At 69.7% G+C, this 57,671-nt stretch carries 48 protein-coding genes and 1 pseudogene (2 of these 49 cut by a window edge); 4 read left to right on the plus strand and 45 right to left on the minus strand.

What is annotated here, in order from left to right:
* Together AQJ66_RS02575 and AQJ66_RS02580 are read left to right on the plus strand one after the other, a co-directional pair.
* Nucleotides 1-2,063, plus strand: partial view of an ATP-binding protein gene (locus AQJ66_RS02575; protein ID WP_079060027.1) — the 3' portion only. The gene continues 1,276 nt to the left of window position 1, outside the view; 2,063 of the gene's 3,339 nt are visible here — the last part of the coding sequence; its start codon lies beyond the left edge, outside the window; the stop codon is at nt 2,061-2,063.
* A gap of 1 nt (nt 2,064) precedes the next feature.
* The gene (locus AQJ66_RS02580; protein ID WP_061915721.1) at nt 2,065-3,249 is read left to right on the plus strand and encodes a Wadjet anti-phage system protein JetD domain-containing protein; all 1,185 of its coding nucleotides are present in this window, start codon (nt 2,065-2,067) and stop codon (nt 3,247-3,249) included.
* Here AQJ66_RS02580 and AQJ66_RS02585 read toward each other — a convergent pair.
* From AQJ66_RS02585 to AQJ66_RS02595, 3 genes are all read right to left on the minus strand, one after another.
* The gene (locus AQJ66_RS02585) at nt 3,217-4,686 is read right to left on the minus strand and encodes an HNH endonuclease (RefSeq protein ID WP_061915724.1); all 1,470 of its coding nucleotides are present in this window, start codon (nt 4,684-4,686) and stop codon (nt 3,217-3,219) included. The genes AQJ66_RS02580 and AQJ66_RS02585 overlap by 33 nt on opposite strands.
* A gap of 137 nt (nt 4,687-4,823) precedes the next feature.
* Entirely contained in the window at nt 4,824-5,585 is a 762-nt protein-coding gene (locus AQJ66_RS02590; protein ID WP_061915732.1) for a hypothetical protein, read from the minus strand.
* Between the two features lies 1 nt (nt 5,586).
* On the minus strand, nt 5,587-6,675 hold the full coding sequence (locus AQJ66_RS02595; RefSeq protein WP_061915735.1) for a ComEC/Rec2 family competence protein: 1,089 nt from the start codon (nt 6,673-6,675) through the stop codon (nt 5,587-5,589).
* A gap of 296 nt (nt 6,676-6,971) precedes the next feature.
* On the opposite strand from AQJ66_RS02595, the gene AQJ66_RS02600 reads away from it, so the two are divergent.
* Nucleotides 6,972-7,442 (plus strand): recombinase family protein, encoded by a 471-nt coding sequence (locus AQJ66_RS02600; protein WP_341849400.1) that lies wholly within the window; start codon nt 6,972-6,974, stop codon nt 7,440-7,442.
* Between the two features lie 439 nt (nt 7,443-7,881).
* On the opposite strand, the gene AQJ66_RS36875 is transcribed toward AQJ66_RS02600, so the two are convergent.
* Nucleotides 7,882-8,157, minus strand: a complete 276-nt coding sequence (locus AQJ66_RS36875) for a helix-turn-helix domain-containing protein (RefSeq protein WP_079060029.1) — start codon at nt 8,155-8,157, stop codon at nt 7,882-7,884.
* 447 nt (nt 8,158-8,604) lie between these two features.
* Between AQJ66_RS36875 and AQJ66_RS02605 the strand changes: the two genes are divergently transcribed.
* Entirely contained in the window at nt 8,605-9,501 is an 897-nt protein-coding gene (locus AQJ66_RS02605) for a DUF5655 domain-containing protein (protein WP_061915739.1), read from the plus strand.
* A gap of 206 nt (nt 9,502-9,707) precedes the next feature.
* Here AQJ66_RS02605 and AQJ66_RS40920 read toward each other — a convergent pair whose 3' ends face one another.
* From AQJ66_RS40920 to AQJ66_RS02805, 41 genes and pseudogenes are all read right to left on the minus strand, one after another.
* Nucleotides 9,708-10,055, minus strand: coding sequence for a hypothetical protein (locus tag AQJ66_RS40920; RefSeq protein WP_404733323.1), 348 nt, complete (start codon nt 10,053-10,055; stop codon nt 9,708-9,710).
* Nucleotides 10,056-10,241: 186 nt separating this feature from the next.
* Nucleotides 10,242-12,389: a DEAD/DEAH box helicase gene (locus tag AQJ66_RS02615; protein WP_061915742.1), complete on the minus strand. Its 2,148-nt coding sequence runs from the start codon at nt 12,387-12,389 to the stop codon at nt 10,242-10,244.
* Nucleotides 12,390-12,442: 53 nt separating this feature from the next.
* Nucleotides 12,443-13,795 (minus strand): BREX system ATP-binding protein BrxD, encoded by a 1,353-nt coding sequence (gene brxD, locus AQJ66_RS02620; protein WP_061915744.1) that lies wholly within the window; start codon nt 13,793-13,795, stop codon nt 12,443-12,445.
* A gap of 121 nt (nt 13,796-13,916) precedes the next feature.
* Nucleotides 13,917-16,835: a BREX-2 system phosphatase PglZ gene (gene pglZ, locus AQJ66_RS02625; RefSeq protein ID WP_061915747.1), complete on the minus strand. Its 2,919-nt coding sequence runs from the start codon at nt 16,833-16,835 to the stop codon at nt 13,917-13,919.
* Nucleotides 16,835-20,734 (minus strand): BREX-2 system ATPase PglY, encoded by a 3,900-nt coding sequence (gene pglY, locus AQJ66_RS02630; RefSeq protein ID WP_061915750.1) that lies wholly within the window; start codon nt 20,732-20,734, stop codon nt 16,835-16,837. Before pglY ends, pglZ begins: the two co-directional genes overlap by 1 nt.
* Nucleotides 20,735-20,757: 23 nt before the next feature.
* Nucleotides 20,758-24,495 (minus strand): BREX-2 system adenine-specific DNA-methyltransferase PglX, encoded by a 3,738-nt coding sequence (gene pglX, locus AQJ66_RS02635; RefSeq protein ID WP_061915753.1) that lies wholly within the window; start codon nt 24,493-24,495, stop codon nt 20,758-20,760.
* Between the two features lie 62 nt (nt 24,496-24,557).
* Complete coding sequence (gene pglW / locus AQJ66_RS02640) at nt 24,558-29,228, minus strand: BREX system serine/threonine kinase PglW (RefSeq protein ID WP_061915756.1); 4,671 nt, start codon at nt 29,226-29,228, stop codon at nt 24,558-24,560.
* Between the two features lie 261 nt (nt 29,229-29,489).
* A complete protein-coding gene (locus tag AQJ66_RS02645) occupies nt 29,490-30,860 on the minus strand; it encodes an SPDY domain-containing protein (protein ID WP_058082608.1) in 1,371 nt (456 codons plus the stop codon).
* A gap of 66 nt (nt 30,861-30,926) precedes the next feature.
* Complete coding sequence (locus tag AQJ66_RS02650) at nt 30,927-32,045, minus strand: DnaB-like helicase N-terminal domain-containing protein (RefSeq protein ID WP_058082609.1); 1,119 nt, start codon at nt 32,043-32,045, stop codon at nt 30,927-30,929.
* Complete coding sequence (locus tag AQJ66_RS02655; protein ID WP_061915759.1) at nt 32,045-33,316, minus strand: DNA cytosine methyltransferase; 1,272 nt, start codon at nt 33,314-33,316, stop codon at nt 32,045-32,047. Before AQJ66_RS02655 ends, AQJ66_RS02650 begins: the two co-directional genes overlap by 1 nt.
* The gene (locus AQJ66_RS02660; RefSeq protein ID WP_208611278.1) at nt 33,313-34,176 is read right to left on the minus strand and encodes an adenine nucleotide alpha hydrolase family protein; all 864 of its coding nucleotides are present in this window, start codon (nt 34,174-34,176) and stop codon (nt 33,313-33,315) included. The genes AQJ66_RS02655 and AQJ66_RS02660 overlap by 4 nt, the downstream gene beginning before the upstream one ends.
* A 97-nt stretch (nt 34,177-34,273) precedes the next feature.
* On the minus strand, nt 34,274-34,750 hold the full coding sequence (locus tag AQJ66_RS02665; protein ID WP_058082611.1) for a hypothetical protein: 477 nt from the start codon (nt 34,748-34,750) through the stop codon (nt 34,274-34,276).
* Nucleotides 34,743-35,540 carry a tryptophan synthase subunit alpha gene (gene trpA, locus AQJ66_RS02670; protein WP_061915763.1) on the minus strand — a complete coding sequence of 266 codons (798 nt, stop codon included), beginning with the start codon at nt 35,538-35,540 and terminating at the stop codon, nt 34,743-34,745. Before trpA ends, AQJ66_RS02665 begins: the two co-directional genes overlap by 8 nt.
* Nucleotides 35,541-35,582: 42 nt before the next feature.
* Nucleotides 35,583-35,984 carry a hypothetical protein gene (locus tag AQJ66_RS02675; RefSeq protein ID WP_159052527.1) on the minus strand — a complete coding sequence of 134 codons (402 nt, stop codon included), beginning with the start codon at nt 35,982-35,984 and terminating at the stop codon, nt 35,583-35,585.
* 262 nt (nt 35,985-36,246) lie between these two features.
* A complete protein-coding gene (locus AQJ66_RS02680) occupies nt 36,247-36,843 on the minus strand; it encodes a hypothetical protein (protein WP_061915769.1) in 597 nt (198 codons plus the stop codon).
* 181 nt (nt 36,844-37,024) lie between these two features.
* Nucleotides 37,025-37,483: an XF1762 family protein gene (locus AQJ66_RS02685; protein ID WP_079060030.1), complete on the minus strand. Its 459-nt coding sequence runs from the start codon at nt 37,481-37,483 to the stop codon at nt 37,025-37,027.
* On the minus strand, nt 37,480-39,273 hold the full coding sequence (locus AQJ66_RS02690; RefSeq protein ID WP_061915772.1) for a type IV secretory system conjugative DNA transfer family protein: 1,794 nt from the start codon (nt 39,271-39,273) through the stop codon (nt 37,480-37,482). Before AQJ66_RS02690 ends, AQJ66_RS02685 begins: the two co-directional genes overlap by 4 nt.
* A gap of 58 nt (nt 39,274-39,331) precedes the next feature.
* A pseudogene (locus AQJ66_RS02695) lies at nt 39,332-39,679 on the minus strand (SPDY domain-containing protein); the annotation flags it as partial.
* The gene (locus AQJ66_RS02700) at nt 39,676-40,200 is read right to left on the minus strand and encodes a hypothetical protein (protein WP_208611264.1); all 525 of its coding nucleotides are present in this window, start codon (nt 40,198-40,200) and stop codon (nt 39,676-39,678) included. The gene AQJ66_RS02700 and the pseudogene AQJ66_RS02695, both read right to left, overlap by 4 nt.
* 74 nt (nt 40,201-40,274) lie before the next feature.
* Nucleotides 40,275-41,096, minus strand: a complete 822-nt coding sequence (locus AQJ66_RS02705) for an SPDY domain-containing protein (protein ID WP_061916687.1) — start codon at nt 41,094-41,096, stop codon at nt 40,275-40,277.
* Entirely contained in the window at nt 41,087-41,443 is a 357-nt protein-coding gene (locus AQJ66_RS02710) for a hypothetical protein (protein WP_061915779.1), read from the minus strand. Before AQJ66_RS02710 ends, AQJ66_RS02705 begins: the two co-directional genes overlap by 10 nt.
* Nucleotides 41,444-41,472: 29 nt before the next feature.
* Nucleotides 41,473-42,276, minus strand: coding sequence for an SPDY domain-containing protein (locus AQJ66_RS02715; protein WP_061915782.1), 804 nt, complete (start codon nt 42,274-42,276; stop codon nt 41,473-41,475).
* Nucleotides 42,273-42,656, minus strand: a complete 384-nt coding sequence (locus AQJ66_RS02720) for a hypothetical protein (protein WP_061915785.1) — start codon at nt 42,654-42,656, stop codon at nt 42,273-42,275. Before AQJ66_RS02720 ends, AQJ66_RS02715 begins: the two co-directional genes overlap by 4 nt.
* 22 nt (nt 42,657-42,678) lie before the next feature.
* The gene (locus AQJ66_RS02725; protein ID WP_061915788.1) at nt 42,679-43,137 is read right to left on the minus strand and encodes a hypothetical protein; all 459 of its coding nucleotides are present in this window, start codon (nt 43,135-43,137) and stop codon (nt 42,679-42,681) included.
* Nucleotides 43,134-43,892 (minus strand): hypothetical protein, encoded by a 759-nt coding sequence (locus AQJ66_RS02730; protein ID WP_061916690.1) that lies wholly within the window; start codon nt 43,890-43,892, stop codon nt 43,134-43,136. Before AQJ66_RS02730 ends, AQJ66_RS02725 begins: the two co-directional genes overlap by 4 nt.
* 25 nt (nt 43,893-43,917) lie before the next feature.
* Nucleotides 43,918-44,598 (minus strand): hypothetical protein, encoded by a 681-nt coding sequence (locus AQJ66_RS02735; protein ID WP_425264261.1) that lies wholly within the window; start codon nt 44,596-44,598, stop codon nt 43,918-43,920.
* Nucleotides 44,599-44,632: 34 nt separating this feature from the next.
* Nucleotides 44,633-45,484: a hypothetical protein gene (locus tag AQJ66_RS02740; protein ID WP_061915793.1), complete on the minus strand. Its 852-nt coding sequence runs from the start codon at nt 45,482-45,484 to the stop codon at nt 44,633-44,635.
* On the minus strand, nt 45,481-46,269 hold the full coding sequence (locus AQJ66_RS02745) for a tetratricopeptide repeat protein (protein WP_061915796.1): 789 nt from the start codon (nt 46,267-46,269) through the stop codon (nt 45,481-45,483). Before AQJ66_RS02745 ends, AQJ66_RS02740 begins: the two co-directional genes overlap by 4 nt.
* Nucleotides 46,266-46,691 carry a hypothetical protein gene (locus AQJ66_RS02750; RefSeq protein ID WP_061915799.1) on the minus strand — a complete coding sequence of 142 codons (426 nt, stop codon included), beginning with the start codon at nt 46,689-46,691 and terminating at the stop codon, nt 46,266-46,268. The genes AQJ66_RS02745 and AQJ66_RS02750 overlap by 4 nt, the downstream gene beginning before the upstream one ends.
* Nucleotides 46,692-46,790: 99 nt before the next feature.
* Nucleotides 46,791-47,288 (minus strand): hypothetical protein, encoded by a 498-nt coding sequence (locus AQJ66_RS02755; RefSeq protein WP_208611265.1) that lies wholly within the window; start codon nt 47,286-47,288, stop codon nt 46,791-46,793.
* Nucleotides 47,289-48,238: 950 nt separating this feature from the next.
* A complete protein-coding gene (locus tag AQJ66_RS02765; protein ID WP_107118834.1) occupies nt 48,239-49,429 on the minus strand; it encodes a hypothetical protein in 1,191 nt (396 codons plus the stop codon).
* On the minus strand, nt 49,426-49,884 hold the full coding sequence (locus AQJ66_RS02770; protein WP_061915806.1) for a hypothetical protein: 459 nt from the start codon (nt 49,882-49,884) through the stop codon (nt 49,426-49,428). Before AQJ66_RS02770 ends, AQJ66_RS02765 begins: the two co-directional genes overlap by 4 nt.
* Before the next feature lie 51 nt (nt 49,885-49,935).
* On the minus strand, nt 49,936-51,042 hold the full coding sequence (locus tag AQJ66_RS02775; RefSeq protein ID WP_061915809.1) for a hypothetical protein: 1,107 nt from the start codon (nt 51,040-51,042) through the stop codon (nt 49,936-49,938).
* Nucleotides 51,035-51,778, minus strand: coding sequence for a glycosyltransferase (locus tag AQJ66_RS02780; protein WP_079060032.1), 744 nt, complete (start codon nt 51,776-51,778; stop codon nt 51,035-51,037). Before AQJ66_RS02780 ends, AQJ66_RS02775 begins: the two co-directional genes overlap by 8 nt.
* Nucleotides 51,779-51,826: 48 nt before the next feature.
* Nucleotides 51,827-52,342, minus strand: coding sequence for a hypothetical protein (locus AQJ66_RS02785; protein WP_079060033.1), 516 nt, complete (start codon nt 52,340-52,342; stop codon nt 51,827-51,829).
* A 142-nt stretch (nt 52,343-52,484) separates the two neighbouring features.
* A complete protein-coding gene (locus AQJ66_RS02790) occupies nt 52,485-53,555 on the minus strand; it encodes a DUF8094 domain-containing protein (protein WP_107118835.1) in 1,071 nt (356 codons plus the stop codon).
* A gap of 15 nt (nt 53,556-53,570) precedes the next feature.
* Nucleotides 53,571-54,344 (minus strand): hypothetical protein, encoded by a 774-nt coding sequence (locus tag AQJ66_RS02795; protein WP_061915815.1) that lies wholly within the window; start codon nt 54,342-54,344, stop codon nt 53,571-53,573.
* A gap of 30 nt (nt 54,345-54,374) precedes the next feature.
* Nucleotides 54,375-55,301 carry a hypothetical protein gene (locus tag AQJ66_RS02800; RefSeq protein WP_061915818.1) on the minus strand — a complete coding sequence of 309 codons (927 nt, stop codon included), beginning with the start codon at nt 55,299-55,301 and terminating at the stop codon, nt 54,375-54,377.
* Complete coding sequence (locus AQJ66_RS38745) at nt 55,291-55,539, minus strand: hypothetical protein (protein WP_158006016.1); 249 nt, start codon at nt 55,537-55,539, stop codon at nt 55,291-55,293. The genes AQJ66_RS02800 and AQJ66_RS38745 overlap by 11 nt, the downstream gene beginning before the upstream one ends.
* Nucleotides 55,540-55,645: 106 nt before the next feature.
* Complete coding sequence (locus AQJ66_RS39635; RefSeq protein WP_006143170.1) at nt 55,646-55,906, minus strand: hypothetical protein; 261 nt, start codon at nt 55,904-55,906, stop codon at nt 55,646-55,648.
* 333 nt (nt 55,907-56,239) lie between these two features.
* Nucleotides 56,240-57,671, minus strand: the 3' portion of a protein-coding gene (locus AQJ66_RS02805) for a TraC family protein (RefSeq protein WP_061915821.1). 83 nt of this gene lie beyond the right edge of the window; the window shows 1,432 of its 1,515 coding nt (coding positions 84-1,515); the start codon falls outside the window, past its right edge; it ends in the stop codon at nt 56,240-56,242.

Raw genomic sequence — 57,671 nt, forward strand, 5'->3', positions numbered from 1 at the left:
GTTCCCGCCGCAGCAACATCCCCCGCAAACAGCTTCAGGTTCGCACCCTCCTGTGCCAGGAACTCGGCATCGAAGAGAGCACGCTGCCCTTCGTCGGCGAACTCATCCAGGTCCGCGACGAAGAACAGACCTGGGCGGGCGCCGCCGAGCGGCTGCTGCGCGGCTTCGCACTGTCCCTCGTCGTCCCCCAAGGCCAGTACGCCCGCGTCTCCGAGTGGATCAACGACCACCACCTGGGCACGAAGCTGGTGTACTTCCGCGTCCCCAACCACACCCCGGCCCGGCGCACCCAGCCGGCCCCTTCGACCGCGTTGTTCACCAAGCTCGAAATCCGCGGCGACTCGCCCTTCGCCGAGTGGCTGGCCGGCGAACTCGAACGCCGGGCCTCGCACACCTGCGTGGCCACCATGGACGACTTCCGGCAGGCCGAACTCGCCATGACTGCAAAGGGATTGATCAAGGGGACGCGGGGCCGCCACGAGAAGAACGACACCACCCGCATAGACGACCGCAGCACCTACGTGCTCGGCTGGACGAACCAGGCAAAGATCGACGCCCTCCTGGACCAAGCCAGCAAAGTCCATGCAGCCCAGTGCGAGACGGCCGACACGAAACGCAGCCTGGAAGCCGCCCACGAGGATGCCATCAGCCGCGACAAGGTCCTCGACCGGCTGGCGGCCATGGGGGAGTTCAGCGAGATCGACTGGCCTTCCGTCGTGCGGCACATTGCCGAGCTGACCGAGGAGAAGCAGCGCCTGCAGGCCGACTCCAAGGACCTGAACGAACTCACCCGCCAACTGGACAAGATCGCCGCTGAGATCAAGCAGCAGGAAGCGGCCTACGCGAGCGCGACCGAGAGCTGGGGCCGCATCGACGGGGAACGGGACGCCGCCGAACGCGCCTGCGACGAAGCACGCGTCATCCTCGCCGAGCCGGCCGCCACCGACGCCCAGGCCCACTTCCCCGCCCTCGAACAACGCCTGAACGAAGCCCGACTCACCTGCGCCACCGCCAAGGAGTGCGCCCGCGCCGAGACCCGGCTGCGTGAGGAGGGGACGGCGCGAAAGAACCGGTGGAGCAAGGAGCAGACCCGCCTCGCCCAGGCGATCGCCTCCCAGATGCGCACCTTCCGCACCGACTACCCGGCCGAGACCAACGAGCTCGACGACTCCGTCGCCTCCGCCGCCGGCTACCGCGCCCTGCACCGCCAGCTCGTCGCCGACGACCTGCCGCGCTTCGAAGAGCAGTTCCGCACCTACCTGAAGACCAACGTCATCCGCGAAATCGCTGGATTCCACGCGCAGTTGAATAACTGGGCCGATGAGATCGGCGAACGGATCACCACCATCAACGAGTCGCTGGCCGACATTGACTACAACCCGGGCCGCTACATCATGCTCCAGCCCGAGAAGACCCCCAACACCGAGATCCGCGACTTCACCGCCGAACTGCGCGCCTGCACCGACGACGTCCTCTCGGGTGACGACTCCGACCTGTACTCGGAAGAGAAGTTCCACCAGGTCCAGCGCCTGATCGAACGCTTCAAGGGCCGCGAAGGCCACACGGATGCCGACCGAGCCTGGACCAGGCGCGTCACCGACGTGCGCTACTGGTTCGTCTTCAGCGCCAGCGAACGCCGCCGCGAGGACGACAGTGAGTACGAGGTGTACTCCGACTCCGGCGGCAAGTCCGGCGGGCAGAAGGAGAAACTCGCCTACACCATCCTGGCAGCCTCCCTCGCCTACCAGTTCAAGCTCGACACCACCGCCAACAGGAGCCGCACCTTCCGTTTCGTGGTCATCGACGAAGCCTTCGGCCGCGGCTCCGAGGAATCCGCCCGCTTCGCCCTGGACCTCTTCAAGCGCCTGGGCCTGCAGCTCCTCATCGTCACCCCGCTGCAGAAGATCCACGTCATCGAGCCGTACGTGTCCGCCGTCGGCTTCGTCGACAACCCCACTGGACACCACTCCCGCCTGCGCACCCTGACCATCGCCCAGTACCGCCGAGAACGCCTCGCCCACGCCCTGGCCGCCGGACAGCCCGCCACCGGACAGGACCACTGACATGGCGGCCACCTCCACCCCCACCTGGACCACGCCCCGCGACGTCGCCGCCCGCCTGCGCAAACGCTGGGAGCGCGGCGAGTTCCTCAGCCAGCTCGCCGACGGTACGGACTTCGACCCACTCGCCATCCCCCTGCGCGGTCCGAAGGCCGGCGACATCACCCAGCACTACGACGACGTCCTCGCATGGGCCACCTCATGGGCCCCCGACAAACACCGGCACCTGCGCATCGAGTACCGGAAGCTCGGCGGACGCCTAGCCGGCGTGAACAACGCCCCCGCCCGGGCCTGGATCGACCACCGCGACGACCTGTTCCAACTCCTCGGCGTCACCAACACGGTCACCCGCTACACGTCCCTCCTGGCCGCCGCCCGCGAGAGCCTGCCCCCGCTGGCCGCGTGGATGGCCGAGCACCCGATGAAGGTCGTCCAGCGGGATGCCGACTGGCCCCGCCTCCAGGCCACGGTCCGGTGGATCACCGACTACCGCGGCCCGGCCGTCTACCTGCGCCAGCTCGACGTGCCCGGCGTTGACACCAAGTTCATCGAACACCACCGTGCCATCCTGACGACCCTGCTGGAGCACTGCCTGCCCGAGAACCGCATCAACTCCGAGGTCGTGCGCACCGACTTCGCCGCCCGCTTCCGCTTCCTGCGCAAGCCCGTCTACCTGCGGTTTCGGCTCCTCGACGGCGCGTCAGTGGCCGGCTTTCGCGAGCTCACGGTCCGCGCGGACGAGTTCACCGCGTCACCGCCCGGCATCACGACTGTGTACGTCGTCGAGAACGAGACCACCTACCTCGCTTTCCCCGACCAACCTCACAGCATGGTGATCCACGGCGGAGGCTACGCCGTCACCCAACTAGCTGCTCTGACTTGGCTGCACGGCACACGCCTCGTCTACTGGGGCGACCTGGACACCCACGGCTTCGCCATCCTCGACCGGCTGCGCCGGGCCTTCCCGCACACACGGTCCATCCTGATGAATCGGGATGTTCTCCTGGAGCACCGAGGTCAGTGGGTGAAGGAGGACACCCCCACCCACCAGCACCTCGGCACGCTCTCACCGGACGAAGCCGATGCCTACGACATCCTGGTGTCCGGAGAGTTCGGCTCCAAGGTGCGACTCGAACAAGAACGCGTGCGGTTTCACCTACTCGAAGAAGCCCTCAACGAGCTCCGCTGAGGACTGCGCACAACACAGTTGGCCAGCCGGTGCTGGCGAAGGGCACTTGCAACGAGCCTTGGTGAGCAACTCCTGGTGCCTGACGAGCGCCGTAGCGCGAAGGAGGTCACGGAACGAGTCGGCCACCTTGCCACGGGTCTTCAGCGCGTGACAGTTCGGGCACAGAGCGATCATGGCCCTGGGAAGGTCGTCGCCACCCTTGGCGTGATCGTCTATGTGATCCACTTCCAGCAGGTAGGAGCCGTTGCGACCGAGGGCCGAGGTGTAGCGGGGATCAGGACATCGCGGGTTCTCGCAAGCCCCCTGGCTCCGCTCGAGCACCGCATGGCGGGAGGCTGCGATGCGGCTTAGCCGCTGACCACCTTGGGACCTGGGACGGTGGCTCTTACCGTCCCGCACGGCGCGCTCCGCCCGGGCATTCAGCTCCGCGTAGCGGAGGGCCGGATCTGCCATACGGCGCAGTAGAGCAGCAGTCATTCGGCATCGGGAGAGCGCGTCGGCAGCCGATTCCTCGACCGGTAGCGCGAAGTGTCCCTCCGCCGCATCCCAGTCGTTGTCGAACTCACCGTGGCGCAGGCGTGCACACTCCCAGCGGCTGCGCTCCAACTGCGCAAGAGTGTCCGCCGTGCCCGGCCACAGCGCCCCGTGGGGGAGCCCATCCCCGAGCCAGGCGTACTCCAGCGCCGCGTAGATCGCGGCGTACTGGAGGCTGCGTCCGTAGATGACGACGCGCTTGCCTTGGATCCGCCGCAGCAGCGTGTCAGCCACCTCGCGGAAACGGGGCGCGGATTCGAGTACCGCGAGGCCGCCCTTGTCGAGTCGGAGCCGCTCCAGGTAAGTCGTATCCCAGCCAGGGTTGATGAATTGATGCCATCTCTTGCGGCCGCTCGTCGAGGTGAGTGCTATCTCGTAGGGCACTGCCCGCTCCAGAGGCGGGGTGGCCGGAGCAGGTGAACCGATGGCGCTGACTGCCAGAATGACCGTGCTGGGGTCGTCGAGGACATCTTGTGCCCAACGGATCGCCTCACGGCGCACTGCTTGGGCTTCGTCGGCGTTAGGGTGCGCCGAGAACGGCACGGCCGTGTCTGCGCGGTAGACAGGCGACGGCGGGTACACGGTCTCGTCCCATCCCGGCGTCGTACGCCCGGTGCCCGTAAGCACCCCCGGGACGGCAACCAGTTGTGGGGGCCCGAGCACGTAGGCGTCAGGACGGAACAGGTTCGACGGGCGCAGCCCTGCAGCCTTGAGCTCGTCGGCCGCCTTCAGCTCTTTCGGCAACCGCGGGTACCGTTCAAGCAGCCTCCGGGAGACGTCGCTCGGCTGTCTCTCGGGGCCGTCGACGTAGACGGGTGCGCCGAACCCCGCGGGAGTGGAACCGCATACCACGTGCTGATCACCCGCCGGACTGAACGGGACGGCATCGAACTCTACGAACATAGGTGACTGCTGACTCCATGCGACTGACGAGGGCTAACGACATCGTCACGATAAGATTGATGCTTCCCGGCAGATGCATTCATGCTGGTCACAACCTGGCTGCTTGACAGCAGGATCCGTCGGCGTGCACGAGGTTGTTAGGGCTGCTGCTGAGCTGCTTCGGGAGCGGCGTTCTGCTCAGCATCGAGCACAACCGCAGCTTGGAGCAGCTCGTATGCGTACCGTTCTGCCGCACTCTGTAGCCGCCCGGGCGACGGAAGAAGCCACCACATCACGAAACATCCCCCAGTGGCGACTAGGGCGAGGATGTTCACCGGAGTGAGTGCAGGTTGGTGGTCAATTCTGGCGAGCCACAGCATGTACGCGAGGACGCCGAGTCCCACTCCGAACGCGATGGCTCGTGCAACCCACCGGATGCCGTAGACGTTCCGCTGGAAGCCGTAGCTTCGGTTCTCGGCGTGTATGAGAGGGAATTTCTCGGCATTTCGCGTCAGGTTGCGCAGTTGACCGACGGCGACCTCGAACGCCTCGTCGGCCCTCACTGGGTTTCCGTTCTCGCTACGGAGCGACGGGAGGGCGACACCCGTCACAGATGACACGGCCTTCCGCCAGATCTCGCGTTGCAGCGTGTTCTGCCCTTCTTCCCGCAGGCGGAGTTTCTGGATGGTCGGCGAGCCGCCCCAAGCCGCCCAGAGCGTCTCCTGAGCCTTGCGTCCTTGGTGACGCACGACTTCCGCCAGGGCGACGGGACCGCCGGCCAGTGAGAGCGCCGTAACGACGGATACAACCACCGGCGCCTTGCTGAGCCCTAGTACTGCCAAAGCTACATTGATCGACAGCAGCGCAAGGAGGCCGGGCGCAAGACGCGCCCGGCGCTCGTAGTCATCGAGCCAGAGCACGTTACGCGTCCCCGCTGTCTTCCACGGATGTGTGAAGCGGCTCGGGAATGGATGTGCTGTACCCCGAACGTTCAGGCGCGTTCAAGAAGGAGCACTTCGACACCCCCTGTGTCAGATGGACCGGGTAACCCCTCCGGAGGAAGGCGTTCGTCGTCTTCTTGGATGGGTGCTTTTGCTCCGGGTTCTTCCTGGGGACGGATGCGAAGGCTGTCCCCACCTTCGCGGACTGCCCCTTGGGCCCAAGAAGTCGGTTGAGGACCGACGGACTGACGTTGCGACGGCTGCCGTGGTGAGGCACCTGAACGAACCTCAGATCACCAGGCTGGAAGCCGTCGGCTTCTAGCACATCGAGAGCTTGGCCGAGGGCCGGAATCCCTGCGTCTCCCGTGAACAGCAGCTTCTTGCCGTCGACCTCCAGGAGGCAGATGGCGCTGGTGTTGTTCTTGGCGGTCGTCTCGGCGTTCTCCGCCAGCGTCTCGATGTCCAGGTCTTCATAGACCGTCCCAGCAAGCAGCTTCCGGAGCGTCTCTTCCCAGCTTGACTTGGCCGCCAGAGAGGCGCTCGCCTCGACGATCTCTGCCAGCAGCTCACGGTAGTAGTCCTCGGTGGGGCCGAGGATACGCAGTACGCCGTCGTCGCTTGTCCAGCCGAGGAACGGTTCCTCGATGGGCACGCCCTGCGCCTTGGCGATTTCTTCGAGGTCGGTCGCACCCTGAAGTGAATCCCTCAGCTCCGTACGCAGTGATCGTGCGTTGTAGGACAGGAGCATCTTGGCCCGCGCCATGTCACCTGAATGGCTCCAAGGTAGGTGCATCAGGAGCTTATTGACGGTCATCTGCTCCAAGACGACCCGCAGCCCATTGATGTGATCACGGTCCGGGTGCGTTGAAACGACAAGATCAACGACACCCGTCTTGTAGTAGTCGCGGATGTGCTGGACGAGCGCTTCACCGTCGTCGAGGTAGCCGCCGTCGATCACCATCACAGTCTGCTGCTCGCGCGGACCGTGGAGGTTGCCATAACGAAGAGCGATGGCGTCGCCACCGCTCGACTCATCCCCTACGGGGAGGAAATCTATCTCGTAGCCCATAGAGGACCTACCTGTCACACGTCGATGTGTTACTGACAGATTCTGCCACTCGGGTATGACAACGTGATGAGTGAGTAACTTATGTCCGATGCACGCACTTTGCCGCTTTTCGTTTGAATGGTCGATCGCGTACGCAGGAGCGCCCGATCTCCAGATGCAGGATCGAGCGCTCTGATCAGAGGTTACCTAAGTGTTCTCCGAGAAGATCAGCACCCGCGTACGCGTCCGCGCTTGCCCTCGCCCGCCAGATCAGGGCCCAGGCCCCGCACTGCCGGGTCATCTTCACCGTGTACGAGATGAAGCGCCTGGGCCGCGACGCCGCCGAACTCACCGCACTCGCCGACCACCTCACTGCCCACGGCCTGGTCCTGGAGATGCTCGCCGGACCGCTGCCCGGGATGTACGACCCCAGCGGTCCAGGCCGGCTGCTCTTCGCGTTCTTCGCGGCGATGGCGGAGACCGAACGGGAGAACATCCGGGAGTCGACCCTCGAAGGACTCGACGCGGCGGCCCGCAAGGGCAAGCACGGCGGCCGGCCACCGGTCATCACCGACGACATGCTCCACACCGTGCTACGGCGCCGCGCGGGCGGTGAGTCCGTCGCGCAGATTCAGGCCGACCTGATCATCCCCACCGGCAAACGCAAGGGGCAGAATCCCTCCGTCGCCAGCATCTACGGCGACGACGGAAGGGGTTCGGTGACGGCGGCACTGTGTCAGCCGCTACCACCAATTCCCGTTCCGGTACTCCCTAAGGGCCTACTATGAACGCCGCAGCAAGGAAGGCAAAACCCGGCGCGACATAGTCCGCAGCCTCAAGCGCTACGCGGCCCGGGGTCTTCCGCCTCGTCAGACCTATGCAGTCACACCCCTCATAGGGACAGTGTGATAGCTGGCGATACAGCCAAGCCCCGTCGGCAACCATTGCGACGGGGCGCCTGCACGGAGCGGGCTACGACAGAGCGCGACATCCAGCGCAGGCACTGGCGTGGTCGGAATCCCCGATTCTGGGGCGCCGGGAGCAAGGACACGGGGCGTGGTAACGCCGCCTACTCCACGGCACGACGTTCGCTCAGCTCCCGGCAGTGCTATGCCTCAGCGCATAGGGGAGTCTCTCGGCTAGTCAGTGCGCGAGCGGGGTAACGTGAGAGCACGCACGAGACGACGAAGCCCCGCCGAAGCCTGGCGGAACCTCGTCGAAGCTGGCTTAGGGCGTCGGGCGGCATCCGGCGCGGGCATCGTTATACTCCGGATCTCCGCTTTCGAGGACCCGGAGTAGGGACGCCGTGACAACACGCGTCTGACGGCCGATGCGTAGCACACGGCACGGGAACTGCCCGTTGCGGATCAGGTCGTATCCCTTGGCCCGTGAGAATCCAAGCGCCCTTGAGGCGTCCTCCACGCTCCCCGTTCCGTCCCAGGTGGCGCGGATGCAAGCGGGGCTGTAGCGAGGGCCCAGAGTCTTTTCGATCTGCGTGTGCATGCTGATTTCTTTCGTCTTGGCGTGTAGCCCGTGCCGGGCCTACGGACGTCGCATGCGCCCGTCATCGCGGTGACCTCAATACTCCGCTCTATCGCCGGTTTGGCTAACCGGCGATCTGGGGCTATGTTGCCTCGCTTGCCGTAGAGGGGCCCGCTCTGACGTCATGAGGCATTATGCGGAGAGGTGTCGTTAGCGCGGATGCAGCACACATGAGCTCGAGAAACCCCGTGATCACCTGAGAACTAGGAAGCGGTGTTTTCGCAATCCGGGAGGGACGCAGGCAGCGTTTCCTGAGGTCACAGACCGCTCAGCACCCGACGGCTGGGAGACGCGAGCGCTCACCGAGTGGACTATACGTAAGCACTACCTTCACGCCTCTGGTGACCTTTCACGGAAATATCCCCGCACCTCATCGGCGTTGGTGATCTTCGAGCCGAGGAGGGGAAGGTGTCGGGCCTGAAACTGTTCCGCACGGATACGACGGGTAGCGGCATGACCGAGGTCGCGCCGCGTCTTGCTGAGGTCGAGGCAGATGTACAGGGTCTCGTCGAGGCGCACATGGAGACGCTGCTAGGCGTCCGTTTCCTGGCGAGCGAGTACGGCACCGGGCCTGTCCACAAGGGCCGGATCGATTCGCTCGGGCTGGACGAGAACGGATCGCCGGTCATCGTCGAGTACAAGCGCGGCATCGACGCCGGCGTCATCAACCAGGGCCTGTTCTACCTGGCGTGGCTAATGGACCACCGTGCCGAGTTCGAGCACCTGGTCCTCGACCGGCTCGGGATGATGGCCGCGTCCCAGGTCTTGTGGAGCAGCCCTCGCCTGATCTGTATCGCCGGCGACTTCACGCGTTACGACGTGCATGCCGTGCACGAGCACCGGCGGTCGATCGACCTGGTTCGCTACCGACTGTTCGGGAGCGACCTGCTCGGGCTTGAGACCGTGGCGTCCGGGAGCGGCGGCATGCAGGCGGCACGCCGAGCCCGCCGCCAGGCGGTTGACCGGGCGACAGCCGGCATCCAGGACGCGTCGATGGTTGAGCTGGAGAGCGCGGTCGATGAGGCATTGCTCGGGCTCGGGGACGGTGTGAACCGCGTCGAGCGCAAAACGTACCGGGCGTACCAGCGGCTGCGAAACTTCGCCTGCCTCTGTCCGCCGCAGCGGAGCAAGCTGCTGGTCTACCTGAAGGTTGACCCGAAGGACGTCGACCTTGTCCCGGGATTCACCCGGGATGTCTCCGGTCTCGGTCACCATGGGACGGGTGATCTGGAGGTGCAGTTGCGTACGCCGAGGGATGTGGAGCGGGCGCAAAACCTATTTTTGGCGAGCTACGCGGCAGCGTGATCGCTGGCGGGTTCCTCGGTCGTGCCTGCTCGTGTGGGCGGTCCGGGCTCGTCGGGTGATGCCTTTCGACGTAGGGACAGGACGTGGCGGTGGACTATCAATGATGTGCGGGATTGTCGGTTTGGCTAACCGGCGACCCCGCGCTATGTTGCGCCGCCCAACGCTCACACGCTGCGCTGAACGTCTTGGCTCACCGCGCAAATGGCTCAGCGGCGGAGAGTCCTCGTGCCGTGCGTCGGTCCGGCGAGCGCTGCTGGCAGCCGAAGGCTCCTGTCTGCGCCGACCGCTGGGCTGGCGCGCTGCTTCGTCGCGATGACGTAGACGCTGCCCCACTGGCGCTTCGGGTTGGCCATGGTGGAGTCGAACGTCCAGGGTTCGACGGCGGTGAAGCCGGCCTCGGTGAAGAGCTGGACAAGCTTGTCGTGGTCGTAGGCCCACAGGTGCGGGGTGTACGTGGGGTCGTCGTCCTGGTCTCGGAAGACGAGATTGACGAGGTCGAGGCGGGTGTTGATGTCGCTGAGGCCGTCGCGCTTGGCATACCAGCGCCGGATCACTCGTCGGAGTCTTCCAAGGCGCCGGGGTACTGGCAGGGCGAAGGCGACGTCGGGGACGCCAGTGACGATACGGCCGCCCTGTAAAAGGACTCGGTGTGCCTCTCGGACATAGTGCTTCGTGGAGCGAGCGTCATCGAGCCAAGAAGAACCTCAGCCGCCCGAAAATTCGCCTGTCCTCCGGGTTGTTCAGGTGCCCCATTCCATCCGTACGGGCTCGCGGGCTGCGGCGAGGGCGCCGTCGAAGTCGGCGAGGCGTTTGGCGAGGGTGGCGGTGGCGATGCGGGGCGGGAGGGCCGCCGAGAACTTGAGGCCGCGGACTGCCCGCGGGTCAACGGTGGGCAGGGTGAGGGAGTCGGGGAGCTCGGCGCGGGCGGTCTTCCAGTCGGTGGGGGAGAGGTCCTGGCGGAGCCGGATATGGGTGTCCGTGGGGCGCTGTACGGGGTCGGCGAGGTTGCCGAGGGAGGCGGTGAGGGTGGCGTTGGCGCGGTACCCGGCCCAGGTCCACCAGCGGGTGGCGTCCGCGTCGCGGACCAGCAGGGTGCCCGCCGGGTGTACTTCGTGGGGTGCGCGGTCCATGCGGAGTTCAGCGAGGGCCGCGACGGCGCGGCGGGTGAGGCGGACATCGGGGTCGGTGCCGAGCAGGACGTCGCGCATGGCGCGGGTGAGGACGTAGGACAGCCCGCGGGCTTCGCTGCCCTGCCATTTGGCGATGCCGCCGTCCTCGACGGGTTCCACGAAGGCACGGCGTCGGGCCCAGTCGATGAACGTGACCTGCCAGCTGCGGCCGGCCAGCAGCAGGCGGCGCGGGCCCGGTCGTTCTTCGGTGAGGACGGTGGGGTCGGTGGTGCCGATCTCGGTGCGTCCAGCGAGCACCGTGAACTCGGGGGGTGCGGTGAAGGAGGCGGTCAGCTCCATGAAGTGCCGGCGGCCGAAGTGCTTCTCGGCTTCGGAGCCGATGAACAGCATGCCGCCGTCGCTGTCGAGGAAGCCTTCCGCGACCAGGTGCGACAGGAGGGGCGCGGCAGACTGGTCGAAGGGAGCCAGGCCGTTCCACTGCTCGGGCCACAACCGGTCGCCGACGCGGTGTTCCTGCAGGGTGACGGCGAGGAGCTGCTGGGCGACGAGATGGCGGGGTGAGGGGGGCGGGCTGACGGGTTCCACCCAGCCATGGGCCCACAGAGTGAGCAGGCCGGCGGCTTGGAGCAGGGTGTCGGGCCGGGTGGCGAGGAACAGGCAGTTGCGGGATGTGCCGGCGCGACGCCCGGTGCGGCCGATGCGCTGCAGGAACGAGGCCACTGTGCTGGGTGAGTCGATCTGGATGACACGGTCGAGGTCGCCGACGTCGATGCCGAGTTCCAGGGTGGAGGTGGACACGATGACGCAGTCGCGGGCTTCGGCGAATGCCTGCTCAGAGCGTGCGCGTTCGTCGGTGGACAGTGAGGCGTGTGAGAGGAACACGGTGACGTCGCGGGCGCGCAGTGCCGCACCGAGTTCTTCCACCTGCTTGCGAGAGTCGCAGAAGACGAGCCGTTTCTCGCCTCGGTGCAGGGCGGAGATCACCTTGGCGGCGTTGGCGAGCGATCCGACGTAGTCGAGCTCAACCTCCCCTGCGGGGCGCGGGTGTTCGCTGGTGCCAGTTGTGGCGGGCAGAGTGACGCCGGGGGCGACGACCCGGCCAGGGCGGTCGGCGGGGCGTGCGCCCTGGAGCCAGGTGAGCAGGGTGTCGGGATTGCCGACTGTGGCGGACAGCCCGATGCGCTGGATGCGGTGGCCGGCGAGCCGTTCCAGGCGTTCGAGCACGGCGAGCAGGTGCCAGCCGCGGTCGTCCCCAGCGAAGGCGTGCACCTCATCGACGACGACGGCACGCACCCGGCCCAGCATGTGTGCGTGGTCGGTCTTGACGCTGATGAGCATCGCTTCGAGCGACTCGGGTGTGGTGAGCAGGAAGTCGGGGGATTCGGTGCGGATGCGACGGCGTACGGACTCGGGGGTGTCGCCGTGCCAGAGGGCGGCTCGGCGCCCCAGCCACTGGGCGTAGCTGTCGACCCGGTGCACCAGGTTGTTCAGGAGCGCCTTGAGCGGGGCCAGGTAGAGGACGGAGGTGCCGGTCCAGCGCTGCTCTCGCATGGCGGACAGCAGGGGGAAGGTGGCGGCCTCCGTCTTCCCGCCCGCCGTCGGCGCGAGCAGGACCGCGTCCTCGCCGTTCATCAGCGGGTGCACGGACGCCTTCTGCAGCGGGCGCAGATCGGGCCACCCGAGCGTGTTGACGATGTGGTGCAGGACTACCGGGTCAAGGCGCTCCAGCGGGTCAGTGCCGCGCGGCTGCTCCTGCACGTCTGCAACTCCAGGGCTGTTCGTCAGAGTTCGGGACTTCGGGAACTGGGGCGTCAGAGGTCGATGTCGAGGTCGTCAGCCGAGGCGGCCGGTGCGGGCGCGGCGAAGTTCCGTTCGGTGGCGGTGAGCTCACTGCTGCCCACGGTCAGCTTGTAGTGCCTGCGCGGGTCGAAGTCGGGGAACTGGTCGATCCGGTCGAGTACGTCGCCAACCAGCTTCTTCAGATACAGCCGTGGTGCGACTCCGACCTTCCCGCCCAGTGCCCCGCCCACAGCCCGGGCCAGGTCGGTGAGGTAGGCGTCGTCGGCAAGCTGCTTGATCCTGTCGGGGGACTGGGAGCCTTCGGTATACAGGTCGCGGATGGTGGCGCCCAGGCCGGTCAGTGATGCCTCGGTGAATCCGGGCAGCCGGATCTGGACGGCCCGCGGGTTGTCGAAGCGGGGGTCGGTGGTGAAGTCGGTGGCGAGGCGCTGGGCGAGCGGTGCGAGTCGCTGTACGCCCTGTTGCCCATCGTAGAAGGCGGGCGTGCCGGTGATGATGAGATACAGGCCGGGGAAGCGGCCGGAGTGGACCTCGTCGATGAGCTGCCGCAGCGCGTTGAGTGCTTTGTCGCGGGCGTCGGAGCGGACCCGTTGCAGGGTTTCTACTTCGTCCAGGACGAGGACGAGGCCGGCGTGCCCGGCGTCTCTCAGCACGGTGAGCAGGCCCTGAAGGAAGCCGAAGGCACCGAAGTGGTCGAGGTCACCGCGGACGCCTGCACTGCGCCGGGCGGCTGCGGCGACGTGCGGCTGGCCGCCGAGCCAGGCCATCACCGCAGCGGCGGTGGCCTCGTCGCCGGCATCCAGGGACTGCTTGTATCCGCGCAGGGCGGTGGCGAACGCGGGGGCGTGTCGGGACACCTCGGCCAGGCGGGCAGTGAGCAGCCGGTCCACGGCCTGTGGCAGCTCGCTCTCGCTCGCGCCGTCGGCGAGTGCATCCTCCTCGAGTGCGTAGAACCAGGCGTCTACGACCGGCCGCAGGGCGCTTGGCGGGAAGCTGGCGGTGGCCAGGCGCTCAGTGAGTCGCCGGTAGACCGTCTCCAGCTTGTGCAGCGGGGTCTCGGTCTCTGACACCTGCACCTCGGCCACGGCAAAGGTGCGCCGTTTGGCGCGCTCGCCGAGCCAGCGGGTGAAGAAGGTCTTGCCGGATCCGTACTCGCCGCGCACGGCCTTGAACACCGAACCGCCTGCGGCGGCAGTGTCCAGTTCCTCATCGAGGGCCCGCTCGAAGCGGTCGAGTCCGGTGGCGAGCAGGTCGAGGCCGCTCTCGGGGACAGCGCCGCGCCGCAGCGCGTCCACGACAGCACGCCGCCGCACCGCGCTGACCGGGGTGGCAGCCCCGGATGCTGAAGATCCAAACGCGTTCACCCGAATAGTCTCCCATCCGGCTGCCCACCTGGCCGGACACCCGTGCGTGCACCGCGCCGCCGGTGCCCGGAGCGGCCGGGCGGGCCGACTGCACCGCCCGGCATGGCCGCAGACCCCCGGTTCACAGTCCGAACTGCTCGATCAGCTGGCCCCGGTGCAGACGCAGGGTGCGGTTGTCGGGGAGAATTTCCAGGATCTGGGCACCGTCATAGTTGAGGAGCTGGGCCAGGGTCGCGGCGAGGCCAGGGGCACGGGTGGCGGGCTGGCCCGCGCGTTCGGCCAGGGCGGTCATGGGCAGGGTGCCCGCTTCGACCAGCGCGGCCAGAGCCTTCGGCAAGACCGCCTTGTCGCGTGGCACACGGGCGAGCAGCGCCAGCTGTTCCTGGTACAGCTCGGTGGCCATGAGGCGATTCACCAGTGCGGTGGCAGGGTCCTCCGTTTGATCGGAGACGGGTACGGCCGCAGGCTTCACTACAGGGGCGACAGGTTCCTGTGGTGCGGAGGGTGCGACCTCGTCCTCGCCGAAGAGACTGATAGCGCCCTCTGTCACGGGCGGGGCTGACTTCTTGGCCTGCTTGCGGCTTGGACGTGCAGCGGTAGCCTCGGGTGCCGCGATGGCATCGGCTCCGGCCTTCGCCTCGTCCTCGAGTCCGGCGGTGGCGTCGTTGTCCCGCTCCCACCATGCGGGCGTAAGGTCGCCCAGCTCCCGCCACCCCGTAGGTGGCTCCGCGCCGAACGGCAGCAGGGCGAGGAGGGGGATGGTGAACTCGGCGAGGGTTGCCCCGCCGTGGTAGCCCGCCTTGAGCGCGGTGTACCGGGCGTCGTGGTCCCGCAGTGCGACGATCCGCGATCCGGGCTCCGGCCAGACCACCCGTGGCCCGGACAGCTCAATTTCGGCCGGTGCGACGGGTCCGCCGGGGGCGCGGTGACGGGCCGACCCTATGGCGCCGGCGGCCGTGTCGATCTTGCTGCCGCGTCGCTCGACCACATGGCCGTGGTCGGAGGTGAGGAGCACGGTCATGTCGTTGGCGCGGGCAGCCCGCAGCAGCGGTTCCAGGCCGCCGATCTCCTTGATCTCCCAAGCGCCGTCGCCGAGCTTCTGCTCCTTGGCGAGCCGGTCGTCGACGGTATTGAGGACGACCGCTACATGGGTGCGCTCGTCGGCGAGCGCTTCAGTCAGAGCGGTGGAGAAGGGCGAGCCGGTGTCGGGGCTGCGCAGATCGTCCTTGTGGAAGACAGCCGCAGGGGCCCCCTTCCAGCACGGGTGCTGGGGGAAGAGCCGCTTCTCGTCGTTCTGGTCGCCCTTCATCAGGGTGCCGGCGAACAGCGAGGTGCGGGAAACGGTGGTGAGAGTGGGCAGCGCAGCGGCCACGGCACGCCTCACCGGTGCTCCGGTCGCGCCCTGCAGCGGGTCGAACTCGGACCAGTGTGCGTGCAGTTCCTCACCCAGTTCGGCTGCGATCGCCGCACTCATTCCGTCGATGAGGAGAAGCAGGACCCGTCGGCCGGGACAGTCCACGACGGGCGCGACGACCCGGTCCAGGAAGCTTTCGACGGTGAGCATGGCGCCGGGGGCGGTGCCATCTGCGGTCCACACCGCGAGCCGCTCAGAGAACACGCGGTCCAGCTCACGACGTTTGCTGCGCACCTGCTCGCCGATCCGGCTGTAGGCGTTGGCGAGTGCGTCATCTGCGTCGCCGCCCGCGTCCAGGTGTTCCAAGGCTCGGTCTACCCAGCCGAGTTCGCGGATCTGGCGGTCGGCGCCGTCTGCCACCGAGGCGATGTCGACTTCAGGCTGGGACGCCAGCCACCGCCGCAGCCGCCCTGCCATCCGTACCCGTTCGATACGGGCCTGGGTAGCGCCGTCGACGGCCAGGGCGTGTTCGGCCAGCGCGGTGATGGCAGCCGTGACCGTCTCGGGACCGCCGTCGGCGAGGGCGCGGCCCGCGGCGGTGAAGCGGGCATCGAGTCCGGCGGCGAGCAGCGGACTGGCAGCGGCGGCGGTCTGCGCCCCGAACTGTGTGACGAGCTGTGCGGCCCTGCTCAGGACCGGGTCGGCGAGCCGGTGTTCGCCCCGGTCGACGAGGCCGCGGACATACGCCTCACCGCTTTGCCCGAAGGAGGCAAGGAGCCGGTCGAGGTCGTCGCCCTGGGCGGGGGGCTGGTCACCGAGCCATCGCTCGGCGCGCCCGCGCGCCCGGTACAGGTCGTGGTCGGCCTCCGCGTGCCCCCACAGAGCCGCGCAGACGACCGCGTAGGCGGCTGCGTCCACCCCGTGGTCGGCGTCTACCAGGGCGGTAATGATCTTTCCAGTGGAGCCGGCCTGTTCGGGTTCGGCGAGGAAGCGGGCCAGGCCGGCCCGTTCCGGTCCGCGCAGGTCGCGCAGGAGGTTGGGGCCGCCGGGGATATGGGTCCACCGGAACAGGGTGATGGGGTCGATGCGGTCCCCGTCGTCGTGTGCGGCCGGCCCACCCAGCGCGTCCGTGTCACGGCGGCCGAGCCGGAGCCGACGCCGGGCCAGCCGGGTGAGGGCCTCGTCTCGGGAGAGCACTCCCTTGCCGAGCGAGGGCCAACCGCGGCTGGCCGCCGCGTCAAGGAGCGCTTCGGCCGCCCAGGTCTCCCTCCGCAGCCGCCCGTCAAGACCGCGCGCGTCGAACGCCTCCTGCACGACCTCCCAATTGTCGACGGACCGGATCCTTCCGCCGTAGACGCGGGCGAGCAGCCCGGGGTCCAGGTCGGTGTCCTCGCGGTCGGTGAGGACGACCAGGACTTTGGGGTCGGGAGGAGTCGGCGCGTCGAGGTGGCCCAGGATCTGCTCGTGCACGGCCAGCACCGAGGGCGCGACAACCACCCGCGCCTGCAGCCCGCCCGCCGTACGCTGCACGGCGGGCCCGTCCCAGACGGGAGCGGCCCGCAGCAGCAGTACGCGGACCGTGCCGTCACCGAGCCGACTGCGGGCGGCGAGGTACTGACGGACGGTTCCTGCCGACAGCCGGGCGGGGCCGGCCGTCGCGGGGGCAGTGGTGACCGTGTCGGACATCAGTCGACGACCTTCCAGATGACCTCGACGGTGGCGTTCGGGTGCTCGGCCGCGAGCGCCGCGATCTCCGCCTGCAGTTCGGCGGCGGCCCGGGCGGCGGTAGTCCGCCCGCCGCCGGAGCGGGCCACGGACCGCGAGGGTGTGCGCGGCCCCGGCTGCTGCGGCGGCTCCGGCAGCACCTGCGGGTGGGCGGAGCCGCCGTTCAGGTCCACGCTGTCGGAACTCGGCGGCGGAGTGGGCGACGGCTGGGGGCGCTCGGTCATGCTCTGGCGAGACCTCAGCAGGGACAGCACTTCCCGGCCGCTGGCGTGCAGCACGCCCGGCAGGTCGGGGTAATCACCCGGGTCGCCAGCAGCAGCATCCCGCACCCGCTCCAGGACGGCCGCGCCGTCCACGCCGAGGGTGTCGGCCAGGCTCAGCTGGTCCCAGCTGGTGTTCTGCAGCGCGCTGGCGACCTTCCCGGCGCTCTTCAACGACATGCCGTACCGGTGTGCGGAAAAGTCGCCGAGAGGGAAGCGGGCGAGCCGGTCCACGACGGTCTTCGCCTCGATGCCCGCTTCCGTCACCTCCTTGACCAGTTCCTGCGCCCGCCGGGCAAGGACGAGGCGGGGGGAGTCGTCGTTCAGATGGAGGAAGTCGCGGTGCTTCTCCAGTTCCCCGACGAGCCGTCCGGCGTCCTGGCCGAGTGAGGCGGCGGCCTGCTTGATCTGTGCGGCGAACTGGTTGACGATCCGGCCGCGCCGCAGTTGCGGCGCCTGGTCGCCGAGCATGGTCTCGAACCGCTTGCGCGCCTCTGCCCAGTCGCTCTCCGTGGGCAGTTGCTGCTCGCGCAGGGCGTAGTCCGGCTTCAGCTCGTGTGGTGCGGGCGCGGGTTCGATGGGGACGCCGCCGCGCACCCATACCCGGTCGGTCATCTCCGCGTACGCGGCGGCGAGCAGCCGGCGCAGCGGCTCGGGCAATCCGCGCGGCTCGGGAAGGTCGCTCCAGTCGGAGAGCTTGACCAGGGTCGGCTCCGCGGTGCCGTTCCGGCGGGCTCGGTCGTTGAAGTGGTCGGGCCAGGCGGTGGACTGCCGGTAGTACGCCTCCCGCATCGCGCCGAGCCCGAGGCCGCCCGCGATCCGCGCCATGGTCTTGCGGTCCTTGGAGTCGACCTCGGTCTGGCCGTCACGGTTCTCGGCGGCCTTGCGGACATACTCGAAGACGGTCTTGATCTCGGCCGGCTTCACCGGCCTGCCAGTGCCGTCGGGGTCCAGGTCGGGGTGGGCGGAGTACTGATGGGCGAGCAGCTTGCCGGCCAGGTCACGGGCGGCGGTATCCAAGGTCGCGCCGAGCGGAAGCCGCAGCTCGGGAACGTCCTGCTGGGCCACCAGATGGGTGTCGAAGCTCAGGTCGACGACCCCTTCCTGCTTCTGCGTGAGCCCGTACGCCTGCCGCAGCGCCTGGGTAACGCGCTCGGTGAGGATGAGCAGCTGCGACTGGAGCATGCCCTTGGCGCGCTCTTTGTCGTCGGCGTTGAGGCTGCGCGCGAAGTCGGAGTCGAAGCGAGTCTCGTCAGCGAGGGCCTTGTCGATGACGACGAGGCGCTCGAAGTCGCCGCGGGAAGCATCGGTCAGGTGAGTGGGCAGCCAGGCCAGCGTGCGCGAGTCACCACCCGGCTTCTCCCGCAGAGCGCGCAGCCGCTGCAGGTCATCCATCGGCCCGAACTCGCCCTCGTCGTAGGGGAAGTCGACAATGAGCCGCCAGGCGTCCTCCTGGCTCGGCCGCAGGGTCGCCTCGGGCAGCGAGTCGACATCGGCGACGTTACCGAAGACCACCTCGACCTGCCGTTCGGTGCCCTTCCACACCAGGTTGAGCACGTCGTACGCGTCGAAGCCGCCAGGCCCGTCGCTGACGCCGAGCGCCTCCTTGAGCAGGCCGCGCATCTTGGCACGCCGGTTGTTCTGGTTGTTGTGGACCTGGGCGTTGGCGAGGACAGCGTCCAGGTCGACACCGGTAAGCTCCAGGCGCACCACCGCACCCGGCCCGGTACCGGTCACCTTTATCTCGGGGAAGGTCGCCGCCCACTCCTTCGCCTTCTGCTCCAGCCGGCCGACCTCCGTCCCCGCGATGCGGGTAGTGATGGAGCCGTGGTTGAGGGCATGAAGCCGCGCCAGGGTGAGGTCGGCCAGCGCGGGCACACTGGGCGCGAGCGCAGACAGCAGCAGGGTCTGCAGCAGTCGGCTGTCACCGGTGAAATCGCGGCAGCGGGCCGCAAGTTGCGGGTCGCCGAGGGTCTCGGGGTGGCGCCGGTACGCCTCGACCTGGTCCTCGGTGACCTGGTTGGTCTTCAGCAGGTACGGGCGCAGCTTGTCCCGGTACAGCTTGTCGGCGGCCTCGAAATGAACACTGGTTTCCCCGCTGAACGCTTTGTCGCCGCCGCCCGCGATCGCCGGGTAGAGATCACCCAACGGCACAAGCTGCCCGAGCCGCCAGTCGTCGCGGTGGTCGACGAGCAGCTGACTCATCAGCTTCAGGCCAGTGCGGGAGCGCTGCAGGGCCGCGGAGATGTGTACCAGGGTGTCCATGAACGCCGGCGGGAACGGGTACGTCCGCCTGAACGCGCCCTCGTCCGCGCCGGTGGTGGACTTGTCGTGGCCGAGCAGGGTGTCCCAGACATCCGGGCCGAGCCTCTTGGCCTCGGCGAACGCAGCCTCCACTTTCGCCTCGGCCTCCGGGCTGGTGGGCTTGAGCAGGCGGGCCTGCGCGATCTGTGGGAGGTTGCGGTCCTCCAGGACGATCTTGTCGAAGCGCCCGCCGCTGAGCTTCAGACTGTCCTGGACGGCGGCCTCGGCGGCCCCCGACATCTCCTCGCCGACCAGCTCACGCAGGTCGCGCTGGCGGGCGATGAATGACACCACTGGGATGGCGCGACGTTCGTCGCCGCCCTCCACAAAGTTCGTGATCTTGTCGGCTTCGCGGGAGACGAACTTCTGGTCGTGGATGCGGGAGGCCAGCCACAGGATCAGCTCGTCCATGAAGAGGACGAGACCGTCGTAGCCGAGGGACTTGGCGTGCGCGGCGATGATGCCGAGCCCCTTGTCCAGCGAGACGAACCCGTCGGCATCTTCGGAGGCGTTGCGCGAGAACGACGGGAACAGGGTCTGGGTGAGGTCCTGCACGAGCCGGGCCCGCAGTTCCCGCGGCGTGGAGGGGTTCTCCAGGTCGAGGTCCTTGGTGTTCTCGTGTTCCTCTGGCGCGTTCACCGCCTGGTCCAGCAGCTCAGTGGTCCAGGCGAAGGAGTCACCCCACTCGTCTTCCTGGCCGTCGCCGGCATCGGCGAGCTGCTCGATCACTCGCTCGTCGCCGTTCCGGCGGCGCTGCTCGGCGAAGTCCTCGAAGAGCCCGTCGGTCCGGTAGACCTGCGGCAGCGGGCAGTCTGGGTGGAGTTTCCGTACGTGCTCCACGTACTTGCCGAGTACGCGCTGCTCCAGCGACTTGGAGCCCAGCATGTGGTACGGCACCAGCAGGAACTTGCGGTCGTCCGCATCCAGCCAGGCGTGCCGGGCCCGCACCGGGTCGAGGTCGCGGCGCGCCCGGGCGGCCTGGTTACGTGACAGCAGCGCGTACAGCACCGCCATGAAGTGCGACTTACCGGAGCCGAACGAGCCGTGTAGATAGGCAGCCTTCGAAGAGCGGCTGTCCAGCGCCGACTTGATCAGGTCAAGGGCCTCGTCGAAGTTGCCGAGCAGCCGGTCGGTGACGACGTAGTCCTTCAGCGCGGCCTCGGCCCCCTCAGGCGTGACCGCTTCGTTCAGCTTCAACACGAAGTCGGAGGTGGACACCGACTCCGGGATGTCGATCAACTCCCGAAGCAGCGGCCGGTCCTCGGGACGAGGATTGTTCCTGTTCATGAACGCCATGGTGTGTCTGCTCCTCGCCGTACTCAGGCGGACTCTGCGTCGCTTACGGCCTCGGTGACGGTGTCATTGTCGGCGTCGATGATGGACGTCTGGACGGCGGCCTTCGTGCCCGTGCGCGTCTTCGATGTGGCGGCCTTGGACGCGCCGCGTCCACGGCTGACGGCGGACGGACGCCAGGCCCGCAGTGCATCGTCGGTCAACCCGAGCTCGCCCTGCTTCTGCTGCCTGAACGCCAGGATCTCGGCGGCCGGCGACGCCCCGAACTCCGGGTCGTACTCGCCATACCACTGCTCCAGCCACGGCTGCAGCTCAAGTAGCCCGGCCAGGTAAGGCACGAGGTCGTCGTCGCTGAGACCAGCCTGCTGGATGTACGAGGCGAGCGCGAGGGCCTGCTCCAGGTGATCCCAGCCGGCCCACCCGTACAGCTCCGGCGACTGCGCGTTGACCGTGCCGTAGGACACGAACCGCTCCTTGGGCACATCCAGCTTGCCGCGCGCACGCCAGTAGCTCGGCTTCAGGAAGTCCGCCGAGGTGTACTTCGGCGGCACGGGCGTCCGCTCGCGGACCTTCCGCTTGGCGGGCTCGTCGGGCGCCGCGTCCTCCTCCCGCTGCAACTCCCAGACCTGCTCCCAGTCAGCACGCTTCTTCAGCCCGGTCGGCTTGTACCGCAGCGCAGAAACGAACGGCACGTGCTCCTCGGACAGCAGCTCCCGCACGATCTTCACGAGGTCCTGCCGGGGTGCGTACAGCTCGGCAACGGACGTGAAGTCCTCGTCGGCGGAGAGATTTTCGGCGAGGCGGGCGAGGGTGGTGACGGTGGGATTGCCGCTGGCGTCGAACCAGTGCGCGCGGTCCTCGACCCGGTCGAGCAGCCAGGACTTCAGCGCCTTCTGCCGTATCGCATCCCAGCCCTCGGTGGCCCAGCGTCGCTTGTACTCGGGACGCTCCACCATGCCGATGGCACGGTTCGACTCGATGACCTCGATCCGCCTCCGCACGAGCGCCTGATAGTCGGCGGGCCAGTGCGCTGGGATCTCCGTGATCGGCGTCGAGGCGTGTCGCTTGAACCACTCGCCACTGGCTTCACCGGCCGCAACCCGCCGAGCGAGCACAATCTCGAAAGCCCGCTCGCCAAGGGCAAGTTCGGGCACGGCGGAGGTATCGGGCAGGCGCAGATCCTCGGAGTGAAGGTCGTAGAGGGAGTACACCTGCCAGTCCAGCTCCTCCTGGAGGGCGATCATGCGGCCGCGAATCGAGTCGTAGCGAGCTTGGGCAGCGCGGAGGGTCGGAGCAAGGGGGGTGGCCTTGGCAGCGAGGGCGGCGGGGGTCGTCGCTGCGAGTTGCTGGGCAAGCGAATCGAGCTCCCCAGCGAGGGCGACGGGGTACTTAGCAGGAAGCGGGAATTCTCCGACCTTGCTGCCGGTGAACTCGTAGAAGCGTTCCCACGCCTGTGACTTGTAGCCCTCGTTTACGCCCTGGCTACCCTTGTCATGGCTGACCATCTTGAGCCAGAACCCGGCCGTGGAGCTATTGAGCAGCCCGAGCAGTCGCACGTGATCCTGCTCAGTCGCCCCGTCTCGCAGCTTAATTACAGGTGCGTGGCGATTAAAGACACTCCCACCTCGGTCCAGAACGAAGTGGTTATGGGTGGAGACAAACGCAAACATTACCGACAGGGGTGTAGCGTATGCCGATGATGTGAATTGCATGTAATCCCACCAGTTGAGGCCAGCGGCGGCCATATCCCCCTGGAAGGTACGCCGCTCCCTGAGGAGCGTTCGGTAAGGCCAGAGTTCCTCTTGAAGCTGTTCTGCCTTCATTCCCTCCGCGTACGGAAACCAAATGGAATCCTCTGCCGCGGCATGCCAATCTCTGACGACGTCACCAGTCAGAAAGGGAAGGAGGCTCGACTTGTCGGCTCTGGTTTGGTATGTGGGACGGCTTGGCCTAACGTAGGCGCTATCGGCGCCTACGCGGACGGCGCGACCGATACCAGGGTCGATGATATTCACCAATGACTTTGCGGTCGCCGCTGACAGGGCTTCAACCAACTCCAGTCCGCCATCAGCCAGGATCCACGGTTGTTTCCCGAAATACCGACCTCGCTCCAGGTCGTCCACTGACACCCACTGTCCCGCGCTCCCCGGTCGGTCGATCAGCTCAACGATCGCCCGCCACACCAGCCCCTCCGCTTCCTTCCCCTCCTCCGGTGCCGAAGGCTCCCCTTGCACGCTGCGTACTGTCCGGATCGTCGCCTGCCGCTTCGATCCCTCCCTTGGTCGCCCGACGAGAATCACCGTCGGCGTCCCATGCCCCGGGATGACTGCCCCCGACGTGTCGATGACCTCCGTCAGCTCGACCTTGTGCGCGAAGTACTCTTCGATGAGCGTGGTGCCGAACTCTCGCTTCATGAACGAGTTCGCCGTGATCTGACCGACCATGCCGTAGCCGTTTCCGTCAGCTCTGCCTCGCTTGGCCAGCTCGAAGAACCGCTGGGCGAAGGGGACGGAAAGCGCGTATGTTCCCGCGCACGCGTCGTACAGCTCCCGGTACAGCTGGTTCAGTTGCTTGTCCTTGACCGTGATGTATGGCGGGTTGCCTACGACCACGTGGTAGCGCCCCTGCTCCAGGATCCCGGGATGCTCGTGCACGTCCTCCGTCGCGTACGAAAAGTCGGCCAGCGGGTCACCGGCTGCGCTGCCGCCCTCCTCCTCAAGGGCGAGCCCCAACTGCAATTCCAGCTGCCGGTCCTTGATGAGCGAGTCGCCGACTGCGAGCTGGATGGGCCACTCGTAGCGCCGCGCCTCCTCGAAGGTCCGGATGCCGCTCGCGGCCATCGCCGCGACCAGGAGCCGGAAACGGGCCACTGCGACCGCGAACGGGTTGAGGTCTACCCCGTGCACCGAGTTCAGAGCCGCTCGCACCCGCTCGTAAGCGCCGACCTCAGGCCGCTGCTCGGCCCACATTCGCACAAGCCGCCGGAATGCGCCGAGCACGAAGTGGCCAGACCCGCACGTCGGGTCGATCATCTTCAGCTCTTCGAAGCCGAACTCCCGCACTGCCGGGGGCATCGTCCGGTCGAGGATGAACTCCTCCACGAACTCCGGTGTCTGCAGCAGCGCATACGTCTTGCGGGCCGTCTCGCTCAGGTCCTGGTAAAGGTCGCCCAGGAACCGGGTGTTCCAGCCCTCGGTGCCGTCCTCGCTCAGCGGGTCGCTGAAGTCGTGCACGAGGACCGGACCGCCAGCCCCTTCGTCCCCGCTGGAGCGCTGCTCCCGCCAGAACGCGAGCAGTGCACCCGCCCCGTCGTGCGAGAGCGGGATCTGGTAGAGCGGGTTGTGGTCACGATTGAAGAGCAGCCGCCCGGCCTGCCCGGCGCCCAACTCAGCGAACGCTGTCTCCAGCCATCCTCGGTACGTCGGGTCGGCGTCCTTCTCTAGATACTCCTCGTACCGCGCCTGGGCGGTCTCGCGTCCTGAAACGTGAGGGGAGGTGATGTAGGGCTCGGCGATCAGCCGGTTGTCCTCGCTGAACCGCACGAAGACCGTTCCGAGCACCCAGGCCACCGCGACCTGGGTGATCCGCTCGCCAAGCCAGGCGTTCCACGTCGCCGCCGTACGGCCCAGCTTCCGGGCCTGCTCATACTCGCCGCGCAGCCGCGTCCCGACCTCGGGGACGGCTTTGACCTGCTGTTCCAGATCGGTCTCTGCCGCCTTGACCTGCTTCTGCAGGTCGGCGAGGAGGATCTTGCGGTCGATCACGAACGGCTCCTGAGGAGAAAAACGAGAGGACGGAAGAAGATCAGGTTAGGAGGAGGGGCGGGTCAGGCGTCCGGCTCGAGGTGTTTGCGCGCGACCCAGGCGTCAGGCACAACGATCCACTCGTCGAACCCCGCCTGGTACGGAACACTCTGCCCGGCCAACCGCGGCGCCCGTGCCGGATCGGACTGGGCGACGAGCAGCCACAGCGGGCTGCCGCCCTGCCGAGCCTCCTCCGCGAGCCGCCCGATCAGGTCGAGCGCGTCGTAGCGGGCCAGCACCGCAGTGTCGGTGAGCAACAGCGGACCATCGGCCTCCGCCAGCTGCTCCCGAAGCCGCGGCTCGATCCGCCCCCACGCCTTGTCGGTGCGTATGCGCAGCTGCTGGTGAGCCCGACTACCCGGCTCTGCGGCGTCCGCCTTGAGGACGGTCTCCCAGGTCGGACGGGCAGCCTCGCCGACCACGCCGCGTAGTTCGGCCACGAACAGTCCGGTCACCGAGACCGGCCGAGCCCTGTATGGTTCGCCGGCCAGCCGCCGCACCGCGTCCTCGGCCCGCCGCTGGGGCACGGTCAGGACTCGGAAGCCGTCCTGCTGCGCCGAGTGCATAAGTCGCTGCTCAGCCTTGACGGCAGCGGCGACGGCCGCGTCCGCGTCGTACTGGGTGGGGGCGGAGCGGCGAGCCGCCGAGGCGCCCCAACTCGCTGAGGTCAGCCCGGCAGTGGCGTCCCCGGAGGGGCGATCCGGGATGAGCCGGAGCACCTTGTCGTAGCGGGTGGCCAGTTTCAGGTCGAAGCCGGCCTGCTTCAGGGCGCGGACCAGGGCGCTGCCCGTGGGCAGCTCGCGCGGCGCCAGCGGATCGGTGCCCAGGTCGGGGAAGCGGGTGGCGACCCGCTTGTGCAGCGCGTCCACCGTCAGGCCCGGCTGCCGCTCCTCCTCGACGCCCGGCTGGACGGCGACCACGCCGGCCTGGGTGATCCGCAGTGCACGCACCAGGTCCAGGTCGCGCGGGTAGATCTCCAGGCGCGGGGTGAGCGCGGCCCGGGTGGAGGCGGCGACCGCGATCTCGGCCGTGCGCCGCTCGTCCCAGCCCAGGCTGCCCGGTGGCCGTCGCACCGCGTCCAGCTCGGTGAGGACCGTGCTCGCCGTCGGCAGGGACTCAAGCGCCGCGAGCCGGTCGGCCCGTACGCCCAGGTTCAGCGCGTACTCCTGCAGGGCGGGCAGCGCCGGGGTGTCCGGACCGTCCACGTCCTCCCGGACATCCAGGGCGAGCAGGCCGAGTACCGGATCGGCGCCCTTGGGCATGCGGGCGTGGAAGTAGCGGAAGAGCGGCGGGGACTCGTTGTCGTAACTCTCTCGTTCGACCACCGCACGCAGCAGCGACAGGGCGAGTGCACGCCGGTTGCGCCGCTCCACGTGCTGGGTGCCGCGCCGGGCGATAAGCGCATCGGCGAGTTCGATCACCGGGGCCACCCGACCGCGCTCAGCCAGGAGCTCCACCAACTGCTCACGGAGCAGCCCGAGGGCTGCGTCCTTGTACCAGCGCTCGCGCGCCTTCTTCACGATCTGCGGGATCCGGCCCGCCGTCAGGCCGACCGCATCGGCGACGTCCCGCTGCCGGACCCAGGCCAGGCCCCCGGGCAGCGTGCCTGTCTCATCGGGCAGCCTCAGCAGCAGCCGGATTGCTTCGCGCTCCTTGGCGTTGGAGCGGGCACTACCGCTGGACGGCTTCGGCACCAGGCGGGCGGCGAGGGCGTCCAGGCTCAGGCCGCCCAGCACCTGCGGGTCGGTGACTTCCCCGGTGACCGACTCCGCGACCGCCCGCTCCAGGTCGGAGAGCTCCTGGCCCGCCGCCTTGCGGGCCTCCGCGCTGAGCGGCGCGGGAGCCGCCTTGCCCAGACGTGCGTTCCACTCTTTCTGCCGGCGCTGGATCTCCTCCCGGGTGCGCGAGCCCATGCCCGGCGCGGTGAGGAACTTCTTCGCCGAGTAGTCCAAGACGTCACCGACGGTGTTCAGCCCCATCGCGAACAGCTGCGACTGCGCTGCGACCGTCAGACCCGCCACCGACAGCGGCGTTTTCCGGTCGGCGCGCTCGGCCTGCTGGTCGCGGACCTGCTCGGCAGAGACGTCGTCATCCTCCCGCCCGATCCGCGGCTGCGCAGCCGACCCGGCAACTGCGTCGGTGCCGCCGTTCGCCCCGCGCCCCGACTTCTCACCGTGCCCGGTGCTTGGCGCCGTCGTCTGCTGTGCGTCCAGGAAGATCCGCTGCCAGGCACGTTCCATCGGCTTGAGATCCGGGAAGCGGTCCTTCACATCCCGGGCCAGCGCCTTACGGAAGAACGCCACCAGGCCGTCCCGGACGGCCGGCTCGAAGGCGTCTGCCGCAAGCTGCGGGTACGGCCACTCCTTCGCATCCGTCTGCCGGGCCGTGACCGAGCCGTCGCCCCAGCGGGGCAGTTCGTTCGAGGCCATCTCGTGCAGCGTCACGGCCAGCGCGTACCGCTCGGCGTGCCCGTCGTACGAGCCGCGCGTGATGATGCCCACGAACGGGTCGAGATAGCCTTCGGTGCCCGCCTCGATCTCCTTCGCCGGGTACCCGGCGAGCGAGAAGTCGATCAGCACCAGCTGCCGGGTGCCGTTGGGGCGGACCCGGATCGCGATGTTGTCCGGCTTCAGATCCCGGTGCCAGATCCCCTCCGCCTCCAGGTGCTCCACAGCACCGAAGAGGTACTTCCCGTATGCCTCCAGCTGGTCCATGCCCAGGCGGCCGTTGTCCCGCAGCTGGCGGGCCACGGTGTCCTCCCGGCGGCGCGGCCCCTTACTCGCACTGCCGTCCTGGTCCTTCAGCTCCCGGCTGTCGCCCACGTACTCCAGAACCAGGACCCGGCGCCCGGCCAGTGTCAGCGGCTGCGGTTCGTACAGCGAGATGATGCTGGAGTCCCTGTGGATCCGGCCCAGGACCTCCGCCTCACGATCCAGGACAGCATGCTTGGCCTCGCTCAGCGCGACCTTCAGCACGGCCACTGGCAGGCCGCCGCTGCGCCGAGGCTCGCCCTCCAGATCCCGCACCAGGAAGGCCCGCGCGGTCGAGCCTGTACCGAGGCGGCGCACGACTTCCCAGCGTCCGGCCAGTACGTCCCCGGCCACGGCCTCCAGCGGGTCCTTCTCCGGCTCGGATCTATTCTCGCCTGGACCGCCGTCCCCGCCCGCGCCTGCAGCCGCATCCCCGCCGCCCGGGACCTCCTCGACGAATGCCTGCTCGACGTACTCCAGCATCTCCAGGAAGTCGTCGACCGTGGACAGACGCCGACCCGGTTCGTACGCGGTGGAAGCCTCCACCAGATCGTCGATGTCCGGATTGAGACCGTCGACGAGCGCGCTGGGACGCAGACTCTCGCCGGCCTCCAGACGTGCCATGACCTCGCTCTGGCTCGCGCCAGGCGCTTGCCCGGTCACCAGCAGATACGTGAGCACGCCGAGCCCGTACACATCGAGGCGTACTGGATCGGCCTTCGGAATCCTCAGCTCCGGAGCCAGATAAGGATCTGCCTGCTCGGCGACATGGAACCCCGTCACGTTAGTCGGAGCCAGGGTCAGCGGCCGGCCGCGGCTGGAGCTTTGCCCAGTGGCGATCTGCCAATCCGCGATCTGCGTCCACGGACGCAGCCAGCGCTGCTCCTCGCCGAGCTCCCGCCCGCGTGGACCGCGGTCGCGCGGAATCACATGCACCGCGTGCGCCGACAGCGTGCGGTGGTGGACCCGCCGGGAGTGCGCGGAGCGCACCGTCTCGGCAAGCTGCCGCACCAGCGCGAGGCGCCCCTGCAGGTCGAGACCCTCACCGTGCTGGACCAGGTAATCGTCCAGGCGCAGCGTCTCCGGGTGGTAGTCGAAGAGGATCGCGGGCCCGGCGGGATGCCCCGACGGCAGATAATTCTTCAGCTGTACCGCACCGGGATGACGAAAACGGCTGAGTACCGATGCCTCGCGGGCGGCGGCACGCTCCACCGAGCGCCGCTCGTCGTCGGAGGCACCACGTTCACTGAGGAAGACCCGTACCCGTGCCAGATCGTGCAGCTGGGAATGGCGTCCCAGATAGTCGGCCCAGGACGGCCCGGAGTCGAACGCCTTCGCCTCCAGGAGGTAGGAGCCCACCTCGTGCTGGCGGCGGATCGGTGCGATACGGAGCTTCTTCAGGGCTGCATCGACAAAGCGGGATGCCTCGGCTGTGATCTGGTAGCGGGCGTCTCCCGGCGGCACGGCCAGCATCTCCACCAGCTGCTTGACCGTGAACACGCCGTTCATGTCGGCAGCCGGAAGGTTCACCTGAAGCTTGTCGTCCGTGAAGCAGACAGCCTCACCCACCCAGATCTTCGTTCGGTGCGCGGGCCGACCGGAGACGCCGTTGATCAGGCCCGACAGCTCCTTGGCCTTCCGGTTCGCCAGGTGCAGCGGATTGCCGTGCCGACGGCTGGTCCCGCTGGGCGTGGTCTGCACCCAGTCGTTGCCGCCGCCGTGGACCGAGCCGTGCCAGTCCTTCAACTCGACCAGGAAGACCCCGGCCGGCGCTACCACCAGAAGATCGACCTCACGGACGTGCCCGCTGTTCGCGGTGAACATGAAGTTCGTCCAGGCACGCCACGGCTCCTCATCTGGCAGACGTCGGCGGATCGCCTCAAGACCACGGCGCTCGTGCTCATACTCGGACTCGGTGACCGTCGTCCACCGGTCTTCCAGCATGCGGCTCCCCGTCCGTGTCTGTAAGCCTGCCGCAGTTCCTGCCGCTGCGTTCAGGAAGCACAGCTCAACCCTCGGACCGAATCCTAAAGGGTGTCACTGACATCAAGAGCGGCCTGAGCGTGCTACGACCGAGGCCGCGGAATCCCAGACCCGGCGTTGATGGAACGGGGCAGAGTGCGCCGCGAACGAATGTGCGCGGGATCGCCGGTTTTACCAACCGGCGATCCCGCGCTACGTTGCCGCGCTCGTGTGCGCCAATGATCAGCGTGAACGGCTGACGGCTGGGTCGGCCGTAAACATGGGCGTGGCCGGGGGACTGGTAGCGAGGCTGGTCCTGTGTTCGCGGCCCGCAGGCTGTGCCTGGTGCGTGCCGGTCTCGTGGGCGAGGGTTTCGGCGAGGCCGGCCAGCAGTGAACTCGGGGTGTGCGGGGACGCGGTGATGGCCCAGGTGGGCCGGTCCGGTCCGGGGCCGGCCCAGACGGTCCAGGTGGCCAGGTTCTGATTCGGGTGTTGTGCTGTGAAGGCGTCGAACTGGACGCCCACGTTCCCGTCGGGGGATGTCCAGCGGATCCATCGCCCGTCCACGGTGTGCTTCCATCCGGCGTCGGAGAGCGGCTGGGTGGCCGCGGTGACCATCTTCTCGTCCACCGGGACGCCGGTGGTCGTGTCCCAGCCGTCGCCGTCAGCGAGGTGGGTGAGCAGATCCTGCAGCACCGGGGCGGGGGTGGCGCCGGTCGCGGTGAGGACCCACATGCGGTCGGAGACGGGCGTCTCATAGGCCGCTACGGTCCAGGCGGTCTCGTGGGCCGGGGTCTCGTGGACGCGCTCGATGCGCAGGGTCTGCGACTCGTGGATGGCGTGGGTCGTGTCATCTGACCAGGTCCGCCACTTCTCGAACTCGCCGTGCCTGTCGAGGAAGGAGTCGAGGAGGGCGTCGTGGTCGCCGGCATCGGCCAGGTAGACGGGGACAGTCTCCGGCTCCGGGCGGTGAGGCCCGGGTTTCGCTGCACCGAGGTCCAAGGTGGCGCGGGCCTCGACGGCGGCGCGCTCGGCGTCGGTCAGAGGTGCCGGACCGGGGCGCATGTCGGTGCCGTGGACCTTCTCGAAGGCGAGCAGGGCCTGAGTGGGTGAGTCGAAGGTGTCGGCGACCTGGCGCAGGTGGTCCTCGCCGTGGAGGTAGACGGACTTGCCGCCCCGGTGGAGGTACGTGCCTACCGCGACGGTGGTGTGGCCGTCGTGGGCGTGTGCGTGGATGAGGAGATGGCCGTGGCGGATGTCGTCGTGGATCTTCTGCGCCTGGTTGGAGACCTCGCGGATCTCGCTGCGGGTGCACCACGGCATCGGATAGTTCGCCCAGGTCCATTCCTCGTCCATGGCCTCCCGGAGTCGAGGGGTGATTTCGACGGTGATGCCGTCGGCGGACAGGTGCTTGGCTGCGTCCCTGGCCCAGTAGGGCTCCTCGTGGTCGATGCGGGCCAGGACCAGGACGTTGTCGGCTGCGACGGTCCAGTCGGCTGCCTCCAGAGCCATGAGAGCAATGCGGGCCTGACTGCCGGTCAGGACGGCGGTCACGGCGCTGGGATGGGTGGGGTGGGTGTCGAGGCGGACGTGGGCGTCGATAGGGGGAGTCACGTGGGGGTGTCGTCTCTTCTGCCGGTGGCCGGGCCTTCGGGCCCGGCCACCGGCGTGTGCGGGGTGCTATCGGGTTGCTCGCGCGGCGCGGGCGGCGTGAGCGGCCGTCGTGGTCGGCGGACCGGCGCGAGTGGCAGGTGCCGGCCGCGGCCGTGGTGGCGGGACAGTTCCGGTGGCGTGCTGCCAGCGGGTGCGCACGGCCCTGATGTCGGCGAGGGAGCGGCGGGCGCCGACCACAAGCTGGAACGGGGTGTTCGCCGGGTCTCCTGCGTACGCCGAGATGCGCCGGCCGGCGTGGTCGGCGGTGGCTAGGAGGGAGCGCTGCAGGGCGCGTTCGGCCCAGTGCTCCACGGATCCGGCCGGTTCGGCCAGCAGGCGGAGCACCTTGCTGGGTTCACTCGCGTTGTCGAGCAGGCCGCGCTGTTGGGCTTCCCATAGGACGGTGACGGGGTCGACGGGCTCGCGGCGGCGGGCCAGGGCGGTCAGGCATTGCCACAGGCCGGCGTGCAGGGGCCGGGTGAGGTCGTCGGGGAGCAGCCACCGGACGGACTCGATGTCGGCGGGGTGGGCGGTGGCGGTCGCGAGGAGCAGCTGCTCCTCCTCGGCTGCCTCGGTGTGGTCGGTGGTGATGGCCGGCGGCGGTGCCGCGGTGCGGGGGAGCACTCCGGCGCGCGGCGGGAAGCGGCTCGTGATGTCGTCCACGACCGCGGCGAGCGCGTCGGCCTCGGCGAGCACTGTCTCGACTGGGTGCGGGAGGGACGCGTCGTTGACAATCTGGGTGAGGCGTTCGGCGGCCGTCTGCAGGCGCCGGCGGGCGTGTTCGGCCTCGACCATCCTGGCGTAGGCCGGTGCATGGCGGGGCCAGGGGCAGACCTGGACGAGGGTGTGCAGGTAGGAGGCGGTCAGTCCGCGCGCCTGCTCGCGCCCCGTGGCGAGCACTTGGTCGAGCCACTTGGTGTTCTTCGCGTGCTCGGCGGGGTCGGGCGGAGGCAAGGTGCTGATGGCGGCGAACAGGGCGGCGTGCGCGGGGGTGGAGAAGGAGTCGGCGGCGATGCCGGTCACGTCGCTGAGACGGTGTGGATCCAGGAGAAGGGCGCCGAGGAGGGCCTGTTCGACGTGGAATACCGGCTGCGGCGGTGCGATGGCGTCGAGGTCGTCTTCTTCGGGTTCGGGGACGTGGGGCATCAGGCTGCGAGGGTGAAGTCGTCGGGGTCGAGGGTGACGCCGAGGTGCGGGGCGAGGAGGTGGCCGGCGAGCAACGGGGGCACGGCGTTGCCGATCTGGGAGAACTGCTGGCCCTTGTTGCCGGCCCAGGGGTAATCGGCGGGGAAGGTCTGCAGGAGGCCGGCATCGCGGGCGGTGATCCGGATCGGCTCCGGCACCGCCGACGTGTCCGTGTCGTCGGTCGGAGGCGAGGCTGGTTCGGCGACCCGGGTGCACTCGTTCGCGCGGTGCCCGAAGAACAGCGTGCCCGCCGGCTCGGACAGCGGGCGGACGGTGGCGTTGGCCTGGTTGTTGCTGCGCAGGGACCAGGACCAGCGGTGGGCATCGGCGGTGAACGTCGGCGCCGGAGCGTCGGCGGCACGGTTCTGCCGTGCGCCGTGCCGTGCCTTCCAGCCAGTTCCTTCGCGGCGGGACTGCAGGAGAACACCGTCCGGCCTGGGCATCCAGGTGCCGCGCTCCCGGGCGTCGGAGAGCGACTTGCGGGAGCCCGAAGGGAACGGTTCGGGTCCGCCGCCGGGCCCGCCGCCAGCGCAGACGGTGGGAACGGGCCGGTCAGTCGCGCCCCATCCCAGGGCCTCTGCCATGCTGACCCAGCGGGCGCGGCCCGGACCGAACAGCGAGTCAGGCTCGGCGACCTGGGCGTGCGTGGGGGCGGGAGGCTGTGCCGTACGGACCCGGGAGGCGAGCAGGATCGCTCGCCTGCGCGTCTGTGGAACGCCGAAGTCGGCGGCGTTGAGGATCCCGTACCAGACCGAGAACCCCCAGGACCGCAGAACGGCCGCGTACTGCTTCCACAGCGGCAGGACGTCCGGCACTTCCTCCATCGCGACCCACTCGGGCTCGCCGACCGTGTTCAGGGCATGCAGGTAGCGCATCGGCTCGGCCGCGAGTAGGGAGCGCTCGTCGCGGCAGGCGGCGAGGAGGCGCTCGCGGGTGTCGCGTCCGGCGGCGAGGTCCTCCACTGCCGTGTGCACCAGCGGCTGGTCGAGCAGGCCGAGGCGTTTGCCGGCCATGCTCCATGCCTGGCACGGCGGGGAGGCGATCAGCCCGCGCGTGCGGCCGAGGAAGGGCCACGTCGGATACATGGCCACGTCGGTCCGGATCGTCAACTGCCCGGCGGCCACGCGCGTCTTGCAGGCCCATTCGTCCCATTCCAGGCCGACGTCGCGCACACCGAAGACGCCCAGTGCCCTGCTCCAGCCGCCCGGCCCCGCGAAGAGGTCGAGTATCACGTGGCCAGCCCGAAGTCGTCGCGGGTGAGAACGTCCGTGTCCCCGCGGCACGCCCAGGGGGAGCAGCCGTCCACGACGCCGTTCTCCGGCGCGTCGGCTTCGTCCGCGTCTATGCGCAGTGCTGCCCGTTCGGCGGCGGTGACGTGGTCGATCGGCGCCTGGCTCAGCGGGACGCGGGAGCGGTGCAGGAACGCCTCGCCGAGCAGTCGGCTGCCCGAGGCGTTGGCGCGGGCATTGCCTTGCCGGATGGCCGCATCGAATTCGACGACGTCCGCCCACTCGGAAGGGGATGTGTCCCTGATGTGCCTCCACTGCGCATTTCCGTGGAACGGGCATCCCAGGCAGCTCGATTTCGGTGTCTTCGCCAGCCCGAGCGAGGTCAGGTAACGAACGCAGTCCGCTCTGCTCCAGCCAAGGTCCAGGAGTGGATGCCGGTTGCGCATGTATTTCACGTCGGCGTCTTTGGCGCGGTGGAACTCGTCGGTGGAGATCCCCACCCACTGCTCAACGAACACGCCCTTGGGGATGCGCGAGGGGTAGGGGTGTCCGAGGAGTTCGCGTACCTTCTGCTTTATTGGTTTCACCTTGTATTCGCCGGTGCACTGCCTGCGGGTCATGCCGGGCCGCCCGTCCTTGTTCAGGATGTGCAGGGGCATGGAGGCGAAGCGGTGGTCCGGATTCAGGGCGTCGCTGCGAATGTTTCCGGCTGAGACGCGGAGGACCGGTATGCCGGCGGGCTTGGCTATCTCCTGTTCCAGTCGGTCCAGGTGGGCGTAAACGGCTTTGGGTTCCCATCCGGTGTCGGCGCATATCGCGTAGTCGACCTTCGGGAGGATCCCTTCGGCGGAAAGGGCGAGCAGGGTGCTGGACTGAACTCCCGCGCCCAGGGAAAGGGCACGGAATTGAGGCTGATCTGAAATGGTCTGTCCTGGAGATGGGGAAATGGGGGGCGCGCCCTCAATGAGGCTGGTGCGTCAGCCGGCTGGGCGGGATTAGCCGGTCGCGGTGTATGGCGTGGTGGAGGGTGGGGATGCGGTCGAGGAGGTCGGTGGCCGACTCGATGAACTGCTGTGGTGAGGGGCGGATGAGGATGGCCGGCCCCTTCGTGGCGTTGGCTCGGCGGCGTTGGTTCTCCACGGCGCGGGCGAGGGCTGCGGTCAGTTCGGCGCTTGCGTCCTGGGCGGCCTTGGCGATCTGCGCGATGTGGTCGAGGAGCAGCAGCTTCCCGGCCGTGGTGTGCGGCGTGTGCTGGGCGAGGTCGAGGAACAGCCGCAGGGCGGCGCTGGCGAGGTCTTGGGCGTCGTTGATCCGCGCGGCCAGTGCGTGCGCGTGGCCGATGGCGTTGGTGCGCAGGGCTCGGTGCAGGACAAGGGCGTCGGCCACGATCCGGTCGAGGGCCTCGGTCAGGGTGGAGCGATCAGAGCGATCAGGCACGGGTCTCCGTGAGGGTGGTCGGGTGCAGGGCTCGGGCGAACGCGGCCGTCAGGTCCGGGGCTTGGGCAGGGTCGGTGGCCAGGGCGCGGACGACGGGGGTGCCGATGACGACGGCGTCCACCAGCGGGGCGACGCGTGCGGCGAGGGCTGGGGTGGAGATCCCGACTCCCGAGACCACGGGCAGTGGGCTCGCGGCGCGTAGGCGCTGGGTGAAGCCGGCGAGTCCGGGGATGTCGAGCGGGCCTCGGTAGCCGGTGGGGGCCGTGGTGGCGGGTGCGTAGAGCCATCCGGAGGCGCCGGCGACCGCGGCCGGGAGGAGGGGGTCAGGGGTGGTGTGCGGGATGAGGTGTGGGGTGCGAAGGCCCGTCGCTCGTGCGATTTTGTGCCAGCGGGCCGTTTGGTGGGCGGGCAGGTCGACGATCATCACGCCGGCGGCGCCGGCGTCGGCGAACAGGCGGGCCACGTACGCGGGGCCGTGGCGGCTCACGGGCTCCCAGTAGGTCATGACAACGGTCGGCCGGAGGCTGGCGGCGTGTTCGACGGCGCGCACGGCGTGGTCGAGGGCGTTTCCGCTGCGCAGGGCGCGGTGGTAGGCGGTCTGAATGACGGGGCCGTCGAGGGCGGCGTCCTCGGTGGGCAGGCCGACCTCGAACAGGTCGGCACCTGCCTGCGCGAGCTGGTCGAGGTGCTGGCGCTGTGCGGTTGCCGGGTACAGGCCGGCGGGGACGAACACGCCCAGCGCACGGTGTCCTTGGGTGAGGCGGGTGTGGAGGGGATCGGCGGTGGCCAGGTTGGAGCCTGCCTTTCCCGGCGGGTGGGCTGTCGCCGGAGGTCAGCGGCGGCGCCCGGCCGGTGGAGTCGTGGGCGCGGGTGGGCTGGCGGTGTGGCGCGGTTGCGCGGCAGGCGGCACGGGCGCGGCGGGCTGGCTGCTGAAGGCGGGGGCGACGGCGTCGAGGGTCTTGGTGACCTGCTCGTCCTGGTCGTGGGCGTCCCGGAGCTGCTCGGCGACGCTGTCGGGGAGCCGGTCCCGTTGGGCCTGGTACTGGTAGCGCTGGATGATCTCGGTGGCGTTGCGTAGCTGCTCGGCGAGCTGTTGCAGGATCGCGGTCTGCTGCTCGGGGGCGGTCGCGGTGTGAGTGGCCTGCAGGAGCGCGTCCAGGGCGGTGGGCAGCGGATCGTCGTCCGTGGGAAGGCCGTAGAGGCGGGCGTGCAGTGCTTGGGCGAAGACCGTCACGGGGCCGCCGCAGGAGCCGTGATCGTACTTGGCTGCCGCCTGTCGGCGGACGCTGAAACTGACGACCACGTCACGGGGAGCAGCGCCGGGGCGGATCTGGTCGGCAAGCGCGCAGGCGAGGTCATGCGCGCTCGGGGTGTCGGATGACGTGGCAAGACTCCAAGAGGGAAAGCGGTCAACGGCTGGAGTGCGAAGGTGTGTACCGCCGCGCGCCCTTGGCCGCGGCTCGACGATCGTTCACACCCCGACCCCCCGCGTGGGGTCAGCGGGTGCGACGGCGGGCCGCAGGCGTGGTCGGTGAGCCGGGGGCGGCAGCTGACGGGCGGCGGGGAGCGGGAGGGATGTCGGACGGCGTGGGGATGCCGAGGTCGACGCGGACACTGAGACCGTGGGTGTAGGCGTGGGTTTCGGCAGCTGTCACAGCGCCGAGCAGGCGGCGCTCGTCTAGTCCGTCCGGCGGCCGATAGGAAGAGCCGTTCGGGGTGAAGCCGTGCCGTTCCAAGAGGGAACGGGCGGCGGCGGTCCTGGCCGTCACCGCCACGGTGCCGTCACAGAAGTGGAAACGAATCTCCGGATCGGCGACGGGACTGCCGGGGCTCCAGCGGGTCGTCCAGCAGAGATCGATCAGGTCGTGGGTGTGGGCCAGGAGCCCGTACATGGCGACCCCGGCGCGATCGTGCGCGTCCTGGGCAGTGCCCGGGGGGAGCAGGTAGAGCGTGCGGCCGAGGTGCTCGCGGGCGAGGAACCCGGCCTCGGTCAGCAGCCGGTCGGCATCGTGGATGCGGCGGTTGATGATGACGAAGGTGTGCCCGTCGTCGGTGGACCCGATGAACACATCGGGGATGTCCAAAAGAGACACGGTGGTCCAGGGGATCGGGGAACGGGATCTGGTGGCTGTTTCAGCGGGCCCGGCGAGCCTGCACGTGGTGGTACCGCGCCTGCCGAGCGGGACGGCCGCGGCGATGACCGCGTCCAGCGCTGCTGACGGACGTCATGTCGTCGCGTTCGTGGGATGCATAGGTGCCGATGAGCGTGTCTTGTCAGGGCGCTTGCCACAGTGTGCGAGCGATCTGCGAGGTTCCGCGGTCCGTCCGCGGCCGGGACGGCGTGTGCCAGCCCGGCCTTGGAGGACGGTGGGCCAGGACGCGCCACCCCGCGCCGCGCAGCGAGGCTCCGCTCTCCCCTGCCTGCGTATAGGTGATCAGCCGCCGGTATCCGAGCGCTTTGGCCGCTCTCCAAGCAGCTCCGTAGAGCAGGGAGTTGGCGTTGCGTGTGCCGTCACTGGCGGTGCGGGTGACTTCGAGGGTGGTGCCGTCGTCCAAGTGGCGGGCGACAGGGCGGCCGACCACGGCCACGGCGCGCAGGATGTTGGGCTCGTCGGCGGCACCGAGGGAGAAGATCTGTCCGGCGGGCGGCGGGTGGTGCCGGTGCCAGAGGCGGACGAACTCCTTGGCGTCCCGAGAGCGGACGGGCACCAGGTGCAGGCGCGATTCGCTCACGCGGCGGGCCCGAAGTCGGACTGGACCGGTGCGTGCTTGGCGATGGCCCGGGCGGTGATCGCCTTGGATGCGCGGTCGGACGCCGCGGACAGTTCTGCCGCGCCGGGCTCTTGGTACCACGGGCGCAGGTCGAGCATGGCGGCGCGCAGACCGGTGGCGAAGCAGAGGGCCGTGCCCTTGGGCAGGGCGCGGATCTCGTCTGCGGGAAGGATCCGCTGCTGTCGCATCGACACCGAGGTCGACTTGCCGGACTCGGAGTGCGAGGTCGAGGTGGTCTCGACGTCGTGGTCGCCGATCAGGCGGGACAGCTTGTCCGCGAAGTCGGGGTCGTCGATACCGGAGCCGATGACCTTGACGGTAGAGGCGGACCACATGGCGTCCATGCCGGCGTCCCCCCAGACCTTCTGGCCCTGGCGGTAGGACTGCAGGATCGTGATCGGGATGATGCCGCGCGACCCGAGGTGCGAGTACAGGTCCGGAAGGTCCGAGATCTTGCACACGTTGGCGGCCTCGTCGAGGATCGCGAGCATGGGCGGGTCGAGGCGTCCTCCGGCTCGTTCGGCCTGGGCGGTCGCGGCCCGCATCACCGAGTCGGCGCACGCCGCGATCAGCGCCGAGGCTCCGCCTCCGCCGTCCTTGCTGAGCAGGAAGAGGGTGTCGGTGGAGGTGACGAACTCGGACGGCCTGAACTCGGGGACGTTCTTCTGCGGGGTGACCCAGGCGGCGATCTCGCTGTTGAGCAGCGCGGCGGCGTACTGGCGGGCGGTCTCGTAGATGCCGTCCCTGGTTTCCGGCGGTCCTTCCACGGTGCCCTTGAGTTGGGCGGCGATGGCGGTGAATCCGTGGTCGCGGAGGATGTCGAGCGGCGTGCGGTCGGCGGGGAAGGCTAGCCACTGCATGACGTCGGTGATCGGCCCCTCGTCCAGGGCCGCGGCGAGGAAGAGCTGGGCGAGGATGTTGGATCCGGCCTTGGACCAGAAGTCGCCCTGCTGGGAGCCGTCCACGGAGGCGGCGAGGAAGTGGCCGGCCAGCCGCCCGGCGCCGTCGAGGGTTTTGGCGTCCGCCAAGGGGTTCCACCACATCTCGCGTGCGGCGTGCGCGATCTGCTGCGGGTCCATCGACCACACCCGTCCCACCGCGGCGCGGGCGTCGTAGGTGGCGGTGAACGCATCGCCGGCGGCCTTGTTCGAGGTCAGCAGGACCGGGCCGGGCGCGGCGAGGATGGAGGGGATCGCGAGCGAGGTGGTCTTGCCCGAGCGGGGCGCCATGATTGCGACGGCCACGTCCTCGTAGCCCATGCGGATCTCCTGCTTGGTGCCCTGCAGGTTGCCGAGGAGGATGCCGGTGTCGCGGGCCTCGATGTGCTTGGCGTCCTTCAGGCTCGGGCGCAGGGAGCGGGCCTTGTCGGTGATCGCCTTGGCCATCATCGGTTCGATGTCCCGGGCCTTGGCCATGCCGGTGATCTTCTTCTTCCGGCCGCCGCTGCGGTTCTTGTGCCGGGCCCACAGGATGCCCGCTGTTGTCCCGAGGGCCAGGAGGAGGAGAACGGGAACGATGCGTGCCCCGATCAGCAGGGATGTTTCTCCCGCGTGGGGCCAGAGGCGCTGGGGGTGGAGCAGGGCGGTGGTCGGCTGGTACGGCGCCCAGCCGCCTCCGGTGAGGTAGGCGGTGATGTTGCCGGACAGCCAGGCGAGGTGGGACAGGGGGACGACGACGGCCGCGACTCCGATCAGGAGGCGCAGGACGATGTCGTACCCGTCGGTGGAAGTGTTGGAGGAGGTGGGGGGCAAAGAGTTACGTGCCTTCCGGGCGGGGGCGGGGCATTCAGCGGCTGCGGCTGTTCCTGGCCGGCGGCTGGCGCGGCGGGCCTGGAGTTGCCGGCGGGACGTCGCTGAAGGCGGCGATGAGTTCGACCGGGGTGCGGGCGCCGAAACTCGCGTACCAGGCGGGCCGGTCCGCCTCCGCCGCATGGTTGAGGTTCCACCACTGTCCGTCGGGGTCGGGTTCCAGGCGCAGGAGGGCCTTCTGGTCCGGGCTGGAGAGCAGGACGCGGGGCATCAGCGGGTCGTTACCGTGGCTCCAGCCGCAGGCACGGTGCAGGGGGACGGTGATCCAGGCGGGGTCGCCGCCGCCGGCCAGGTGGCGCGGCGTGATGAAGTCGACCTCGACGGTCTCGGGAGTCGAGGGCGTGCTCACTTCCGTGCGGCAGCTCGCCGGTCGGGCGCGGTGGCCGGGGCCGGTGTCGGTGTGGGAGCCAGGGGTGAAGGGGCTTTGCGGGCGGCCGTGTTGATCTCGCGGAGCGCCTTGCCGTGGGTGGCCCAGTCGTCGAGGTAGCTCCACGATTCGGCGTGATGTGCGGCGAGTGCGTCGTCGAAGTCCGGGGTTCCGGGCTTGGCGGTGGCGGGGAGGGCGTCGCGGGTGACCAGCCATTGCTCGTGCAGTTCGTCGAGTCGGTCGAGGGCGTCGCGCAGGACGCCCAGCTGGTAGACCCAGCGGCTCTGCACGTTGGTCTCCGGCAGGTGGGCCAGTTGCGTTTCGGCCGTGGCCAGCAGGTGACGGGCGCCGTACCGGAGTGGCTCGAATGCCTCGGCGGTGTCGGCGTCGCGCTGGCTCGCGCGCCTTCCGTAGGCGTGGTCGTCGTAGGGCCATCCGTCGAGGTCGGTGTGCTCGTCGGAGTAGGCGTCCCAGGCGTCGAGGATCTTCTTGCTGTCGCTCACGTAATGGTCGAGGTGGCGGAGGAGGTCGCGGTGTGCGCGGTGATCGGCGGAAATGGGAAAGGGGTCCTGTCGGTTCAGCGACGGGCGGCCGGCTGGGCGGTGTGGGCCGGCGCCGGGGTCGGTGCGGGTTTCGTCTGCTGCCTGCGGGCGGAGCGTGCCCGGGCACGGAGCGACTCGATACGGGCGGTGTGGGCGTCGACCACCTGCTGCGGGCGCAGCGGGCTGGGCTCCTGCACGGCGCTGTAGTGGCCGGTGCGGTCGTACATGCCGCGCTGGAGCGGGCTGCGGTCGGCCAGCGCGGTGAGGAACGATCCGACGTGGTGGGCGGGGACGTCCTCGTCGAAGTAGGCGTGCCAGATGCGCGGGCCGGGGAACTGCCCGTCGCCGGGCTCGCAGGTCTCAACGTGCCAGGACGACCGGCCACTGAATTCGCTCAACGGGCGCAGTTCGATGTGGCACATGGAGTCCGGCGAGCGCGCCGTACCGTCCGAGTCGCGGTGCCAGCCCGCCGAGGTCACCGGTTGCCACGGGTCTGGCTGTTGTGGCGGCGGGGCGATGAGGGCATCGGTGAAGCCGGCGAAGACCTCGGCTGGCACGAGTTCACCGAACTCGGCGTACCAGCCGGGCTCGGTGTCGGTGGGCTCGGCCCGCAGCCGCCACCATGCAGAGGTGGCGGACTGCGGGTCGAACTGGAGGCTGTGGCGAAGGTCGGGACTGCGCAGGACGATCTCGGCACTCAAAGGGTCGGAGACGGCGCTCCATCCGGCGGCGGCCAAGCCGTGGGTGACGTGGCGGGCATCCCCGGGGCCGGCGAGATGGCGGGGGCTGGTGTCGAAGGGGATCCGCCAGGCGTGCTTGTCGGCGAACCCGGCGAGCTGCCGTTCGCTCAGCGGCACCGACCGCACCCCGGCTCACTCGCGGCGGCGCTGCCGATCACCTTGCGCAGCTCGTCCAGGACGTAGTGGAGCATGTACTGGTCGGTCTGCACCCACGCCGCGGCACGCAGCTCGGTGACCAGATCACTGATCTTCTCGCTGCGCGGTGTGTTCGGGTGGCTCTGTACGGCGCGGGCGAGGGCGCGCAGGGTGTCGCCGAGTTGGATGGGCAGGCCGGTGTATTCGTCGAGGAGGGGCTCGACGAGAGCGAGCGCCTCCTCGGGGTCGGGGTTCTCGCGCAGGTATTCGGTGAGGCGGCACAGGGTGTCGGTCGCGGCGCGGATGGTGTCCGGGGTGAGTGCGGGCATCGGTCTCCTCGGGGTGGTGGGTGTCGTGGTCAGCGGCGGGTTCGTGTGCCGTCGGCGGCAGCGTGGGCGCGGGCGGTGGTGCGCGGCCTGGTGCTTCGGGCGCTGTTGCGGGCCCAGGTGGCGGCTCGGGCGGCCGTGATGCGGGCCTGTTGCCAGGCGCTGAGTTGGGAGGGCTTGACGGATACCGACCAGGTGCGGATCTGCGCGCTGTGCGGGACGCGTCCGCGCGGGCGCATCACGGGGTCGGGGCTGGCGAGTTCGGTGGAGAAGGCTTGCACGAGGTACATCGGGGTGTTCGGCGTGAAGTGGGCCGTCCAGCCGTTGCCCTGTTTGTCCTGCGCTCCGGTCCACCACATCGCCGTGCCGTCGGGGTTCTGGCGGTACTGCATCCAGGCGGTGCCATCGGGGCTGGTCGCCACGTAGTGCTCGCCCTCGAAACGCGTGTGCCAGTTCTGCTCCTGCAGCGGAGCCCAGACGTTGGGGGCGTGTGCGGAGCGGGGACGGGTGAGGGCGTCGGTCAGGCCGGCGACGATCTCCACCGGGGCCTGACGGGCCAGGTGCGCCGACCACTCGCCGCTGGCCCCGTCTGCCCGGCCGTGGATGGTCCAGCCGCCGGGAAGGACGTAAGGGTCGTAGGCGACGCGGACGGTCCGGTCCGGGCTCTCCATGAACAAGGGGCCGCCGGTCTTGGACTTGTCCCGCCAGCCCGAGGCACGCAGGAACTCCGAGACGTGCCGGACGTCGCCGCCGCCTGCCAGGGCACGGGGCTGGACGAGGTAGTGCTGCTCGGCCTGCTCGCCGGGCCCCCAGCCCTGCCACTGCTTCTTCTTCACCGGCGCCGCCGGACCACGAGCGGTGCGGGCACTGGGCGCTTCGCCTCGGTGGTGGCGGGCTGGGTGCTGACGTGCGCCAGGGCGTCCTTGTGTTCGTCCAGGTCGAGGGTGATGTCGTGCAGTTCGTTCGAGGCACGGCCCAGAGCGAGCCACACCTCCGCGGGGAGCGCGCCGCGCTCTGCCTGGTCCTTGGCGAACACGCTTCCGGTGGCGACGAGGTGAGTGACGCCGCCGAGGACTCCGGCGTCCGGGTCGAGAACGCGGGCGATGACCTGCGCGGCCTGGGGCGGGGGAAGTTGCGAGAGGTGGTCGGCGAGCTGACCGAGCTGGCGGGTGATTTCGTCGGCCAGTCTCACCGGATAGGGGGCGGGGTGGGACATGCTCCTCCGGGGCGGTGAACGGTCAGTGGTGGTGGCGCTGCCCGACGCGCTGTGACTCGGTGAGGACGCCCTCCGGGCGGGCGCCGGTCAGCGGGGAGGTGTGGTCGGGACCGGTCGGTATGCAAGCGCGCAGATAGCGGCGGAACAGGGCTGTGGCGAGCCGGGGCTTAAGCCGGTTGCTGATCGGTGGGGGTGTGCGGGGTGCTACGGGTTTCTCCGGGAGTCGGGCGGTGTGCTGGGCGGCCCTGGCGGGGTGCCGGGGCCGCCCGGGCGTCTTACAGGGGGTACGGCGGGCCGGTGCGGAGCGCGAGGGGGTGCCGGCCGGTGTGGGTTGCTGCGCGGCGGGACGGGCCGCTCTGGTGCGGAGGCCGTGCATGGCCCGCCGGTAGGTGGCTTCGTCGAAGACGCCGGGCGTGCACTTGACGTCATGACCGGTCAGGAGCAGGGAGGGGATGCCCAGGTCGGCCTCCGCCTGGTTCATCGAGTCCTGGCGGTTGGCGTACGGGTGCCGGACGGGGTCGGCGGCATGGATGCCGGGGCTGAGGTAGGCGCGGTTCGTCCGGCGGGGTGCTGGAGGGCGGTACCGATGCCGAGCGCGTCGAGGCGCGGGCCGATCTCGCGCAGGGCGCGGGCCTGGACCTGGGTGTCGTCACCACCCAGGCGGTAGATGCCGCTCTGCGGGTCCTGGATGAAGCCGTGGGCGACGAGGATCGTGCCGGCCCGGTCGTCGGCGGGGGCGGTGGCGACGCTGCCGTCCGGCTGCCAGGTCAGGACGATCCGGTCCGGCTGGGAGGGCTGGATGCCACCCAGGGCGTTGTGCCGGACCTGTGTGAGCGCACGGTCGTAGCGGGCGAGCAGATCGCCAGCGACCTGCTCGGCACTCAGGAACGGGTCGTCTGCCAGGGCGACGCCGTTGGGCTCAGGGACAGCCCGGTACGCCTCGTCGGGCAGGGCGCGCGGGGCGACGGCGGCGAGAAGGAAGCCGTCGCGTCCGTCGTGCCGGTCCAGGAGGACGAGCTGGGCGCCGTCGGGGCGGCTGAGGACGGCTGCCTGCGTCAGCGGGTGCTCGCCGAGGGAGGCGGCGACCAGGTCCAGGTCCCAGATCCGGTCGGCGAGTTCGGCGAGGTCGTCTTTGGCATCGGCTGTCAGGTGCGTGCTGGTCCAGGTATCGGGGAGTTCACCGGCGAGGACGTCGGCGTACGAGGCGAGGTGCTCGGAGGTGTCGTGGTCGTGCATGGTGTCCTTGGGCAGTTGCAGGGGCTCAGCGGCGCAGGCGGGTGGCACCGACGGGCGGCGGTGCCGGGGCCGGCAGTGCACGCGGCGGGGGTGGGCAGGCGCACACGGCGGAGCGTTCGGGCTCGTGGTCGGGCACCTGCTCGGCGCAGGGGCGGCGGCCGGGGTGAGGGGCGTGCCGGTCGGCCAGCCGTTCGCGGGTGTACGCGAGGTCGGAGTGGATGACGCGGACGTATTCGTCGGCGAGGTAGCGCAGGCGCCGGGCGGTGTGCGGATCGGTCGCGTTGCCGAGTCCGTCGAAGAACTCCGCCAGAGCGCCGAGGGTTTCCTCCAACCCGGCGAGGATGCCGTCGTGGGGCGCGGTGAGTGCGGTGAGGATGTCGGCTGCCTCGGCGGTGTCGGTGGCTTCGCGCAGGCGTTCGGCGAGGTGGGAGACCGAGGTACCGAGCGTGGAATAGCGCGCGGGGCGGGCGTCGGTGTCGAAAAGTTCGTCGCAGTCGACGTGGTACCCGGCAGCCCGCAGGCGCGCTACGGCATCGGTGGCGAGACGGGACTCGTCGTCCTCGGTGAGGCCGGCGGGGGCGCGGTGGTAGGTCTCGTGGAGGCGGACGACCGCGATGAATCCCGCGCGCTGGAGAATGCTGTGTGCCTCCAAGTCGTCGCCGCGCGCGAGGAGTTCGCTGGAGCTCGAGTCGCGGCGGATGTCCATGAAGCGGCCGGTATGGGGCAAGAAGGCGTTGCTCCTACGGAGATCTGTGGGCGGTGTGCCGGGCTACGGGCGGTGCGGCGGCGATCCGGGACCGGCGGACCAGGTGGGCCGCGGTGGTGTCCAGGTCCTGCTGGATCGCGTGGAGCCGGCGGGCGATCAGCTCCAGACCGTGTGCTGCTTCGGTGCTGGCGGCTCCGGGCTGGCGGGCGATGCGGTGAGCGGTGTGCTCGATCAGTCCGCGGACCGTGGCCAGCGGGCCGGCCTGCTCGTCGGCGAGCTGCGTAAGGACGCTCGCGAACTGCGCGGATGCGGTGGGCGCCGTACGGACAGCGGGGCGTGTCGCGGGTCCGGTGCGGGCGGGGATCAAGTTGAGGTCCTGTTCGATGCGGCGTGCCTCGTCCGCAAGGCGCCGCAGTATGTCTGAGGGCGGGGTGCGCCAGGTGCCGTCGAGGTGGATCAGGTTGGCGATCAGGTCCAGGCGCCCGGGCTGTGCCTGGACGGCGATCCACCGCCAGCCGTGCTCTGCGGCGCCGGGTATCTCGATACCGGCGGCTCGCGCGAACCGGTGAGCGGTTTCGGCCCACTCGGGACCGGTCAGCTCCCGGTCGTCCGGGTGAAGGCGGATGTCGAGATGGAGGATCGCCCGTCGGTCGTCGTCCGCACTGGCAGTGAACGGATGCTCCAGGTAGGGATCTTCGAGGTGCTCGGCCCACTGAGCGGATGTCCAGGTTCTCTGCTCGTCGTTGGGGGTGTAGTAGTCCAGGTCCGGCCAGTGGGCGACGATGGTGTACTCCGTCAGACCCTCGTTCGGGGAAAGGGGCCGCCCGAGTGCCTCGGCGAGCGGGTCGCGCGGCGAGTGGGTCCGCGCGTGCGGGCGGGGGATCATGACGGCACCCCGCTCGACGTGCGGGTGGGCGGCCGGTGCTGATGAAGGTCGCGGGCTGTGCAGAGCAGGGAGCGCTCGCGGACCAGGTCGGCGTGCACCGAGGTGTCCCCCGGCGGGAGACAGTCGATCGCCCTGTCGATGGCGCCCAGCCCTTCGTCGTACCGGCCCAGCCGGCGCAGGGCACCCGCCACGCGGAAGAGGACGATCGGGTCGCTGCCGGTGGCGAGGGCCGGTCGGGAGCTGAGGGCCAGGAGACGCTCCGCGCCCTGGTCCAGGTCCTGGCCGAGCCACAGCCCGTGCAGCAGGACGTGCAGGGTCTTGGTGTGCTGCCCGGCCTCCGCGAGGACCTCGTCCATGACCGCCAGGCCCTCCGGGCGGGACTGGCCCAGCAGCGCGAAGGCGTACAAGGCCCGGGTGTAGCAGTCCAGCGGCTGACGCGCGGTTTCCGCGAGTTGTTCGACGAGGCGTTGGAGGGTGGGGCAGCGGAAGTCGAACCGCAGGGCGCTCAGGTACAGATGAGCCAAGGTGCGGGCGGTGATCGGGTCAAGGCCCATTGCGGTGACGTCCTGCGGGGACAGCAGGGCCAGGACGCTGTGGCCGGCCGACCGTGCCGCCCAGGCAGCATCCGCGCACACCTCGGCCGAAGTTCTCCAGTCGGCCTCGATGTCGCGGAGGTCTTCGGCCAGGTGAAGCGGCCAGGAAGAATCGACCGGAGATGCGGTGGCTCGGGCCCTGGCTCTGTCGAGCGCGGCGGAACGGCCGGGACGGTGCGTGGGGGAAGTCATCGGCCACTCCGGATGTCCGCGATGTGCACGAGCTGGCCCAGGGCGGTGGTGGTGTACCAGCCGCAGTCGATCAGCTCGTCGCGGTCGGCGAACCGCGTAAAGAGGGCATCCTCCATGGCGCGCAGGTAGATCAGGCAGTCCGGGCAGCGGCGCGAGAGGTGCACGAGGTAGCGGGGGTGGGCGGTGACGTAGGACTGGGCGCCGCCGGTCGCATCACGCAGCCGCCAGCCGTCCTCGTCGGTCGGGGTGTGCCAGGACGGGGCCACGACGCGCATCGCATCGCCCCACAGTTCTCCGCTGGCCATCCCCTTCAGGACGACGACAGTGTCACCGGCCTGGAAGTGGGCGTGGGTGATGTCTCGATCGGGGGTGAGCGGGTCGGGCGTCGGTGCGAACGCCGAGGTGGGCGGAAGCTGGGACATGAGTTCCTTCCACGCAAGTGCTGGCGGGGTGGGAGCATCAATAGTCCGGAGGAACGCCGGTTTGGCTAACCGGCGTTATCCGGCTATGTTGCCCAGCCGTCAGTGGAACGGGTTCTCCGTCCCGCGGTCCGCCTCACTGGCTGCGTCGAGGAGTTCGAGCAGGTCAGTGCCTTCGGCGTCGCGCTGGTCGATCCACCATCCGGCACGGGTGATGGCGCGGGCCTTCTCCTCCAGCTCCGCCCAGTCCGCCTCGTCCCACGTGCCCTCGATGACGAGCGCGGTGTGCGCGGATGTCATCAGCTGGTGGCGGGAGCGTTCGCCCCAGTCCAGGGCCTTGGCCGGGCCCTCCAACTGCGGCATGTCGAACTGCTTCGCCCACGCGAGGGCTGCCTCCTGCTCCTCGGCCCGCTTGGCCGCGAGCCACTCCTCCTTGGACCCGGTGTCGGCGTCGCGCGCCGCCTTCCAGCAGTCGGTGCAGTCCTTCGACGCGAGCCAGCGGGCGAAGCCTGCCCGCTTGTCGGCAGGGCGATTGGACAGGTCATGATCCACGCGGTGGGAGCAGGCGTGCTCCACGGTCCAGTGCGTACGAACAGCCATAATTCGATCTCCTCAAAGGGGTTGCAAGGTGGGGGTTGCGCCCTGATCAGGGCGTCTTATGCCGGCCTCGGAGCAGGCACCGGCGCCAGCCGCACCGCGACTGCCCGCAGGGCCCAGACGTCGGCGCGCGGCGAGAAGGACGGTGAGAGCGAAGGCCGCGCCGGTGCCAGGGAGCGCCGGGTCGGCGAGCGGCTGCTTGGCGAGGTGTCCGGCGAGGGCGGTGCGGCGGGCGGGACGCTTGGCCAGGAGCACGGCCACCAGTGCCTGCAACGAGGCTTCGCGCGTGAAGACCAGGTAAGTGGGAGTCGCTGCAGATCGGCGCTTGGGCTCCCCCGAGGTCACCAACTTGTCTGTGTGTCAGTGGGGTTGGCTACTATGGACGTGGTCGACGAGATCCTTGAAAGGCATGGTGCATCGGTGATGATGGCCAACCGCTACGGCGCTCCATCCGAGGAGCGATAGGCGCGCCTGGCCGGCGCTTCCCTATCGCGACGCCCGCTGGGCGGCGACGCTGTGACGTGAATCCAGCGCAGGATGCACCCTGCCCTGATTCAGGTGACGGCGCTCCGACGGAGTATGGGAGGGCCCTACTTGTCTGCCACCACTTCTACCTGTGACCACCGCGTGTATCACGTTGTCGTCGTTGCGCTGGTATCCGTCATCGCTGGGCTGGTTGCGGGGATCGGCTCCGCTGTTCTGGGGCAGCCGGCCCTCACCGCCGTTGCTTCTGGCGGGGCCGTCCTTGCCTTCACCTACGGCGCCGGCATGACCGCCGTGTCACATGTGAGTAAGCGTCAGTAGTAGCTGCTGCTCCGGGGCGGCTGGCATGGCCGCCCCTAGGCCGTGGGCGCTCAAGACAGCTCACGATCGTGCTCGTATTTTGCGAGGGCAAGGTTGATCGCGTACTGCTCCATGGGCTCGTGTTCGTCAAGACCAGGTGGGACATGGGCTTAGCGGTGTCGGGCGGTGGTGCTGGCGCGGGGTGGCGGCGTGGGCGGTGTGGTGTCCACGGCGGGGCGCGGACGGGTGCGCAGCACGGGGGTGCGGTGCGGGGGCAGGACGGCGACGGTCGCGCCGAGGTCCTCGGCCGCCTCTTCGACTTCGCGGGTGAGGAACTCGATCTGCCGGCTCAGCGCTGCCAGGCGGGCGGCGATCTGGCGGCACTGCACGGTCTCCAGGGCGCTGGCGAACTGGCCGCTGGTCTCCAGGAGTTCCTGCAGGCGGACCATCGGGCCGGCGTCATAGCCGCGCTGGACAGCGCTGAGAAGCGCATTGGAGGCGTCACCGGCACTGTGGCCTTCGACGACATCGCGGATGAGGTCCTGCAGGGACACCTCCGGAACCGGTGCCGGGCGGTTGAACCGGGAGACGTCCGCGCGCAGCACGCCGGGCGGAACCGGAGCGGGCAGCACCTTGCCCGCCTCGTACTCGTGGGCGTAGTGCCCGACAACCTGCCAGCCCGGTGCGTCCGGGTCGCCGCGCAGCGCGACCACCGTCGAGTCGTCATCCTCGACCAAATAGGCGAGGGTGATCGGCTGCCCGTCGGCGGCGTACCACGACTCGGTCAGCTCCAGCTCGCCGCGCCTTTGCGCGGCCTGGGCCTTCTTGGTCCACATTTGCTGTTCCTCGTCGGTCAGCGGAGCTTTGTGGTGCTGGCCGCCCTGCTGGTCGGCGAGGTTGCTGGCGATGGAGCCGTGGTCCGCCCAGGCGGCCAGGTGCGGCCACAGGGCCGCGTGCTGAGCGCGCGCGGCCGGGGAACCGGGGGCGGCTGGCCGGTCGAGCGCCCGGCGGATCTCGGCGGCCGAAACGGCCAGGCCGTCCAGGACGGCCCGCCACCCGGCCAGGTGCCGAGTGGGTGGCAGCTCATCGAGCACCAGGCGGGCGGCATCGAGGAGAGCCTCGGCGTGCGGGGCGAGGTGGGCGGCGTACGCCTCCACCGCGGCCTTGTCGCGGTGGGCTCGCGCGGCTGCCGCGGCGCCCGCGTGGACGGTACGGCCGTAACGGTCGCGTGTCATGTCGAGCGCGGCCTCGGACTCGCGGTCGATGACCGCCATCCGCAAACGGAAGTCACGTGGCCCGCTGGCCGGTTCGGGAGCGGTCGGCAAGGGGCCGTCGGGGGCCGGACGGCTCGCGGGTGTCATCGGGACCGCCCGCCGGTCGCGGCCGTCAGGTGGACGGTCGGAGCGTAGGTGGGCTTCGGCGGGATCGGCCGGGCCGCTGGCGGGGAGGTGGTGGGCGGTGTAGAGCGCTGCGTCGTCCGGCCGGCGGCGGCCTGGGCGAGACGGCTGCGGCGCTCCCGCAGGCCGTTCGGCCGGGCGGGGTGTGCCGGGCCGGCCGAGAGGGACGGGTCAAGGCGGATGTCGGCCTGCACGGTGTAGCCGTGGCGGCGCAGGTCGTGGACGGCTTGGCGGGTGCGGCGGACTCCGTCGCGCTCGGGCTCGCTGAGCCGGTACAGGCCGGGTTCTCCGGGAACGGGCTCGAACTGCTCGCGCTCCAGGTACCAGTGGGCGAGGTGCGCGGGCATAGACGCGGTGAAGGAGGCGACGAAGCCGTGTTCCTCGTGGTCGCCGAAGGCGAAGTGGGTGCCGGGTTGCAAGGGGGCGGTGTTCTCCTTGGGGCGTGGGGCGTGGGGCGTGGGGCGGAAGGGTCAGGGGCCGCGGTGCGCGGGCCGGGCCGTGGTGAAGGGGCGGGCCGGCGCGGCGACGGGCAGGGCCGGGCGGCGGTGGGGTGCGCTGATGCGGGCCTGACGCAAGAACGTTTCGCCGTCAGTGAGCCAGGTCTCGATGGCCGACCACGCGCGTGCTCGGCGCTCCTGCTCCGGCACGAAACCGCCGTGGACGATCTCGTCGACCAGGGTCTCGGCATCGATCACGGCGTCGGCCAGACGGGAGAGGGCCGCGGCGTCGTCGGGCCACGGGCTGCTCGCGGGTCGGCACCGGTCGAGCAGCGCCGGGGCGTGGTCGACGACGGTCAGGAAACGGCGCCAGGCGTGGTCGAGGAACAACTCCGTCGCGGCGCCGCGAGCGGCGGCGCTCAGCGGGGTGGTGTCGCTGTAGCGTCCGGAGGCGTTCATGGCCTGCCAGGTGTCGTGCTCGCAGCGGATGTCCCCGAGCACGGCGGCGATGGCCGCCGTCTGGCGGGCGTGGACGGCCTGCTCGTAGGCGGGGAGGTACCGGCCGGTGAGGGCCTGGGCAGCCCGCCCGGCAAACGGCGGCAGGACGATGCTGCGCGGGGCGTGGGGATCGCCGTAGCCCCCTTCCAGTCCCTCGGGCGAGAAGGCTCCGACCAGGTAGTCGAGTTGACGGCCGGGACGTTCGATGAACAGCAGCGCGGTGCGCTGCACCGCGTCGGTGAGGAGCGCGGCGTAGGGGATTCGCTCGGTCTGGACGGCGCGGCCGAGTTCGCCGCTGTCCCAGATCCAGGGGACGAGGTCTTCCTGCCAGGCGGGGTGCGAGTAGATCTCGACCGAGGCGTGCCACTGGCCGGGCAGTAGGCGCGCGAGGTCGCGGGCGGCGTCGCCGATGAACCGGCGGCTGCTCGTGTGCACGCTGGTGCGGTGCCGCTTCGCGCACGTGACCAGGTCGACCACGGTGGTCTGGGTGCCGTCCGCGGGCAGGTGCCAGACGCCCTCGTCGTCCCGCTGGAAGCCGCTCTCCGCGAGGGCGGTGTGCGCCCAGGCATACCGCTCGCCCGAGGCGATGGCGACGATCCCGGACTCCCGGCTGTGCGCCAGGATGATCTGCGCCTCAGTCACGGACCAGGTCCGCGCCGCCGCGCAGGACGGCGCGCAGGCTGCGGCCGTACGCCCAGGCGTGCTCACGGGCAGCCGCCTCCAGCTGGTCATATCCGACCTGGGCTGTCATCTGCCCGTTCCACTTGCGGTATCGGTACACGGGGACCGGCAGCAGGATCCCGGGCGCGAGAGCGGTGACGCCGAGGGCCGCGCAGTAGTCCTCGCCCTGGACGAGGCCGCCCATCGGCGCGGCGCGCACGAGGTCGGTGCGGGCGAGGATCGTAGTCGGCCCGATCGGGATGGTGTCCACCGGTGACTTCCAGTACGTCCACACGTCACCGGCCTCGTGCCGGCCGGGCGGCGTGGGGCAGCGCCACAGGGTGGTCGAGCCGTCGGGGTGCTGGTCCTCGCTCCAGCCGGCACACCAGCCGACCCCGGTGGACTCCAGGGTGTTCAGCCGTAGAGCCATCGCATCGTCGGTGAACTCGTCATCGTCATCCGCCCAGTTGGTGTACGGGGTGCGCACATGGCCGAGGGCCAGGTTCCGGGCGCAGGCGGCGCCGACCGGCCGGGGAAGCGCAAGCGTGCGAACGCGGGCATCCTGTGCGAGCGGGGCCGGCAGGCGGTTGGGCGAGGCACCGTCGAGCGCGATCACGGCCTCCCATGGCACGGACTGCCGGGTCAGGCTCGCATGCATGGCTGTCAGGTAGTCGAGCCGGTCTTCGCGCAGGCGGCTGGCGATGACGACGGTGATCAAGGGCGTGGTGCGCGGGGGCAGGGAAGGCTCCGGGAAGACGAGGGAAAGCTAGCGGCGGGCGGTGGGGCGCGAGGGGCTGGCCTTTGCCGGGGCTGCGGCAGGAGCGCTCGGACTCGGCGTGCTGCGCGATGCCCGGATAGCGGGCGGGGAGTCGCGGGAGGACCAGGCCGCCGGGTGGTCGTTGAAGGCGGTGCGCGGGTCGATGGCCCAGCTCACGATGGGGCCGATGTCATCGTGCAGGAGGCTGATCACCTCGACGCCCTCCTTGTGCAGGACGTACCCCCACTCCATGTCCTGCGCATCGGCGGTCTCGTCGGTGACCGACATGCGTACCGGCGGCGAGCCGTCCGGGGTGACCAGGTGGTCGAGGGTTCGGCTGGGCCAGTGGTTGCCGCCGGTCAGCGCGGTCACGAGTGCGGGCGGGGCATCGTCGAGGAGATCGGTGCCGAGTTCGTCCCAGCCGACGGCGACGTCGTCGATAAGGTGCCGGCACATGGCCTCGATGTCGCGTCCGAACTTGTACTGGTAGGCGGCCAGGAGCAGAGGGAGGTGGTGGCTGGGCACGCTGTCGAGCTGGACGTGGATGCCGGTGTAGCCCGTGCCGACGGTGGGGCGGGCGATGAAGGAGCGAGTGGACAGGGAGCTCTCCGTAGCAAGCAGGGGGGCGGGAAATGTTCGGCGGCCATCAGGTGGCGCGCGGGTGCGTCTACACGCGGGCCGACCAGGACGGGACCGGCGGGCCGGAGGCATCGGTGCGGGCGCAGGTGTAGCCGATCAGGCGGGACGGGGCAGCCTTCGCGGGGACGGTGGCGGCGTCGTTGCACACGAACGTGTACCTGATGGAGGTGCGGGGCACATCGTGGAGCCAGGCCCGGTCCTCCTTGCCCGGGTTGATCTGCAGGCCGGAGTGCGCGACGGCGTCGGTCTGCAGGTGCATGTGGGAGAAGAGAACTAGCGCGCCGCCGTCGGTGGTCTTGAGGGCGTAGGCGTCCTTGTAGCGGTTGTCGGCGCCGGCGAAGACGGTGGTGCCCTGGTCCCCGTAGCGGGTGCCGGTCTTGTCGTGGACCTCGATCTGCCGCTTGCTCGCCGTGGTCGGCGTGAAGACCTTCGTCCCGGTGTGCGTGCCGCCGGTGGCGAAGTTGTCGAGCACCGCGGCACGCAGAACGCCGGCGTCGGCGGCGAGGTGCTTGTTGCCGTCGGCGGCGACGGCCGTCGCGTACCCGTCGTGGTCGAGTGCGATGTCCGGCAGTTTCGGGCTGTCGAGGTCGACGACGGACACCATCTCCCAGCGCTTGTGCTGGGGTCGTTCGGCGAACACCGCCAGACGCGAGGGGGCCTTGCCCTTGTCGTCCGAGAGCGCGGCGGCGAACCAGCGGTCCTGTCCGGCGGCCAGGCGCGGGATGTACAGCTTGGTGCTGGCGGTGTCGTAGGACCAGGGCTTGTAGGGCGTGCGGTCGGCCGCGGGAAGTCCCTCGGTCTCGGCGTAGTCCGAGACGGACATGGCGTACAGAGGGCCGTCCTCGATGGTGCCGAGCAGGGCGCGGTTGCGATCGGCGTTGGCCTCGTTGTTGATCTGCGAGTAGTGGGTGATGACGGCGCGGGCCTGGGCGGCGCTGAGGGCAGGCGCCGGCTGCGGCGCGCTGCTGGCGCTGGGCGTTTGCTTGGCGACGGCAGCATCGTTGTCGGTGGCACAACCGGTGAGCGCCAGGGCGAGGCAGGCGGCGCCGACGAACAGCGGCAGGGTGCGGCGGGCGATGCGGATGGAGACTCCAAGGATCTAGGGGCAGGGGGGTCAGCGCGTACGGCGGAGCGGGGACACGGCCTTCGCTGAGGCCGGCGGCAGGGCGGCGCTGGTGGTGGGCGCCGAGTGGCGCAGGTTCACGCCGATGCCCTTGGCCGTGAGCTGCTGGACCACGGAGTGGACGCGAAGGGCACGACCGGTGTCCCCGTAGGCGGTGGGCAGGAGAAACGCTGCTTGGTGCGGGTGGTACTGGAAGCCGTGGGTGTACAGGGTCATGCGGGCATCCACCGGCACGCTCTCGTACGGTGCGCCGAGGGCTCCGTCGCTGTACAGGGTCAGGGTGAGGACCTGGTCGACCTGCGGTGGGGCGGGCCGGTGCGGAGGCTGGGGCTGGTGCTCCGCGTTGTTGAGGACCGCCCGCAGGGCCTGTTCGTAGCGGGGTAGCAGCCGCCGGGCGATGCGTGCTGCCGCCCGCGCGGGGTCCTTGGGAACGGCTATGCCGTTGGGTTCCGCGACTCCGGCGAAGTGGTGGGGCTTGATGCGCGAGCCGTCGGGGGCGAGCGCAGCGACGACGAACTGGTGCGGGTAGCGAGGCCGGTCGGTCACGTAGAGCCGCTGGTCGGCCGGCCCGTGGAGCACGGCGTCGTGGGTGAGGACGTACTGGCTGACGACGTAGTCGACGTGGCCGGTGTCCCAGAGCTGTTCGGTGCGGGGGAACTGGTCGGCGTACTGCGAGTGGCGCTGGTACTGGCTGGTCCAGGTGCCGGGCAGGCGCGCGGAAAGGGCGGCGGCGAAGGCGGCCAGGTCGGTGCGGAGTGAAGTCATGTGTTCCGGGAGGGAAGCGGTGGTCCGGGGTCAGCGCGTGTGCCGCGGCTGTGCCGGCGGGAGCACTCGCGGGGGCAGGGACGGTGTACGGGCCGGGCTGGAGGGCAGTCGCGGTGCCGACGCGAGCGGAGTGAGGGCCCGCATCCTGTCCTCGGCCACGTGCAGGACCTCTCCGAGGTTGCGGATCTCGGCGGCGGCGTCGGCGAGGTCGTACGACAGGTCGAAGCCGTCGTCCTCCTCCGCTTCCTTGGCCTTCTCCCCGGCTGCTTCGAAGAACTCGCCGAGCTGCGCCAGCAGTCCGTCGGTGGGCTCCAGGATCTGGTGCAGCAGGGCAGCGGCATCCGTATGCGACTCCGCTCCGTTGAGCCGGTCGGTCAGAGCGCGCAGCGCGTCGCCGTAGACGTAGATGGGAGCGTCGTCGGGTGTGCCGGGGACGCCCTGGGCCTGGGGCGGGGGCGTCGGCTGGGCTGAGTGCACGTGTGGGCTTTCGCCGGGCAGGACGGGGTGCGGCAGCAGTCCGAGCTTGGCCAGGCGGTGGTTGATCGCCTCGATCAGGGGCTGGGCGCTGCCGCCGTGGCGGGCTTCGGGCCGCTGAGGAGCGCCGGGGTCGTCGGAGGGGACCGAGTCGTAGAGGACCTCGAACAGCGACGGGTCGTCGGGGTGCTCACGCGTCGCGATCCAGCCCTCGGGGTCTCCGGGCGGGCGCTCGGAGGACGGCTCCTGCGGAGGACCGATGATCAGGTAACTGTCGTCGGGGAGAGAGACGCGCACGATGTAGGCGCTGAGGCCGAACTCGATGTCGCACTGCAGGCCGCGCGCCCGCAGCGGCGTGGTGATGTGCGCGTGGCGACGCCACAGCTCCTGCCACCACGGGGTGTCCACGTTGCGGTGGTCGGGAAGCGGTGCGAGCGAGGCAACGCGGCGGGAGTTTGGGGTGCTCGCTTCGTCAGCGGCCACGGTTCCTCCCGCGGGAGGAGGCGGGAGATCGGTGCGGTGGAGGCGTCCGTCCAGTGGGGGTGACTCCCGGCTGCGACTCCTGACTGAAGCCGAGTTCGTACTCGTCGTGGGTGGCGATCAGGTCGTGTTCCATCTGGGCGTCCTGGTCGGCGACCTGTGCCATGAGGTCGTCGACTTCGGCTCGGCGTTGTTGGTATTCGGCCCATTCGGTGGCGTTCAGGTGAGGGGGACGTTTCAAGAGGACTCCGTGTGCAGGCGGTGGCGGTGCCGTGTCGATCAACAGTGGTGGTCCCTCGGGATCGCGTTTGCGAGAGTCGGGCGGGACTGGAACCGCAGAAAGAGAGCTATCGGCGGGGTGCGGTACCGGGGGACGGAGGAGCGGGCGGGACGCCTGCGCTGGCCCCAGGCTGGCCGCCGGTCGGTGTCGCGGGGGTGGGAGCCGGGTCGTAGGCGGCGCGCAGCCTGCTCAGACCGGCCTCGTCGGCGAGGGCCAGGACCGACAGCGCCCGGCTGGCCGCCGTCATCAGCAGGTTTGAGGGAGATCCCTTGGCCGCACCGCGGTTCTCCCGCCGCCACCGGGCGGCGGCGACGAGGTAGTCGCTCACGGCGCGCAGTGCAGGTTCGGCGGCGTCCAGGACGTGGTCGGTGACTGCTTCGATCTCTGCCGGAGTCTGAGCCGCGGCGAGGGCGTCCAGGTAGGGGGTGAGATCAGGTGCGGGCCAGGGCTGGTCCGGCAGCGGATGCGCGTCGCGGAAGGGCTGCGCGTCGCGTCGCGCCCACCGCTTCAGGTCGCCGCGGGTGGCGAGGTTGTACCGGGCGGCGTGGATCTGGTCGGCGTCGCGGCCGACGTTGTCGTACAGGTCGAAGTCCGGGTCACGCGGGGAGATACGAGAGTCCTTCGATGGGGTGTTGTCAGGATTCGTGAACTAGACGCTTTTTCAATGCATTCGGGCGTCGGTGTCGAAGAGCGCCAGCTCGTTGGGATGCAGCAGGTGCTGGACGATGAAGGATCTGCCAGCGACTTTCCACAGACCACGGCCCCGGTTGAGGTGCGCGATGGCGTCCATTTCCACAGAGGTCAGGCCGAGCAGGGCGGCGGCGGCGTGGAGTTGGTCGGTCTCCTGGCGGTAGATGATCCGGGTGCTGCAGTCGGCGAGGAGGCCCTCGGCGAGGGCGCGGCCTTGTGATCCGGCGTCGCCGGCGGTGAGCAGGTCGGACAGGCGGTGGATCACCATGAGGTTGGCGATACCGAGGCCGCGGCTGAGCTTCCACTGGGCCTGCATCCGCTGCAGCAGGCCGACGTGCCGCATCAGTCGCCACGCCTCGTCGTACACGATCCAGCGCCGGCCGCCGTTCAGGTCGGAGAGGGCGGACTCCATCCAGGCACTTGCGCAGGTCATGGCCAGGACGAGGGCGGTGTCGTCGCCGGATCCGCCGAGGCGGGACAGGTCGATGGTGAGCATCGGCGCGTGCGGGTCGAAGGCGACGGTGGATGGGGCGTCGAACATGCCGGCCAGGTCACCGTGGACGAGGCGGCGCATCGCGTGGGCCAGGTCGCGGGCGGCGTCGCCGAGCTGGCCGGACATCATGCCGGCGGCTTCGTCGAGCGCACTGGGGGTGTTGAGGGTGGCGGCGACGTCGCCGAGGAGCGGGGTGCGGCCGGTGGCGGTGGCACGGGTGACGACGGCGTCGAGGGCGACGTCGAGGGCGGTGTGCTCCATGGGCATCAGGTCCCGGCCCAGGACGGTCCGGGCGAGGGAGCCGAGTAGGAGCAGGCGCCGTTTGCGGATCTCGCCGACCCAGTCGGCCTCCGTCACGCTGTCCGGTCGCGGGGCCGCGTCCAGGGGGTTCAGGCGTCCGGGCAGTCCGGGGCCGAGAGCGACGGACCGGCCGCCGAGGGCTTGCGCCACCGGCGTCCACTCGCCTTTCGGATCACAGGGGACGTAGACGCGGTAGCCGAAGGCGACCGAGCGCAGCGCGAAGGACTTGGCGAGCGCGCTCTTGCCCTGGCCGATCACTCCGGCGAGCAGGAGGTTGGGGTTGGTGAATCCCTCGACCTTGCCGTACAGCGCGAACGGGTCGAAGACGAACGACGCTTCCGCGTGGACGTCGCGGCCGATGTAGATGCCCTCGGCGCCGAGCCCGCCTTCGGCGAGGAAGGGGTAGGCGCCGGCGGCCACGGCGGTGGTCATGCGGTGGGCGGGCAGCTTCAGCCGGTTGTTGCGGGCGGAGGCGGGCCCGGGGCGTCCGCTCGGGGGGTAGAGCGGAGCGGGCATCTCGTGCTCGGCGGGTGTGCTCTCTGCCTGGTGGGCGCTGGCTTCGGCGCGGGCCTTGGCGGTGGCTTCGGCGAGCTGGCGGCGGGCTGCCTTG

This window comes from Streptomyces bungoensis (assembly GCF_001514215.1).
Taxonomy (GTDB): domain Bacteria; phylum Actinomycetota; class Actinomycetes; order Streptomycetales; family Streptomycetaceae; genus Streptomyces; species Streptomyces bungoensis.

What these genes read in the sequence shown, in the direction of transcription:
- AQJ66_RS02580 (WP_061915721.1), top strand. Translation starts at nt 2,065, where the DNA reads ATGGCGGCCACCTCCACCCCCACCTGGACCACGCCCCGCGACGTCGCC.
- AQJ66_RS02585 (WP_061915724.1), bottom strand. Translation starts at nt 4,686, where the DNA reads ATGTTCGTAGAGTTCGATGCCGTCCCGTTCAGTCCGGCGGGTGATCAG.
- AQJ66_RS02595 (WP_061915735.1), bottom strand. Translation starts at nt 6,675, where the DNA reads ATGGGCTACGAGATAGATTTCCTCCCCGTAGGGGATGAGTCGAGCGGT.
- AQJ66_RS02600 (WP_341849400.1), top strand. Translation starts at nt 6,972, where the DNA reads ATGAAGCGCCTGGGCCGCGACGCCGCCGAACTCACCGCACTCGCCGAC.
- AQJ66_RS36875 (WP_079060029.1), bottom strand. Translation starts at nt 8,157, where the DNA reads ATGCACACGCAGATCGAAAAGACTCTGGGCCCTCGCTACAGCCCCGCT.
- pglZ (WP_061915747.1), bottom strand. Translation starts at nt 16,835, where the DNA reads ATGTCCGACACGGTCACCACTGCCCCCGCGACGGCCGGCCCCGCCCGG.
- pglY (WP_061915750.1), bottom strand. Translation starts at nt 20,734, where the DNA reads ATGGCGTTCATGAACAGGAACAATCCTCGTCCCGAGGACCGGCCGCTG.
- pglW (WP_061915756.1), bottom strand. Translation starts at nt 29,228, where the DNA reads ATGCTGGAAGACCGGTGGACGACGGTCACCGAGTCCGAGTATGAGCAC.
- AQJ66_RS02650 (WP_058082609.1), bottom strand. Translation starts at nt 32,045, where the DNA reads ATGCCCCACGTCCCCGAACCCGAAGAAGACGACCTCGACGCCATCGCA.
- AQJ66_RS02710 (WP_061915779.1), bottom strand. Translation starts at nt 41,443, where the DNA reads ATGCCCGCACTCACCCCGGACACCATCCGCGCCGCGACCGACACCCTG.
- AQJ66_RS02720 (WP_061915785.1), bottom strand. Translation starts at nt 42,656, where the DNA reads ATGTCCCACCCCGCCCCCTATCCGGTGAGACTGGCCGACGAAATCACC.
- AQJ66_RS02725 (WP_061915788.1), bottom strand. Translation starts at nt 43,137, where the DNA reads ATGAACCAGGCGGAGGCCGACCTGGGCATCCCCTCCCTGCTCCTGACC.
- AQJ66_RS02730 (WP_061916690.1), bottom strand. Translation starts at nt 43,892, where the DNA reads ATGCACGACCACGACACCTCCGAGCACCTCGCCTCGTACGCCGACGTC.
- AQJ66_RS02735 (WP_425264261.1), bottom strand. Translation starts at nt 44,598, where the DNA reads ATGGACATCCGCCGCGACTCGAGCTCCAGCGAACTCCTCGCGCGCGGC.
- AQJ66_RS02740 (WP_061915793.1), bottom strand. Translation starts at nt 45,484, where the DNA reads ATGATCCCCCGCCCGCACGCGCGGACCCACTCGCCGCGCGACCCGCTC.
- AQJ66_RS02745 (WP_061915796.1), bottom strand. Translation starts at nt 46,269, where the DNA reads ATGACTTCCCCCACGCACCGTCCCGGCCGTTCCGCCGCGCTCGACAGA.
- AQJ66_RS02750 (WP_061915799.1), bottom strand. Translation starts at nt 46,691, where the DNA reads ATGTCCCAGCTTCCGCCCACCTCGGCGTTCGCACCGACGCCCGACCCG.
- AQJ66_RS02755 (WP_208611265.1), bottom strand. Translation starts at nt 47,288, where the DNA reads ATGGCTGTTCGTACGCACTGGACCGTGGAGCACGCCTGCTCCCACCGC.
- AQJ66_RS02765 (WP_107118834.1), bottom strand. Translation starts at nt 49,429, where the DNA reads ATGACACCCGCGAGCCGTCCGGCCCCCGACGGCCCCTTGCCGACCGCT.
- AQJ66_RS02795 (WP_061915815.1), bottom strand. Translation starts at nt 54,344, where the DNA reads ATGACTTCACTCCGCACCGACCTGGCCGCCTTCGCCGCCGCCCTTTCC.